Here is a 54,708-nt window from a genome sequence, read left to right as displayed (position 1 = left end):
GACGGTGTGCGGGCCGGTCTGCTCCAGCTCCATGCCGCTGCCCATGACCTGCACCCGGTAGGCCGACCCGTCCAGGTCCCGGGTGATGACCCAGTTCCGCCCGCCGCCGGCAGCCTGCCGCTCCGCCAGCGTGGTGGTGTGGGCGTCGGGGCGGGACCAGTCGGCAGCGTTGTGCCAGGCACCGGAGCCGTACGGGAAGGCCAGTGAGACGGCCAGGCCGTGCTGCAGGGCGGCAGATTCGATCTTGAAGCCGAGTTCGTCCCTGCCGGGGTGGCAGGCGGTGCACACTGTCACCGGATGCCCCTGCAGCCTGAAATTGCTGGTGGCCGTGCCGGTCCAGAGGTCAAGGACCTGGCTGGTGTTGGAGATGTCGTCCGCTGCCAGCTCCGGGTTTCCGCGCGCCGGCAGGACGAAGCCGATCCGCCCCAGGTCCAGCCGGTGCGGGTTGGCCCGCAGCCAGGCCTCGCTGTCCGACGCACCGGTGTCCCGCCCGTCCACGATGCCGCCCACCATGTCCACGTACGGCACCGGGCCCCGGGGCGAATCGTAAAGGACGGTGGATCCGGCCAGCGTGTAGTCCTGCCCGGGCGGAATGGAATGCCAGCCCCACTGCGACTGGGTACCGAGCAGGGTGCCTGGCGGAAGCCCGTCCCGTGCGGCCACCGGGTACCGGGCGGGCAGGGACTGCAGGCCTGTCAGGTCCATGGTGAAGCAGAATTCCCCGTTGCCTACGGAAATGGGGCTGCGGGGATCAATGGTGCGCTGCTCCACGTTGTGGCGGCGCACCAGGGTTTCGCGGTCGATGACTGCCTGTTGGCTGTGCAAGTGCGCACGCTCCTCGGATCAGAAAACGCTTTCCGAGAATCCATCCTTGTGCGCTGCCCCGTGGGTGTCAACCACGTGGGTCCGTCCGGAACTTGATCATTTTGTGGGTGCCGTCGCAGTAAGGCTTGATCGCTGAAGCCCCGCACCGGCACAGGGCCACCGTCTTCCGTTCGCGGGGGACCGGCTCTCCTGAGGGCGTGACGATCTCGAAGTCCCCCCGCACGATGAGTGGCCCGTCCGGGCACACCACGATGGAACTCTCGGGCTGGTCCTGGTCCATGGCGGCTCCTCCGCCTGCAGGGGCGGTCATGCTGCCACGGGCATTGCCGCCCTGAGCGAGGAGCGGCCGTTTTCCCAGGACTCAAGAAGGTGGGCGGAAAGCCTGATGTCAATGGCCATGACCGCCGTTGCCCCGAACAGGACGTCATCCAGCAGTTCCGGCTCGGCTTCCACCAGCCCGCCGGCAAGGTCGCGGCCCGCGATCTGCTCGTGGACCGCATCGGCTTCCACATGTTCGTCGAAGTAGTGGGTGACGCCGGCATCGAAGCCGTGGCGGCGGAAGCCGTTGCCGTAGAACCGGTTGGGCTGCGAAGACGTCATCTCATAAATGGCCAGGTGCCCGATGATGGCGCCGCGGAGGCGCCGGTTCAGCCCGCACAGGGACATCAGGTTGACGGCCGCCAGGGAAACCGCCGGAACGGTATCGACGTACGCGCCGTAGGAGTCATCCATCCCCAGCCCCCGCATGGTCCGGGCGAACAGGGCGCTGTGCATCCGGTCCGGACGTCCGCCGCCGTACTCGTCCGCCTGGATTTCCACCAGCGCCGCCTTGGCCCGGCCGCTGAGGCGGGGGATCGCCCACGTGTGCGGATCCGCCTCCTTCAGCTGGTACACGGACTTATGGATCAGGAACTCCTTGAGCTGGTCAAGGCTGGCCTTCCTGGCCACATAGCGGGAGACGCTGGGGCCGGTGTCCCTGCCGGCAAGGCCGAACAGCACATCTGCCACTGCGTCGCTGGTGAGGTCGGCGGCAGCCGGAAGGTCCAGCTCTCCGGCGGCGTCGCCGGCTGCCGCGCGAAGGGCCGCCTCAAACGGCTTTTCCAGGGCCTGACGGACCTGGATCAGCCCGGCATCCCATTCCCACTCGTCCGTGACGCCGTCGAGGCCGGAGTAGTGCAGTTCGTACAGGCAGAAGAGGGCCAGCTGGGCATCGTCGTCGCCGATGATGTCCGCAGTTTCCGCCAGCCGGTTCAAGGTGAGCTCCCGCAGCCCGGCCAGGGCTTCGGCCGGGCCCGCCGGCGCACCCGCCAGGACGTCGAGCAGCATGCCGCTGATGGGGCCTCGGGGTTCCGGGATTCGCATGGGATGCTCCTTGGTTTCGGGTTGTGGCGGTGCCGTCTGCGCTGGCGGCAGGTGGGTCAGGTCAGGATTTCCGGCTGCCCGCCGGGGTGGTCCGTGGCGAGAGGAGGACGGCAATGACGATCATGGCCAGCCCCAGAATGAGGTGGAGCCAGTTGTCCGCATAGTTTTCGGGGATGAAGTTGGCGGGGGTCTCGTCCCCGATGAGCAGGCCGTACAGCCACAGGACCAGGTAGATGACGCCGCCGTACGTGAGGAAGTTCCGGGCCTGCCGGTGGGTGCGTGCCATGAACAGTCCGGCGGCGCCGAACAGGAGGTGGACAAGGTTGTGGAGGACGGACACCTGGAATATGCCCAGCAGCAGGGCCCCCGAGCCGGGTCCGGCGAAGCCAAGGGAGCCATAGTTGCTGGTAATGCCCGGAACGAACCCAAGGGTGCCGGCGAACAGGAAGACGCCGGCAACGCCCAGCGCGGACCACTGCAGTGCGGTCCGGACGCCGGGTGGACGGGTGCTGACTGCCATGTCCTGGACTCCTCGTACGCGGTGGAAACAACATAGTAAGCATGATTACTAATAAAAGCTAAGCAAGCTTGGTTTCCGCGCCCGGAGCTAAGGCCGGTCAGGATGTTCCCGTCAGGCCGGTCCGGTCCAGGTGTAGGGGTTCGGGTGGTGCCCGCCGCTGCGGGCCTGGTCGTACCCCTGCTGCCATGCCTTGCCGACGGCGGACACCAGCTCGGCCAGCAGGGGATAGTAGGGATGGTCCGGGCCGATAAAGATCATCTCGTCCTCCGCCCTGTCCACCGCCGCCCGGACGGGGTTGTCAGCGGGATTGCCGGTCATGGTGCCCCGTCAGCCCCGGCGGACCGCAACACCTCACGCATGGCCTCCACCACCAGGTCATGGTCCTGCACCTGCGGCAGTCCGGATACGGTGACGGTGGCAACTGCCCCCACCCCCGTTACGTAAACGGGGATAGAGCCGCCGTGGGCCGCATAGCGGCTCTGGTCGAACCAGCCTTCGTCCTCGATCCGGCCTCCGCGCAGGCGCCCGCGAAGCCCTACCAGCAGGGAGGGCACCTCGTACCGCGCAGCGGTCCGTTGCTTCGCCCGGATCCAGTGCTCGTTGTCCGGCGTGGCGCCCGGCAGTGCCACATGGAACAGCACCTGTTCACCCTTGGTGATGTCGATCGCGATGGGCAGGCTGCGCTCCTTGCCCAGCTCCACCAGGAGGAGGCCAAGGTTGAGCGCGTCATCCATCGAGAAGCCCGGGAACTGGAGTTCGTGGATTTCACCCTCGATGCGGCCGATGAGGGCCTGCAGGGATCCCTCCGGCTGGGCGTCCTCGGAGTCCGGGTCGAACTCGGTCACATGCGGCTCATTGGCGGTCATGGCCCACAATCTACCCCTGTCCAGGTGTAAACTGGACCACGCCCAACAGGGCAATCCAACGCATCATCCAAGCAAGCAACACATAACGACAGGGGAGCGCCGCCGTCGGACCTGGCAAGGCCGGGAACCGCAGGTGGGCGCTGAGAGTGCGGACAGCCGCAGACCCTCGAACCTGATCCGGTTAGTACCGGCGCAAGGGAGTCGAGTTCTCGAAGTCCGGCAGCGGCGAAGTGCCGACTGCCGTGCTTTCCCCTCCTGTTTCCCAGGAGGATTCCATGAGCACTGCAGCAATCAAGAAGACCACCAGCAAGTCCTGGCGCGTCGTGGACATCGTGGTGGCGGCCCTGATCGCCATCGCCGGCGGCGTCATCTTCTGGGCCTGGTCCCAGGGCGCGGCCGCGGTGTCCGGCCCCATGAACGCCGTCTACCCGCCCCTGACCGGCCTGATCGCCGGCGGCTGGATGATCCCGGCCGTGCTGGGCATGCTGATCATCCGCAAGCCCGGCGCAGCCCTGTTCTGCGAGACGGTCGCAGCCACCGGTGAGCTCCTTATGGGCTCGCAGTACGGCGCGTCCGTGCTGTTCTCCGGCTTCGTCCAGGGCCTTGGCGCCGAAATCATCTTCGCGATCTTTGTCTACAAGAAGTTCAACCTGCCGGTGGCGCTGCTGGCAGGTGCTGCCGCAGGCCTGTTCTGCGGCCTGAACGACTCCTTCGCCCCGTGGGGATGGAACATCGCGTACGCCGGCGGCGACAAGCTGGCCTACATCATCTTTACCGCCATCTCCGGCGCGATCATCGCCGGTGCCCTGTCCTGGATCGCCACCCGCGGCCTGGCCAGGACCGGCGTCCTGAGCTCCTTCGCTTCCCGCAAGGCGGCAACGGAGCCCGTCTTCTCCTGATGCAGGCACCCAACCACCACGGCGCGGCCGGGGCGGTGCGGCCGGCCGCAGTCACGGCGCGTGGCTGGGGCTGGCGGCACGCCGGGCGCGCCAAGCCCGCCGTCCACGCCCTTGACCTGGACATTCTGCCGGGGGAGCGCGTCCTGCTGCTCGGACCCTCGGGCGCAGGCAAGTCCACGCTCCTGCATGCCCTCGCGGGGGTCCTGGGCGACGTGAACGACGACGGCGAGGCCGGCGATTCCGACGAGTCCGGTTCGCTCCTGGTCGACGGCGGGTCCCCCCGCGGCCAGCGCGGCCGTGCCGGCCTGATGCAGCAGGACCCCGAAACCCAGGTGGTCCTCTCCAGGGTCGGGGACGACGTCGCCTTCGGCGCCGAGAACCTCGCCGTGCCCCGCGACGCCATCTGGACTCGCGTGCACGAGGCGCTTGCCGACGTCGGGCTGTCCCACCTGCCGCTGGACCATCCGACGTCGGCGCTGTCCGGCGGGCAGAAACAGCGGCTTGCGCTGGCAGGCATCCTGGCGATGCGGCCCGGGCTGATCCTGCTGGACGAACCCACGGCCAACCTTGACCCGGCAGGTGTGCTGGAGGTCCGGGACGCCGTGGCACGCTGCCTGGACAAAACCGGGGCCACGCTGGTGGTGGTGGAGCACCGGGTGTCGGTATGGAAGGACCTGGTGGACCGGATCGTAGTCCTGCGGCCGGGCTCTGCCGCCGACCCCGCTGTCCTCCTCGACGGTCCGCCGGACCGGGTCCTGGACGAGGCCCGCACCATGCTGGCGGCCGCCGGCGTATGGGTGCCCGGCTACGTTCCGGCCACCCGTCCCCGCGCGGGCGACGCCCGGCCGGGCGCCGGAGACCTGCTGCTGGCAGCGGAAAAAACGGCTGTGTCCCGGGAACGCCCGCGCCGCAGCGGGTTCCGGAAAATCCCGCCGGTTCCGGTGCAGGAAGACATCACCGCGCAGGTGCGGGCCGGGCAGGCGCTTGCCATCACCGGGCCCAACGGCGCCGGAAAGTCCACCTTTGCCCTGACCCTCGCGGGCCTGCTGGAGCCGGTCACGGGCAAAATCTCCGCAACAACAAACCTCAGCCGGGACGCCGGAATCGACCCCTTCCGCTGGAAGGCCGAGCAGCTGATCGAGCGGATCGGTACGGTGTTCCAGGAACCGGAGCACCAGTTCGTCACCGGCAGGGTGCGCGATGAACTGCTGTTTGGCCCGCGCCACCTGGGACATGGCGAGGACCGCGTTGACGAGCTGCTGGAACGGCTGAGGCTCACGCCGCTGGTGGACGCCAATCCCTACACCCTTTCCGGCGGGGAAAAGCGGCGGCTCTCGGTGGCCACCGTCCTGGCGGCCAGCCCGCAGGTCCTGGTCCTGGACGAGCCCACGTTCGGCCAGGACGCCAACACCTGGGCCGAACTGGCGTCCTTCCTCTCGGAGCTCCTGGACTCCGGAACGGCCGTGGTATCAGTGACCCACGATGCCGAGTTCACCGCCGCCCTGGGCGGAACCGAACTGAAGCTGGCGGCGGCGGAGAAGGTGGCCCTGTGAGAAAAGGTGGCGCTGTGAGAAAGGCTGACCTGTGAGGCAGGAACTGCACCTGCGCGGCAACAACGCCCTGCTGACCCGCGCCAACCCGCTCAGCAAGCTGGCCGCCGTCATCCTGATCACTGTGGTCCTGGCACTCTCCATCGACTGGGTGTCCGCCACGGTGGCGCTGGCCTTCGAAGTCCTGCTGTTCCCGCTTGCAGGGCTCACGCCCACGCTGCTCTGGCAGCGCGGCTGGCCGCTGATCCTTGCCGCCGCCGTGGGCGGCTGGAGCACCTCTATCCTGGCGCCGGACAGCGGACGGACGCTGATCGACGTCGGCATCTGGACCATGAGCGAAGGGTCCCTGGAGACGGGACTCGGGTTCATGCTCCGCGGCCTGGCCATCGCGCTGCCGGCGGTGCTGCTGATGAGCTGCACCGATCCGACGGACCTGGCAGACGCGCTGGCCCAGAAGGCGCGCCTGCCGCACCGGTTCGTGCTCGGCACGCTGGCCGCCATGCGCCTGGTGGGCATGCTGGCTGAGGAGTGGCAGACCATTGGCATGGCGCGGCGCGCACGGGGCGTGGGGTCACGGGGCAGCGTCCTGCAACGGGTGAAAGCCACGCTGGGGCAAAGCTTCGGCCTCCTGGTGCAGGCCATCCGGCGGGCGTCGAGGCTGGCAGTCACCATGGAGGCGCGCGGATTCGGCGGCGGGACCCGCACCTGGGCCCGCGCCTCAACGTACAGCGTGCTGGATGCGTGGGTGCTGGCGGGCGGGCTGCTCATGGCAGGACTCGCCGTGGTGGCCGCCGTGTCTGCCGGCACCTGGAACATGGTGTGGCTGGGAGGCTAGGGTTCCTGGGTGCACGAGTGGTTGTAGTCGAAGCCCCGCGCCACGAACTGGGTGAGGACCACCTTGCCGCCGCCCGTTAGCGGTTCCTTGAGGCATGCCCCGGCGGCCCGGTACGCGTTGCGGGCGCCAGCCAGCCAGCTCGGCAACGGGTACAGGTTACTGGTGCTGCTGACGCTGCCCACGATCCGGCCCCACTGCAGGGACGTGGAGTAGATGCCTACTCCCTTGACATTGATGCTGTGGAAGAAGTCCGTCATGCCCTCCAGGACCGCGCGGTTGGCGTCCTTGTCGCCGGACCAGCTGTTTTCGGTCTCCACATCCAGCCACCACACATAGTCGGCGGGGTTGCTGATGCCGCGGATGTAGGCGTCGTCGTAGGCCTTGGCCCAGCCGTACATGTAGGCGCAGGCCTTGCCGTAGTTGCCCTCCCTGCAGGGGCCGTAGGGGTTGTGGACCTGCCGGCCGATGGGGTATTCGTCGCTGTCCGGCCACCAGGACCCGGAGCTGCCCGGGTTCGCGGTATTGACGTACAGCGACACAGCCGGCTGGCCGGGCAAACCGGGGGAGGAGGCTGCCCACTCAAGCTGTTCCGCCAGGCAGGGGTTGGTGTTGTTCGCGAGGCCGTTGTTGACGCCGACGATGCCGAACGCCTGCCCCTTCGGCAGCTCCCTGTCGCATTGCGGCCAGGACACATCATTGCCGAGCAGCGCCTGGCCGCCCTCGCCCGGCGAGGGCGCCGCAGAAACAGGACCCGCTACAGCCAGCAGCACGGCTGCCGCCAGCAGCCAGGCAAGCCTGAGCGGGAACGGACGGGCATGGGGCCGGAACATTGCGCCTTTCGTTATTGCCAGAGAAGGAATGTTCCCTCCAAGTCTCCCGCCGTGGCGGCGGCGGAACAAGCATCGGATGCTCAAGAATGAAGGCTGATCCATCAAGATCTCTATCGCATATATCGGGTACTAAAGCGCTTGTGAGGGCCGTTACGTGCCTGTAATGAGGGGGAATAACTCATTTATGATATATTTTTGCCATGACGCAGGAAACCGCTGAGCACGTTGCCGCCATGCTGAGGGACGCCCGGAATGAGAAGGGCTGGACCCAGGGCCAGTTGGCCGCCGAACTGGGAACCAGCCAGAGCGCGGTGGCCCGGATGGAGCAGGGAAAGCAAAACCTGAGCCTGAAAATGATCCAGCGCCTGGAAAGCATCTTCGACCGGAGCATCGTCAACGTTGGCAAGCCGCAGATGACGCACCTGCGCGTGGAGGGCGGACGGACCCTGTCCGGCGCCGTCGACGTGAACAGCAGCAAGAACGCCGGCGTCGCCCTGCTCTGTGCCAGCCTGATCAACCGCGGCACTACCGTGCTCCGCCGCCTGGCCAGGATTGAGGAAGTCAACCGGATCGTTGAGGTCCTGACCAGCATTGGCGTGGAGTGCACCTGGCTGAATGACACTGACCTGAGGCTCCGCCGGCCGGCCGTCCTGGACCTTGACGCGATGGATGTGGATGCCGCCCGCCGCACCCGCAGCGTGATCATGCTGCTGGGACCGTTGCTGGACGAGACGGAGGAGTACCGGCTTCCCTATGCCGGAGGGTGCGATCTGGGCACCCGCACTGTTGAGCCGCACATGCAGGCCCTGCGCCAGTTCGGTCTTTCGGTGGAGGCCACGGCGGGCTTCTACACCATCCAGGCACCGCCGGCTGACACGCAGGACCGTTCCTTCGTCCTCACCGAGCGCGGCGATACCGTCACCGAAAATGCCATCATGGCCGCCGCCCACCGTGAGGGCACCACTGTCATCCGCAATGCCAGCCCCAACTACATGGTCCAGGACCTTTGCTTCTACCTGCAGATGCTGGGTGTGGTTATCGACGGCGTGGGTACCACCACCCTCAGCATTACGGGCCGGCCAGTCATCAACGCGGACATTGAGTACTACCCGTCGGAGGACCCGATTGAGGCCATGAGCCTCATCACCGCCGGGATCGTCACAAATTCCGAGGTCACGGTCCGCCGCGTGCCCATCGAGTTCATGGAGATCGAGCTCGCCACCCTTGGCCAGATGGGGCAGCAGCTGGAAATTTCCGGCGAGTACATGGCGCGCAACGGCCGCACCCGCCTGGTGGATGTCACCACCAAGCCGTCGGAGCTGCGTGCACCCGAGGACAAAATCCACCCCATGCCGTTCCCCGGCCTCAACATCGACAACCTGCCGTTCTTCGCCGTCATAGCAGCCAACGCCTCGGGCCAGACCATGATCCACGACTGGGTCTACGAAAACCGTGCCATCTACCTGACCGAACTGAACCGGCTGGGTGCCCAGGTGCAGCTGCTGGATCCGCACCGCATCTACGTCAACGGCCCCACCAAGTGGCGCGCCGCGGAAGTGGGCTGCCCGCCCGCGCTGCGGCCGGCGGCGTGCCTGCTGCTGGCCATGCTGGCGGCCCGCGGGGTGTCCGAACTGCGGAACATCTACGTTATCGAGCGCGGGTACGAGGACCTGGCGGAGAGGCTGAATACCATCGGCGCCAAGGTGGAGTACTTCCAGGACTGAGCATTAACGCTTCGTCATGAACGGCGGGGCCCCTCCAAATACGATCCCATTGCCGCAGAATGTCACTATGCGTACATTCGGCGTGGAGGAAGAGCTCCTGATTGTTGATCCGGAGACCGGGGAGCCGCTGGCGCTGGCTGACGCCCTGCTGTCCGGCCGCCGGGTGGCTGCCGACGATTCCGCCCAGGATCCGCGCCTGCTCGAGACCGAGGACAAGACGGTTTACGACGACGACGAGATGGGCCTGAGTGCCGAGCTGAAGCTTGAGCAGATTGAGACCCAGACCCGGCCCTGCCTGGAGTACGGCAGCCTGCTGGAGCAGATCAGGGCCGGAAGGATGCTCGCGGACGAGGCCGCGAAGAAACACAACGCCCGCGTTGCCGCGCTTGCCACGTCGCCGCTGGGCCTGAACAGCCACACCACTCCTGATCCGCGCTACGCCAGGATGCTGGAACGCTTCGGGCTGACCGCCCAGGAGCAGCTGACCTGCGGCTTCCACGTCCACACCTTCGTGGAGTCACCCGACGAAGGCGTGGCGGTCCTGGACCGCATCCGCGACAAACTCGCCGTGCTCACGGCGCTGAGCGCCAACTCGCCGTTCTGGAACGGGCTGGAGACAGGTTTTGAAAGCTACCGGACCCAGGCCTGGAACCGCTGGCCAACCGCGGGGCCGGCCGGCATCTACGGCACCTACCCCGCCTACCGCCGGCTGGTCACGAGGCTGCTGGACACGGGCGTGATGCTGGACGAAGGGATGATCTATTTTGATGCCCGGCTGTCCCGCAACCATCCCACCGTGGAGGTGCGGGTTGCGGACGTCTGCCTGCGCGCCGACGACGCCGCCCTCCTTGCCGTCCTGGTCCGTGCCCTCGTGGAGACCGCCGGCCGGGAGTGGCGCGAAGGCGTCGACCCTGCACCGGTTCCGACCGCGCTGCTGAGGATGGCGTCCTGGCAGGCGAGCAGTGGAGGGCTCGGCGGGGAACTGCTGGACTTCGGAAGCTTCCGGCCCGCGCCCGCGCCTGACGTGGCGCGCGCCCTGGTGGACTACCTCGCGCCGGTGCTCGAGGAGCAGGGTGAGCTCGACCTGGCGCGGCAGGGCGTAGAGGCGATCATCGCGCGCGGCACAGGGGCAGCGGAACAACGCCGGGTCCATGACCAGGAGCTGGCGGGACCGCCGCCTGAGGACATGGGGTTCGGTGCCGTAGTGAGGCACGCCGTGAACGTCACCATGCGCGGCAACCTTGACCTCTCCGAAGTCGATGCCGTTCCCGACCTGCTGCGGGTGCGGCAGGCCTAGCCGGACGGCAGCCGTGGCGTTAGGGAAGGCCACGTGCCATACTCGGCGCGTGGCGCCGTCGTACTCTTTCCATGCCGAGCTTTGGCTCTATCCCGGCGAAGCGGGATGGCACTTCCTCACGCTGCCGCCGGACGTGGCGGACGACATTGCGGAGCAAAGCGAAGCCGGGAACAAGGCCTTCGGCTCGGTCAAGGTCGCGGTGGAGATCGGCGGCCACCGCTGGGAGACGTCCATCTTCCCGGACAACAAGATGGGCTCATACCTGCTGCCCGTCAAGAAGGCTGTCCGGGACAAAGCGCGGATCAGGGCGGGCGACGCCGTGGACGTCCGGCTGGAGCTCCAGCCGGACGATGTACCGCGGGATAAAAGCTAGATCTGCTTCAGGGCCTGTTCGAGGTCGCGGATCAGGTCGTCGGCATCCTCGAGCCCGACGGACAGGCGCACCACGCCGTCGCTGAGCCCGATGGCAGCCCGCCCCTCCGGCCCCATCGCGCGGTGCGTGGTGGTGGCCGGGTGCGTGATCAGGGACTTCGAGTCGCCCAGGTTGTTGGAGATGTCGATGATCCGCAGCCCGTCCAGCAGCGCGAAGGCGGCTTCCTTGCCCGAGCGGCCGCCGGAGGGGGCAAGTTCCAGGGTGAGCACCGTGCCGCCGGCACGCATCTGCTTCGCTGCGAGGTCGTACTGCGGGTGGGACTTCAGCAGCGGGTACTTCACCCAGCTCACGGCAGGCTGCTGCTCCAGCCATTCAGCGAGCCGGAGGGCGGTGGCGGAAGAGTGGTTGACACGCAGCGCCATGGTCTCCAGGCCCTTGGTCAGCACCCACGCGTTGAACGGCGACAGCGACGGGCCGGTGTGGCGCATCAGCTGCTTGACCGGGCCCTCGATGTACTCCTTGGTGCCCAGGATGGCACCGCCCATCACCCGGCCCTGGCCGTCGATGTGCTTGGTGCCCGAGTAGACAATGACGTCCGCGCCCAGCTGGCCGCAGCGCTGGAGCAGGGGAGTGGCAAAGACGTTGTCGACGACGACGGTGGCCCCGGCGGCGTGCGCGAGTTCGCTGACCGCGGCGATGTCCACGATCTCCTGCATCGGGTTGGACGGGGACTCGAAGAAGACGGCGGTGGTGGGCTGGGACAGGGCGGCGCGCCACTGCTCCAGGTCCGGGCCGTCCACGAACACCGTCTCCACGCCCCACCGCGGCAGGATCTCATTCAGGATGACGAAGCAGGAACCGAAGAGCGAACGGGCGGCCACCACGCGGTCCCCGGCAGCCAGCAGGGCGCCCAGGGCGGTGAAGACGGCGGACATGCCGGACGCAGTGGCGAAGCATGCCTCCGTGCCCTCGAGCAGCCGGAGCCGCTCCTGGAAGGTTGCCACGGAGGGGTTGCCGTACCGGGAGTAGACGAAGCGCTCGTCCTCGCCGGTGAAGGCGCGTTCCGCAGCGGCGGCGGATTCGTACACGAAGCCCGAGTTCAGGAAGACCGCTTCGGAGGTTTCCTGGAAGTTGGTGCGATCCAGCCCGCCGCGGACGGCCTGGGTGTCGGGGTTCCAGCCGGCGGCGTCGTTATTGAAGGTCACTTAGTTCTTTCCGAGGTTGGTCGGCAGGCCGCGGTTCTTCCAGCCATTGACGGTCCGTTCGCCGTAGCGGTCCGGATCGCCTTCGAAGCCCTCCAGGACGTTGTAGGAGGTGAAACCGGCCTGCGTCGCGGCGATGGCGGCGGAGATGGAACGCTGGCCGGAGCGGCAGATGAACACCAATTCGGTACTGGAGTCTTCCGGCGCCTGCTGGCTCAGGTCCTTGAGGAAATCCGGGTTGGGAATGCCGCCGGGGAAGGTCCACTGGATGAACAGCGGATCGTTGTCCGTGGCCTTGGTGTCCGGGATGCCGATGTGGGCCCATTCGCCTTCGGTGCGCACGTCCACCAGGATGGCACCCTGCTCAAGCTTGGCCCAGGCTTCCTCCGGCGTCAGGTCTCCTGCGTAGCTCATGCGTGGCCCTCGCCGTCGAACTCGAGGTCCTCGTTGGCTGCTTCCAGGTCGTCAACAGCGGTGGCGACGGCGGCGTCCGCCGAGGCGATGGCGGCGGGCAGGACGACGGCCTGGGCCACGATGACGCTGGTGCCGTTGAAGGCTGCCGCCGGGCTTCCGTGCAGGACGTAGCCTTCGGCGAGCGCGGTGGAGATCCGCTCACAGAATTCACGGTTGTCCGGGCCGCTGATGAGGCGGTAGGACAGCTTTTCTTCGGGGGCGTCGGACACGACGGATCTCCTTCTCTCACGCTTGCAGCTCGAATCGGTCGATATGCCGAGTATTCACCTGAGGCACCCCGCCGCGGAAGGAGGGTTGCCGACCGGCCAGTCAGGGCTTGGCGCCGGTACTCATTACTCCCCAAAAACGTAACATCTGGCACCGGCGGCCGCATCGCCGTTGTCGTCATGTTGCGTAACTGAAGCGGAAACGCTGCCGGGGATGCGGTCGCGGTGCCCTTCCCGGGGGACGGCCGACGGCGGCATTACAGCAGGTGGGAGGGCTTTTTCTATCCCATCGCGGGAGGGGCGGCCCGATACAGTTCTTAGGGGGCAGCGCCCCGCCGTCGAAGATCAGCACTGGGGGTCCCTTTGAACATGCGAACAGCCGCGCCCTGCCGCCTCCGCCTGGCCTGGGCGTTCCTTGCCGCACTTGTTGTTGCATGTGTGGCAGCGGTCCTGTCGGCGGGGCCGGCCCGGGCGGCCGAACCCGCCCCGGATGCAGGGGAGCCGATGCTCGGCGTCGTCCTGGAATGGGGCGAGGACACTGCCGCGGGGTTTGCCGAGCGGCTGGGAGCGTCGCCGGCTGTCTTTGGACACGACATCGCCTTTCCGTACCGGTCCTCCGAGCAGAACGACATCAAGGGCTTCCTTGAACAGTCATCGCTTCAGGGGTCCCACGCCATGCTCACGGTCAAGCCCACCGTGCCGCTGGACCAGATCGACGCCGCGGCTGCCGGATCATTCGCTCGGGAAATCCGCCGGTTGACCGCACAGTTCCAGGGCCAGGTGCTGGTGCGGTTTGCCCCGGACATGAACGCCGGCTGGGTGGAGTGGGGCCAGCAGCCGGCCGCGTACCGGGAGGCGTTCCGGACAGTGTCCGCGGCGTTCAAGGATTCCGGCGACGGCCGGACAGTCATGGTCTGGGAGCCGTTCCTGGGCAAGGATTACCCCTTTGACCGGAACCGGAACGCCCCGGCTCCCGGCAGCGACGGGTTCGAACTGCTGGATACAAACGGCGACGGCGCCTGGGACGGGTCCGACAGCGCCTACGAACCGTACTATCCCGGTGATGACGCCGTGGACTGGGTTGGCCTGACGGCCTTCCACGACGACACTGCCGGCGGCGCGGCCGTCAATACCCTTCCGCGCGCCGGCGAGCTGGCGGAGATGCTGACGGCTTCAGGAGGCGAGAACTTCTACGCCACCTATGCCCAAGGGCGGAACAAACCGTTCCTGCTGCAGACCGCCGCTTTCTACAGCCCGGCCTCCGGCGGCGCATCCGAAGCTGAGATCAAGACCGGCTGGTGGGACCAGGTGGTAGGCACAGCCACCTCGGCGGAGTTTGGCAGGACGGCCGCGGTGGTCTGGGACGAGCGCACCAGCACCAGGGACACCGGCGTGGCCAGCATCGACTGGCTGCTGACCGGCAGCCCGGAGGTTGCCCGGGCGGCGCTGGAACGGCTGGAGGCCTCGCCCCTGGTGACCGGTCCCGTCACGGAAGTGTCCGCCGGCGGCAGCGGTTATGTCCGGGCCAACACGCTGGCCGGGCCTGCAGCCTGGACCGTGGGGGCCGCGCTCGTCATCCTCCTTGTGGCTCTGTGGCAGATTCCGCGCCGCGTCAACGCCGCAACGGCCTGGAGCTATACGGACCCGTCCGGCAGGGATTCCCGCGTGGACCTGCTGCGCGGACTGGCCATTGTGTTCGTGGTGGTCAACCATCTGGGCATGACGTCCCTGTTCCAGCTGCTCACCCAGGAGGCGGTGGGCTTCGTTTCGGGTGCCGAGCTGTTTGTCCTCTTCTCCGGCCTGGTGGTGGGCATGGTGTACGGGCCACGGGTGAAGGACGATTTTGGAACGGTCGTGGACCTGACGTCACGGCGCGCCGGCAAGCTCTACCTGACGGCGCTGATCGTCCTGGTGGGTGTCTTCCTGGCTTCCCTGCTGCCGGTGTTCCGTACCGACGCGCTCACCACCTTCGTGGACCAAGGGACCGGCGGGGCAGGGCACGACGGCGCCGGACGCACCTACGACCTCTATGCAGGAATGGAGTCGCTCTTCCAGTTCCCGGTGCCGCCCCAGGTGCTTCCCGCCATCCTGCTGCTGCAGTTCGGCCCGTGGCAGTTCAATGTGATGGGGTTGTACGTGGTGCTGCTGCTGGCCAGCCCCTTCATTCTTGCTGCCCTCAACCGGGGCAAGGCCGTGTGGGTGCTGGCCGGCACCCTGGCGGTCTACGCCGTCGGCGCCACTACGCGCTTCCGGCTCCTGCCGTCGCAGTTCGAGGACTCGTTCCCGCTGCTCGTGTGGCAGGTATTGTTCGTGCTCGGCCTGGTTGCCGGATTCCACCGGCGCAGCATCGTCGCCTGGCTCTCGGCGCGGACCTGGGTGGTGGCCGCCTGCACGGCGCTCGCTTTCCTGTTGGCCTTCCTGTCCTGGGGAAATCCCTACCTGGCCAACGGCTTCGACGTCCGGCTGGCGCTCGTCGCGGACACCGTGTACCGGACGGTCTACGACGCGCTCTTTGCGAGGACGTACCTGGCGCCCGGCCGGCTGCTCAACGTCCTGGTCCTGGTGGTCGCGGCCTATGCCTTCCTCACCGCGTACTGGAAGCCCGTGCAGCGGGCCCTGGGCTGGTTCCTGATTCCGCTGGGCCGCGCCACGCTCTACGTGTTCATCATGCACGTGGTGCTGATTGCCGTGGTGGCGAACATCCCGGCCCTGCAGCAGGAGAACGTCCTGCTGAACACGGCAGCCTATGCGGCGGTGCTGGGGCTGCTGTGGGTCATGGTCCGGACGAAGTTCCTCTTCCGGATCATTCCCACCTAGGAGACGGGCCCGGCGTCGAAGGCTTTTCGAGGCATGGAAAAGCGGCGTGAACCGGGGCCGCAGCCCTTGGTTCACGCCGCCCTTGATGTCCCTGGGGCTGGTCCTGCTCAGACCAGCCCGGGGTAGCTGGCCATGATGTAGTCGGTGGCTGCGGGGCCCTTCATGTGAAGGCCGCTGCGATCCGGACTGATCCTGTCGCGCATGGCGGCCCAGAAGCTGTCCTCCGGACTGAGCGGCTGCTGGTTGATGAAGCACCAGCTGGTGTAGAGCCCGTACAGGCGGTCGCGATCGAGGACGTGTTCGGAGGTTTGGTCCAGGTAGGTGGCTTCTTGGAGAAAAATATCGAACTGCGAATGTGCCATGACGGCTTCCCTTCGCTAAGTGCGGTGGCGCCGCCGTTCGGCTACAGCAGCAGACCTCACATGCCGTGCACGCGGCAATGGAGTGTAACGAGGATCCTTCAAGAAAGGAGGACCCCAAGCGGGATTGACGCCTATCTACAGTGTAGACTGTACGCGTAGACTACACATCCGGCAAGCGTCTTGATTAACTCGCCGGAACACCGCTTTCAATGCCCAGGATGGAAAAGATGGCCCCCGCGAGAACGCCCGGCAGTACGGCCGCGCGCAAGGGCAGGCTCAGCAGGGAACTGGTCCTGGCCAAAGCCCTGGAACTGGTGGACGCCGAGGGGCTGGACGCCCTGACCATGCGCCGCCTGGGCCAGGAACTCGGCCGGGACCCCATGAGCCTCTACCGCTACGCGGAAAACCGCGCGGCCCTCCTGGACGGAGTAACCGAGCTTGTGCTCAACCAGCTCTCCATCCAGCCCAAGGATCCTGACTGGAAGGCCCAGCTCCGGCACATCGCCCACAGCCTTCGGAGCCTGGCGCTCCAGCACCCCAATGTGGTGCCGCTGCTGGTGACCAGGCCGCTGTCCACCCCCTTGGGCATGCGGCCACTGGGGACGCTCCGCCCGCTGGAACAGATCCTCTCATTGCTGATCGAGGCAGGATTCGCGCCGCCGGACGCGCTGCATGTGTACCGCGCCTACTACGGCTTCCTCTACGGCCACATCCTCAACGAGCTTCAGGAATTCGTGGTGGACCCGGAAGAGAACGAGGCCCTTCTGCGGCTGGGGCTGCACCGCCTGCCGCCGAGGGAATTTCCCCGCCTTCGGTCCCTCGGACCGGACCTGGCGACCTATGACGGGTCTGCGGAACTTGACCAGGGACTGAGCATCCTGCTGTCGGGGCTCGAATCCCAGCTGTCGGTGCATGCAGGCTAGGGTCCCCAAGCCTGGGGGCTAGCGAAACAGGCTACTCGAACGAGGCCCGCCGCCGGTCCTGCAGACGGGTGTTCCAGATATCCGGACGGGCCACCCTGAAGCGGCGGCCGGTCAGGGCGCGCGGGGAAATTCGGATGTAGTGGCTCTTCTCTCCGGGCTGCCAGGGCTCCAGCCCCAGCGCGTCCACGGCGTCCTTTTCGTCCTGGTCCTCCATGATCTCGGTGTCCCCGCGCAGCACCACGCTCCAGGCCTCCTCCGTGCGCGGGTCGTAGCCGTCGATTTCCAGGGCGGCCGGGCGCTCCTGGGCGGCGCCCCACAGCTTGGTCACCCCGGACGTGCGGAAGGCAATGCTGCGGCGGTACACCACGTAATTGATGGGGAAGATCTCCGGATGCCCGTCCACCACCAGGGCCAGGCGGCCCAGAGTGTCGTCGGCCAGGAGCTCCCAGCACTCGTCGAAGGTCAGGTTGTCAGCTGGCTGCGGCGCGCGTGAATCCATGAACCACACCCTACGGGCCAGCCGGCCGGGGGAACAGGACTTTACTGAATGCCGGCGAAAAGTTCATTCAGCTCCGCGGTCAGCTCCTTCTGCAGCGACGGCGTCCCGATCTCCTGCCCGTCAATCCGGTTGACGGGGGCGAGCAGGCGCACGCTCGAGATCAGCCAGACGGCGTCGGCGTCCAGCAGGTCCTGCGGCACCAGCGGCCCGTACCCCAGTTCCCAGCCTGCCTCCTTGGCGGCCTTGAAGAGCGCTCCCTGGGAAGTGCCGGCCAGGATTCCGCTGTCCAGCTGCGGTGTGATGAGGCGCTTGACCGGCGTGCCGTCGTCGGACTTGTCCACGTGGGCCAAAAGCACCGTGGACGTGGGGCCCTCGAGGACCCGGCCGTCGGAGGAGAAGAAAATGACGTCATCCGCGCCCTGCTTATGGGCGTGCCGGAGCGCGGCCATATTGACGGCGTAGGAGAGGGTCTTGGCGCCGAGCAGCAGCCACGGGGCCCGCTCTGCCGCATCACTGTCATAGCCGCGGTCGAGGAGGATGACGTCGATGCCGGTCTCACGCTGGCGGCGGGCGCCCGCTCCCACCGGGGATACCTGGACCCATGCGGTGGGGGCGGCGGCGCCCTCAGCCCCGCGGGTCACCACCAGCTTGACCACCAGTTCATCGTCGGCATCCGAAACAGGAGGGTGCTGGGACCGGTGTTCTGCAATGGCGGCGGCAATGGCCCGGCGCCACTGGTCCTGGCCGGGGATGGCGAGGTCCAGCGCTTTCCCGGAACCGTCCAGGCGGTCCAGGTGCGCCTGGATCTTCCGGACGTTGCCCCCGACGGCGAGCATGGTTTCGAACGCCCCGTCACCGCGGGTGGCTCCCTGGTCCGTGACCAGCAGTTGCGGCTGGGACGCATCGGCCAGACGGCCGTCCGGGAAGGCAGAGTCAAGGAAAACAAGAACCACGGAAGCAGGTGACGTCATGGCTCCAGCTTAGTGCGGCGCCGCGCCGATAAGCTGGGCTGAGTGCCCCGGCAGGAAACCGTCCGCCGGGAGCCGATGAGCCGGGGGTTTGTCAGTTGTTGTGGCCATTTTCGCTTGCCGGCACCGCACCGATGTGGGTGGTGGTGCTGCTCGGCGTCGCCGACCTGGTGATCAGGGTGCTCGCCGTGGGCATCATTCCCGGAAACCGCCGCCCCACCACGGCGATGGCGTGGCTTCTGGGTATCTTCTTTGTGCCTTTCGTGGGAATTGTCCTGTTCCTGCTGTTCGGAAACTTCAGGCTTTCCAGCCGGCGCCGCGAGCAGCAGCAGCAGGTCAACGAGAGGGTCCGGGCCGGCATCTCCTCGCTCGCCGACGTCGAAAGCCACTATCCGGGGCCCGAATGGGTGACCTCCGCAGCGGAGCTGAACCGCCGGCTGGGATCCCTGCCCATGGTGGACGGCAACTCGGTTGACCTCATCCCCGGGTACCCGGACTCCATCCTCGCCATGACCGAAGCCGTGCGGAAGGCGAAGAAGTTCGTCAACGCGGAGTTCTACATCATGAGCACCGACCACATCACGGACGACCTGCTCACCGCGCTGGAGGAGGCGGCCGAACGCGGCGTGGAAGTGCGCGTGCTGTTCGACCACATCGGCACCCTCCGGGTCCAGGGCTACAGGAAGCTCCTCAAGCGCCTCAGGGCGGGCAAGATCCAGTGGAAGCGGATGCTGCCGCTCATGCCCATCCATGGCCAGTGGCGCCGGCCGGACCTCCGGAACCACCGCAAGATCATGGTGGTCGACGGCGAAATCGCCTTCACCGGTTCCCAGAACCTGATCGAGCCCTCCTACAACAACCCCCGCCACCGCAAGGCCGGACGGGAGTGGGTGGAGTTGATGGCGTGCCTGCGTGGACCGATCGTCACCACCCTGAATGTCGTTTTCGCCACCGACTGGCTGAGCGAAACCGACGAGTCGCTGGAGCACCAGCTGCAGCTGCCGGCGAACCCGCACCCGGGCAACGTCACCGCGCAGGTGGTGCCCAGCGGCCCGGGCTTCATCACCGAGAACAACCTGCGCCTCTTCAACACGCTCATCTATTCCGCGCAGCACCGCATCTCCATCTGCAGCCCGTACTTCGTGCCGGACGATTCGCTGCTGTACGCCATCACCACTGCCGCCCAGCGCGGCGTGGACGTGGAACTCTTCGTCTCCGAGAAGGGCGACCAGTTCCTGGTCCACCACGCCCAGCAGTCCTACTACGAGGCACTGCTGGAGGCGGGCGTCCGGATCTACCTCTACAAGGCCCCGTTCGTCCTCCATGCCAAGCACTTCACCATCGACGACGAGGTGGCCGTTCTGGGTTCCAGCAACATGGACATGCGCTCCTTCTCGCTGAACCTCGAGGTGTCCGTGATGCTGCTGGGCGAGGACATCGTCACCAAGATGCGCGCGGTGGAGGACACCTACCGGGACATCTCGCACGAGCTTAAGCTTCCCGTCTGGCGCAACCGTCCGTTCGCGGCCCGTTACGTGGATAACGTGGCCCGGCTGACCGCGACGGTTCAGTAGCACTCAATCCCCGGGGAACTCCGCGCCCAGCGTGGACAGGACCCCGTAGGCCTTGGTCCGGATCTCCTCGTACTCCTCGTCCGGCACGGAATCCGCGGTGATGGCACCGCCGACGCCGAGCGTGAGTTCCGCCGTTCCGTCACCCGGGGCATTGACCACCAGGGTGCGGATGGCGACGGCGAGATCGGTGGCGCCGTTCAGCGAGAAGTAGCCAATGGCGCCGGAATACAGCCCCCGCGGGCCTTCCTCCAGCCGGTCGAGGATGGCCATGGTGCTGATCTTGGGCGCCCCGGTCATGGAGCCGGCGGGGAAGCAGGCGGCCACTGCCTCCGCCCGCGAGGAGCCGGGCAGCAGGCGGGCGTCTATGGTGCTGACCATCTGGTGCACGGTGGCATAGCTTTCGATAGCGCACAGCCTGCTGACCGTGACCGAGCCGGGGACCGCGAAGTGGCTGAGGTCGTTCCGCAGCAGGTCCACGATCATGATGTTCTCGGCACGGTCCTTCAGTGAGGTGGCGAGGTCCGTCCGCAGCCGCGCGTCCTCCTGCGCATCGGCAGCCCGGCGGCGGGTCCCCTTGATGGGTTCGGCGCGCATGCTGCCGTCGGACGCGATCTTCAGGAACCGCTCCGGCGAGGTGCTTGCCACCGTCACCCCGTCCAGCCGGAGGAAACTTGCGAAGGGTGCAGGGTTCCGGCCGCGGAGGGCAAGGTAAATGCGCCACGGGTCCACGGCAGCGGCGGGAACGCGGGCCTCAAGCGTGGTGGTCAGGCACACCTCGTAGGTGTTGCCCTCGGCGATCTCGTGCTGCGCGGCGGCGATCTTCTTCCGGTAGGCCTCGCCGGTGTCACGGCTGCGGAAGGCGGGGGCCTGGGGAAGTACGACGGCGGTGCTGCCGCCGTGGTCCGGCGCGGCAGCCTGGTGAACCGCGGCGGCCGCAGTCCCCAGCCAGTCCTCCGCGTCAGGTGCGTCAAGGGCCAGGAGCCAGGCGGTGCCTTCGGCGTGGTCCAGGACCACGGCACGGCCGGCAAAGATCAGGGCGGCGTCCGGTGTAGCGGCGGGCAGGTCGGTGCCGCCCGTTTCACGCTTGAGTTCGTAGCCCAGGCAGCCCAGCCAGCCCAGGGTGAACTGTCCCGGGTAGCCTTCCGGCGCGCGGACCGCGCGGCGGCCCCACACCGTGTCCAGCCAGCGGAAGAACTGCCCGGTGACCCTGACGGTTGCGGAACCGGCGCTGATCAGGCTTTCGCCGGACCGGTGGGTTACCGATTGCCCGAACGTGCCGCCGTCGTCCGCCATGATGCTGAACCGGCTGCGCTCCGCTGCGGTTCGTGCGGAAGCATCGTCCGTGTGTGCCACACCCGCTGCTGCCGTTCCGGCGTTGGAGGAGTCCAGCCAGACCGCATTGGCTGAGCCGCCGTAGAGGGAATGGAAGAGCGCCGCGGAATCAGGGCGCTCGTCCAGCCGCTCGGCGCGAAGGCGGAGCCCGCGGCGGGCGGAGAGCTCCGGGGCCAGGACCGGGGCCAGCGCCGGAAGGTAGGGGAGGAGCCGCAGGAGGTCGACGACGGCGGAGCCGTCGGCCAGGTTCTGCACGCGGACGTCGGCAAGCGCCGGCACGTCATCCCGGGCCAGCCATGCGTCTTCCTGCGCGGCCCACTGGTCCCAGTAGGGTTCGTAGGTTGCGCCGTCGCGGTCCAGGGCCCTGGTCCGGCGGACGTCGTCAGGGGATTCGGCCCAGATCACGGCGTCCAGGAGCGGCCGGGCTTCTGCCGCGGCGGCACCCACGCCTTCGACGATGACGATCTCGGCGGGAAGCGTGACCCGGGGGCCGCCGTCGTCATGGTTTTCCCAGTCCCAGCCCACCCACGTCGCCGCTTCGCCCCTGTGCAGCGGGGTGAGGACGGTGGCGACGTAGCGTTCCACGCCGGCGGCCAGGCCGTTCCAGCCGGGGTAGATGTCCTCAAGATGGAACAGCGAGACCTTGTGGTGGGCGCGCAGCCGGGCAGCCAGTTCGACGGCGAGGGTGGTCTTCCCAGCGCCCGAGCGCCCGTCGATGGCGATGATGACGGGGGCTGGGCTCATGGAGTAGAGCGTACCTTTATCCCTGCCGGGCTTTCATCCGCGGGTCCTTCTTGTTAATCACGAACGTCCTGCCGCGGCGCCTGACGATTTGTGCGCCGGGGATCTTCTTCAGTGCCCGCAGTGAATTCCGTACTTTCATGGTGTCCTCCTTGGTTGGTGGGGTTGGGTGGTGGTCGGCAGGTCAGCTCGCGGGCCGCAGGGCGAAGGGGTCGGACAGGACCGCGCCGGCCGCCAGTTCGTCGTCGGTGAGCTCGCAGTCCCGCAGCAGCCGCTCGAACTCCGCCGGGTCCAGGCCCTCCCCGGTCGCTGCCAGGACCGTGGCGGCGGGACCCGGCGCACGTCCCGCCTGCTCCGTCGCGGCAGGTTCTTCCGGCCACTTCCCGGTGTTTTCGAGCCAGACGCGGGGGCCGATGCCCTGGATGGCGATGCGGCACTCGGGCGCGGACGCAACCCACAAGTGGCCTTGCAGGACGCAGCAGCCCTCGGCGAGCGTGCCCAGGACCTGGCGGAACCGTCCCGGATGCAGGGGCCGGTCCATGCGCTGGACCACAGTGACAAAGGGTGAGGCCGCGGCATTTGCTGCCGAGCGGCGGACCTGGATCGTTCCTGCTGCACGGTGGGCATGCGGTGCGAGTTCCCGCAGCAGGTGCAGGCCGCGCTCGCGGCCTGCGGGATCGGCCGGAACGATGTCGGGCTCCGCCACGAGGACGGTATCCGCGAAGGCCAGTTCGCCCAGCAGGAACTCGCCCGGTGTCCTCTCGTCGTCTGCCACGGGGGTGAAGCCGGACTCGAACAGGGTGTGCGGGTCCCAGATGTGGTCCTCCAGGGCGTCCGGCGCGAGGGCAATGATGGCCGAGGAAACCGTTGCCGGCCGGCTGAGCCCGCGGTTGAGTGCCGTGACTGCCACTGATGCTGGAACCGCAGGCGGAAGGCCGATGATGATCGGGCCTTGTGCTGATGCAGCCAGGCGGTCGATCGCCGGCACCAGGTCCAGGCGTACCGCGCAGCTGAGGCCGCCGTGTTCGAGGATGGTTTCCTCGTATTCGACGGGACCTGCGGCGTCAAAGACCCGCCGGATGACCAGCCCGTTCTCCAGCAGGTCATGGAAGACCACGAGGCTCCCGGGATGTTCAGCTGCCAGGTCCCCGCAGGCTTCGCGGCGGCAGAGGGCATCAAGGGAACTCACAACGATGAGGTGCATGGCGAAGAGCCTAATTGAGAACCGTTCTCAATTGCAAGATAAAGCCGGGTGGGTCCTCAACTGCCCTGCCGCTGCAGCTCCGCGTCCGAGGAAACGGCCGCCTTGACGTGCTCCACGATCCCCGGGAGCGCCGCGTGGATCTGGTGCCAGACGGCGTCGAAGTCAGCATGCCCCCCGTACCACGGGTCCTCGATGCCCTGGTCCAGCAGGTCCTTGCCGGCCATTGCTGGATCGAAGCTTCGGAGCATGCGGATCTTGCCCAGCGACTCCTGGTCCGGCGCCGCCTCGCTCAGCCAGGCGTAGTGGTCGATATCGAGCGCCAGGATGAGATCCCGCTCGCGGAACCATTCCGGGAGCCATTCCCGTGCGATGTGAAGCTCGGACGCGAGTTGCGTGGCCGCGAGCCGGCGGGCGGCACGGGGGTCGATGGGGCGCCCTGCCTCGTAGCCCGTGGTGCCGGCCGAGTCCACCGCCACCAGTCCGTCCAGCCCTTCGCGTTCCAGCGCGGCCTTCAGCATAAGTTCCGCCATGGGGGAGCGGCAGATGTTGCCGGTGCAGACGGCGATGACGCGGTATGGGCTCGACGCTGAGTTCATGATGCTAAGCATGCGCGCTTTCCGGCCCTATGGCTAGCGGGTGGTTCATAAAAATTGACCGGTTTGTAAAGATGCATGACGAACCCGCCGAAGGGGTATGTAGTGAGGTTGGGTGCTGCGATGCCGGGGATTGGTGGGCCCGGGATCAGTGAATCAGGGCGAGGAGGATCCCGACGGCGACAAACAGCACGCCGAACACCTTGCTCAGGACCAGCTGTCCCCGTGGCGTCTGGGTGAAGCGCTGGAAAGACCTGGCCGCTGCGGCGAAGAAGAACCACATCACCAGGATGTCGATCGCCACGATGGTTGCGGTCAGCACAGCGTACTGCGTCAGCAGTGGCTGTTCAGGCCGGATGAACTGGGGAGTGAAGGCGAGGAAGAAGACGATGGCCTTCGGATTCAGCAGGTTGACCCAGAACCCGCGCCGGAAGATCGACCAGGCGGACTCGTTCCGCAGTGCCGCTGCCTGCTCCTCTTCAAGGCTCGGCTTGCTAAGGAACTGCCGGACGCCCAGATAGATGAGGTAGGCGGCGCCCGCGTAGCGGATTACGTTGAAGGCCACCGGCGAGCTGGCAACCAGCACGCCGACGCCGAGTGCCACGATCACCACGTGCACCACCAGTGCGGCCTGCTGCCCGAGGATTCCCCAGATGGACCGCCGGAAGCCGGCATTCAACGAGTTGCTCATGGTGTTGATGGCTCCGGCGCCCGGGGTGAAGCTGATCAGGGCACCGGCGCCGGCCAGGGCCAGCCAAAGGGAAAATTGCACCTGTCAATCCTACGCGGCAGGGGGCCGGTGGCGGGGGTCACCACAGGGTGGCTACGGGGCCGTACGCCTGGATGTTTTCGTCTGCTGTGACGAGGGTGAAGCCTTCCACCATGGCTTGTGCAGCCAGCATCCGGTCAAAGGGGTCTTTGTGGTCCCAGTCGAGCTGGCCGGCGGCAAGGGCATGGTCGGCGCTGATGCCGATTTCAGCGGCGTAGAGGTGTGAAAGCTGCCGGCCAAAACTGGAGACGATCGCCGCTCCGGCCGGCAGTCTTCCCTGCCGGTGCTTGTAGGAGAGCTCATAGGCGGTGACCGGCGAAACGAAGACCTGGTTTTCAAGTTTGGTGATCGCATTTTTGGCTTTGATTGAGAGCCTCTTGGGCTCGGCGAGTGCCCAGAGGAACACATGGGTGTCCAGCAGCAGCTGCAGCACCCGTCAATTCCCATCTCGTCATCCGTCCACGGCTCATAGAAGTCATCGGGGATGTGGAGGGGGCCGAGGAAGCCCAGTTCGCGCTTGTGGGGCCGTTCGATCTTGACCAGCCGTGCAACCGGCCTTCCGGCCTTGGCAATGACAACGTCCTCGCCGCGCACGGCATAAGCTTCGGCCCAGAATTCGTTGTCCCCGCAGGCCTAAGCCCGGGCGATGACCTCCCCATTGGGGATGAGGAACCAGCCGTCGTCGGTTGAACCCCATCGGTGCCATCCGGCGGAGATCCGTGCCAGGTCCGCGGGGTTGGCGAAGCCGTACTCCAGCGCCTGCTCCGCGAATGCTGAGTGCAGCACCCGCTCGCCCCAGACGCGGGCCTGCCACCGGCGCTGCTGTCCTGTGGCGTACAGCCAGTTGCTGCTGGAGGGGGCAACGTCCGTGAACCCCGCCGACTGCGCCCAGCTGACCAGCCGCCGTCCGGCGTCGGGCTCTGCCCCGTTGCGGCGCGCAATGCGCTGGTACAGGTCCATCCATTCGTCGAGTTCCGGGATGGCCGGGTACCAGCTCATGCCGTGGAAATCGGCGTCGCGCACGGCAACGATGCCGCCCGGCTTGGCCACGCGGCGCATTTCGCGGAGGGCCTCCACCGGGTCGGTGAGGTGCTGCAGCACCTGGTGGGCGTGGACGACGTCGAACGTCTCGTCCTCGAACTCGAGGTCGTAGATGTTGCCGGCCACGAATTCCACGTTCGGCACCTGGCGTTCGACGGCGAGCGCCTGGGCCTGGACGATGATGTCCGGTGAGCGGTCCAGGCCGGTGACCTTGCCGGGCGAGACGAGGGCGGCGAAGTCGCAGGTGATGGTGCCCGGTCCGCAGCCGACGTCGAGCAGGTCCGAGCCGGGGGTCAGGTGGGGCAGGACAAAGGCGGCGGAATTCTCGGCGGTCCTGGCGGCATGGGCGCGGACCACTGACTCGTGGTGGCCGTGCGTGTAGACGTCTTCTTCGGGCTGCTGGGCACTCATAACCAAACGCTACCCCTCACGCCGCGGCGCGGAAGGATTTCGCCAGCCTAATCCGCCGCGGATTCTTCGCGCGCCGCCACCGTGGCTTCCACCATCGCGGTCATGAACCGCGAGACGGTTTCCAGCTCCTCCTCGGAGAAGTCCGCCATGGCAGTACCCATGCGGCGCGAGAGGGGCTCGAAAATGGCCCCTCCCTCCTGGAAGGCCTTGGGCGTCATCTTCAGCTGCACCTGCCGCCGGTCGGAACTGCCGCGCTCACGGACCACGTGGCCGGAGCTGTCCAGCCGGTCAATCAGCGCCGTGGTAGCGGGGGAGCTAAGGTGCAACTCCTTGCGGAGGAGTCCCGGCGTGACCGGATTTCCCTTGGCCGTGTGCCGCATGATCACGGCCAGAGCATTCAGGTCCGTGCGGTGCATGTCCTTCCTGCCGCCGGCCGTGTCCACGTACCGGTTGGCCTCCAGCGTGAATTCCTGCAGGAGCCGGACGAGGGGATGGGGGCCGCCATTCTGCCCAGGGACTGCCGGAGGGCGCGGCGTGTCCGCGGGGCCGCTTGCTGCCATGGCCGCCTCCTCTTTCCTTCTGGTGGGCATCACCGCCGGGTTTGCCCAGCCGTACTGACGGATACTACTTCAGCCCCGCCGTGCGTGCCTTGATGGCGAGCTCTAAGAAAAACCTTGATGGACACTTATCTCTACTATGGAGATAGTCTACTCTGGAACTAATGTTCGTGTGAGGTACGTCCGGAAGGCATCATGAAACACAAAACCGTAAGCAGAGAGCGCGTTCCGTTCTGGCTGCGCTGGCTGGTCCCCGTCATCCTGGTGCTCACGTGGCTGGCGCTCGCCGGCGTGGGCGGCCCCACCTTCGGGCGCCTGGAGGAGGTTTCCTCCAACGACCAGGCCTCCTTCCTTCCGGCAAGTGCCGAGGCCACTGCCGCGCAGGACTGGCAGGCCAAGTTCCGGGACTCCGACGAGGTGCCGGGCGTCATCGTCATCGAAAGCGATGAGCCGTTCACTCCCGCCCAGCTGGGTGAAGTGGCTGCCCTTCGGACTGACCTGGAAGAGCTGAAGCTGGGCAGCGCGGTGATTGGGCCCATTCCGTCGGAGGACGGCAAGGCGGTCCAGTTCATCGCACCCATCAGCGAGTCCGAGGTGGAAGTGCAGGAGGCGGTGAAGGAACTCCGCGACCTCGTAGCTGAAGCTGCCCCTGAGGGGATGCGGACATTCGTGACCGGGCCCGCCGGCCTCGCGGCCGACCTGGTGGCCGCTTTCGCCGGGATTGACGGCATCCTCCTGCTCGTGGCGCTCGCCGCTGTGTTCGTCATCCTGCTGGTGGTGTACCGCTCGCTGCTCCTGCCTTTCATGGTGCTCCTGACCTCGGTGTTCGCCCTGTGTGCCGCCATCCTGCTGGTCTTCGGCATGGCGCAGGCGGGCTGGATCCAGTTGAATGGCCAGAGCCAGGGGATCCTCTCCATTCTGGTGATCGGCGCGGCCACCGACTACGCACTGCTCTACGTGGCGCGCTTCCGTGAGGCGCTGACCCACACCACCAACCGGACGGCCGCGGCGCTGACGGCCTGGCGGACCTCTTTCGAACCCATCCTGGCGTCCGGTGCCACGGTCATCATCGCCCTGCTCTGCCTGCTCTTCTCGGACCTCAACTCCAACAAGGCACTGGGGCCGGTGGCAGCGGCAGGCATCATCTGCTCGCTGTTCGCCGCACTCACGCTGCTGCCCGCCCTGATGGCGCTCCTGGGCCGTGCCGCTTTCTGGCCGTTCCGTCCCAAGCTGGCCTCGGCTGACGAGCGCGAGCCCGAGCTGGTTACGGGGCTGGAGGGTCAAAAAGGGCTGTGGCGGGCAACCGGTGCATTGGTGCAGCGGCGTCCGCGGACCATCTGGATCGCGTCGGTCCTGCTGCTGGCCGCGGCCTCCGCCGGCGTCCTCCAGCTCAAGGCCAATGGTGTTCCGCAGACCGACGTCATCCTCACCGCGTCCAATGCGGTGGACGGCCAGGACGCGCTGGCCCGCCACTTCGACGCCGGCAGCGGCAGCCCCGCCGTCGTGGTTGCGGACGAAGGCAAGGCACAGGAAGTGCTGGATGCGGTGAAAGCGGCCGACGGCGTGGGCGAGGCCTACCTGCTGGCTGAAGGCAGCGTGCCCATCACCGGCGCCCCCGGAACCCCCAGCGAGCCCGACGTCCGCGAGGGCAAGGTCCTGATCAATGCCACGCTGAACTCCGCGGCGGACTCCCTCGAGGCCGAAGAAGCTGTCAAGGCCCTGCGCGTGGACGTCAAGGCCGTGGACCCGGGTGCCCTGGTGGGCGGCGTCACCGCCACCGCGCTGGACACCAACACCACGGCCCAGCGTGACCTGGTGATCATCATCCCGGTGGTCCTGGTGGTGATCCTCTTTATCCTGATGCTGCTGCTGAGGTCCGTGTTGGCACCGGTCCTGCTGGTGCTCTCCGTGGTGCTCTCCTACGCTGCAGCCATGGGTGTGTCCGCGCTGGTGTTCAACAACATCCTTGGCTTCCCGGGTGCCGACGCCACCGTGCCGCTGTTCGGCTTCGTGTTCCTGGTGGCCCTGGGCGTGGACTACAACATCTTCCTGATGAGCCGGGTCCGGGAGGAGTCCCTGAAGCACGGCACCCGCCCGGGCATCCTCCGCGGCCTGGGCGTGACCGGCGGGGTGATCACGTCCGCGGGCGTGGTGCTCGCGGCCACGTTCGCGGCGCTGGGCGTCATTCCCATCATGTTCCTGGTGCAGCTGGCCTTCATTGTTGCGTTCGGCGTCCTGCTGGACACGGTGCTGGTGCGCTCGCTGCTGGTGCCTGCGCTGGCTTACGACATCGGCCCGAAAATCTGGTGGCCCGGCAAGCTCTCCCGGCCGGAGACTGAAGAACGGCCGGACCGGGACGAAGCCCTGTTGGCTAAAACTCCTGCTGGGTAGACTGCCAATGCGCCCGCACGGACGCGGACTCGAAGGAGAGACGTCGCCATGACTGAAAGCCACGAAGCAGCCTTTGATGAGCACCCCCGCCGCGGCAGCACGGAGCCGGGGCTGGAAGGCGAAGGCGGCCAGTACGGGGAGGGCGACCTCGAGAACCCCGCCGAGGACTTCCGGAACGAGGATGCCGTCCGTGAAGGCCTGACTGACGGGCAGGTCATGTCCACCTCAGAGGAGCGCGGTCCGCTGCACGGCGATCCGGACGCCGAGCGGTAGGCGCCACGGCGGAATTAGCCCGGCGGCAGGTTCACCCCTAGCGAAAGGGTGAGCCGCCGTCGGGCTTTACCGTGTCCCGGAATCCGCGCCAACACGGGGAGGGCAGCCTCAGGCCGGAGAGATGCCTAGCAAAGAGTTGAGCGTGGTCGACTCAACTTTGCTTGACATCGTCGAGGCCCTGAGTAAAGTTGAGTGCAGAACGCTCAATTAGCGGGCGCCAGCAAGTTTCCAAGGAAAGAAGGAAGCAACACAATGTCACGTGCAGTAGGTATCGACCTCGGAACCACCAACTCCGTCGTCTCCGTTCTCGAAGGTGGCGAGCCCACCGTTATTGCCAACGCCGAGGGTGGCCGCACCACGCCGTCCGTGGTTGCATTCTCCAAGTCCGGCGAAGTCCTGGTTGGCGAAATCGCAAAGCGCCAGGCAGTCAACAACATCGAACGCACCATCTCGTCCGTCAAGCGCCACATGGGCACTGACTGGACCAAGGCGATCGACGAAAAGAAGTACACCCCGCAGGAAATCTCCGCGCGTATCCTCATGAAGCTGAAGAACGACGCCGAGTCCTACCTGGGCGAGAAGGTCACCGACGCTGTGATCACCGTTCCCGCCTACTTCAACGACGCCGAGCGCCAGGCAACCAAGGAAGCCGGCGAGATCGCGGGCCTCAATGTCCTGCGTATCGTCAACGAGCCCACCGCCGCAGCCCTCGCCTACGGCCTGGACAAGGGCAAGGAAGACGAACTCATCCTGGTCTTCGACCTCGGTGGCGGTACGTTCGACGTCTCCCTGCTGGAAGTCGGCAAGGACGAAGACAACTTCTCCACCATCCAGGTGCGCGCCACCGCCGGTGACAACCGCCTCGGCGGCGACGACTGGGACCAGCGCGTGGTTGACTACCTGCTGAACCAGCTCAAGGTCAAGGGCATCGACCTCTCCAAGGACAAGATCGCCCTGCAGCGCCTCCGCGAAGCTGCCGAGCAGGCCAAGAAGGAACTGTCCTCCTCCACCAGCACCAACGTCTCGCTCCAGTACCTGTCCGTCACCCCCGACGGCCCGGTCCACCTGGACGAGCAGCTGACCCGCGCCAAGTTCCAGGACCTCACCAAGGACCTGCTGGAGCGCACCAAGAAGCCGTTCCACGACGTCATCAAGGAAGCCGGCATCAAGCTGACGGACATCAACCACATCGTGCTGGTCGGTGGCTCCACCCGTATGCCTGCCGTCTACGACCTGGTCAAGGAACTGGCCGGCGGCAAGGAACCGAACAAGGGCGTCAACCCGGACGAGGTCGTTGCCGTTGGTGCCGCCCTGCAGGCCGGTGTGCTGAAGGGTGAGCGCAAGGACGTCCTCCTGATCGACGTCACCCCGCTGTCCCTCGGCATCGAGACCAAGGGTGGCGTGATGACGCACCTGATCGAGCGCAACACCGCCATCCCCACCAAGCGGTCCGAGACCTTCACCACGGCAGATGACAACCAGCCGTCCGTGGCCATCCAGGTCTTCCAGGGCGAGCGTGAGTTCACCCGCGACAACAAGCCGCTGGGCACCTTCGAGCTCACCGGCATCGCCCCGGCACCCCGCGGCATCCCGCAGATTGAGGTCACCTTCGACATCGACGCGAACGGCATCGTCCACGTCTCCGCGAAGGACAAGGGCACCGGCAAGGAACAGTCCATGACCATCACCGGCGGCACCGCGCTCTCCAAGGAAGACATCGACCGCATGGTCCGTGACGCCGAGGAGCACGCAGCCGAGGACAAGGCCCGCCGCGAGGCCACCGACACCCGCAACACGGCCGAGCAGCTCGCCTACTCCGTGGACAAGCTCATCGCCGACAACGCGGACAAGCTGCCGGAAGAGGTCAAGACCGAGGTCCAGGCCGACGTCGACAGCCTCAAGAAGGCCCTCGAAGGCACCGACGATGCCGCTGTGAAGGCTGCGTTCGAGAAGCTGCAGGCTTCCCAGACGAAGCTCGGCGAGGCCATCTACTCCCAGGCCGGTTCGCCCGACGGCGCCACCGGTGCCGCAGGTGCCGAAGGCGCAGCAGGGCCGGAGGGGTCCAAGGCCGACGAGGACATCGTCGACGCCGAGATCATCGACGAAGACGAAGCGAAGAAGTAAACCATGCCGCACCACGGTAACGAGGAAGAGCACAACTCATCCGCGGGCCAGCAGGGCGGCGCCTCCGAACCGGTCATCCGGGACAACCGCAAGGTTGACCCGGTGACCGGCCAGGCACGGCACCCCGAGGGCAGCCAGTCCGCCCCCGAATCCGGAGCCGACGCCCAGGATTCGGACGGCGACGCACTGGCCCAGGCCGAGGAGATCCTCAACGGCATCGAGGTGCCCGCCGAGGAGTCCGTGGCCCAGGGGGTTCCGGCTGGCTCCGGCAATGCAGAGGCGGTCGAACTGAAGAACGATCTCCTCCGCCTGCAGGCCGAGTACGTCAACTACCGCAAGCGCGTCGAACGCGACCGCGCCGTGGCAGGGGAGATGGCCGTCATCGGCGTCCTTAACTCCCTGCTTCCGGTCCTGGACGACGTCGACGCCGCGCGGCAGCACGGCGACCTGACCGACGGTCCCTTCGCCGCGATCGCCACCAAGCTGGAGAACGCGCTGAAGACCTACGGCCTGGTCCGCATCGACGAAACCGGCGTGGAGTTTGACCCCACGATTCACGAGGCCCTGATCCAGCAGCCCGGTGAGGACATCGAGGTTGACACCGTCAGCCAGGTGCTCCGCTCCGGCTACAAGTCAGGAGAACGCGTCCTCCGCGCAGCCCAGGTGATTGTGGCGGTCCCTGCGTAGCATTACCTTCGGTGGTTGAGTCTCGGTGGTTGAGCCTGTCGAAACCCTGAGGCTCAACCACCGACCCATAACTTTTGAAAGGAAACGCCATTGGCTAGCCAGGATTGGGTGGACAAGGACTTTTATAAGATCCTTGGTGTTGCCAAGGACGCTTCCGACGCCGATATCAAGAAGGCTTACCGGAAGCTGGCCCGCGAGCACCACCCTGATACCAACGCGGGAAACACTGCCTCCGAGAAGAAGTTCAAGGACATCTCCGAGGCCTACTCGGTGCTGTCCGATCCCGAGGAACGCCAGCAGTACGACGCCATCCGTGCCATGGGTGGCGGTGCCCGGTTCGCCCCCGGCAGCGCCGGCGCCGGCAACGGCGGGTTCGAGGACCTGTTCGGCGGCCTCTTCACCGGCAATACGGGCCGGCATGCGGGCGGGTTCAACCCTGCCGCGGGCGGGATCCCGCCCGAGTTCGCCGACCTGTTCGGCGGCGGCTTCGGCCAGACCGGCTTCCAGCGGGCCCCGCAGAAGGGGGCGGACCGTACCGCCTCCACCAGCATTTCCTTTGCCGGTTCCATCCGCGGCACCACCATCGGCCTGCGGGAACCCAGCGGTGAAGTGATCGACGTCCGGGTTCCGGCCGGCATCAAGGACGGCCAGAAGGTGCGTGTCCGCGGCAAGGGCCAGCCGAGCCCCGCCGGAAACGGCGACCTGGTGGTGTCCGTCTCGGTCCAGCCCCATCCGTTTTACACGCGCGACGGCGACAACCTGCGGATCCACGTCCCCGTCACCTTCCCGGAGGCTGCGCTGGGTGCCGACATCGAGGTGCCCACCATCGACGGCGATAAGGTGCGGGTCCGCGTTCCGGCGGGGACGCCGTCGGGCCGTACCCTGCGGGTGAAGGGCAAGGGCGTGAAGACCTCGAAGGCGACCGGCGACCTGCTGGTGACCATCGACGTCGCGGTCCCGAAGAACCTGAACAAGGAAGCCGAAGCGGCGGTCAAGGCGTTTGCCGAGGCCACAGCCGGTTCGGACGTCCGAGAGGGCCTGGCCGCCAAGGCCCGGCTCTAGCAGCGGAGGTGTTCGGTGGACATCAACGTTGACCAGCCCATCTTCGTGATTTCGGTGGCGGCCGAGCTGGCGGACATGCACCCGCAGACCCTGCGGCAGTACGACCGGCTGGGCATCGTCAAGCCCAGCCGCGCGCCGGGGAAGTCCCGCCGGTACTCGCAGCGGGACGTCAACATGCTGCGCGAGGTGCAGCGGCTGTCCCAGGAGGGCGTTTCGCTGGAGGGGATCAAGCGCATCCTGGAGCTCGAAAACCAGGTGGCCGCCCTGCAGCGGCGGGTCGCTGAACTCACGGAGGAACTTGGCCGCAGGCCACAGCCGTTCGATTCCCGCATTTTCGCCGCCGGCGCGGCGGGCGACGTGGTGAGCCTGGCCCGCGGCCAGCGCCCCCGGCCCCGGTCGCAGGCCGTGGTGCTGTGGCGGCCCAGGGCCATCGGCCAGTAAGTACCTGGCTTCAGGCGCCCCGGGAAATTCGAGTACACACTACTCGTGCCCCGTCCGCCCCCGGAAACTTGAATGGAACCACCGCTGGATCAGCGGTGGTTCCATCAGTTTCTGGGGGTTTTTGATGTGTGGTTCTCAGCATAAGGCCCGGCCATGAGCCCGGGGATGGAGTCCGTGGCCGCGTTCAGCGGCTCGGTTCCCGGCCAGATCCTGCTGGCCATCGGGCAGACCATCGTGGTGGTCTGCGTGTGTTTCGACATGGTGCGTGCCCTGTCCGTTCCGCGGTCGCACCGGCGGTACGTGGCCAGCACCGTGTTCCGGACCCTGGCCGTCCCGTCCATCATCGCCAACGGACTCACCGTGCTGATCGCCCTGGTGGTGGCGTCCTGGGTTGACGTGGTCATGGGCATGTTCGTCCTGGTGGCCATCATTTTCCGCCTGCACCATGACAAGGACGAGGACAACTGGTGGAAGGGCAAGGGCAAGAAGCTGGCCCGCTGGGCCCGCCGGCAGTTGGCCGGCCGCACTTCCGCCGCGCCGGCCATGGGGTAGCGGCAGCACCTTAAAAGCCCGGGAGCCCCGCACACCGGCCGGCATGCGGGGCTCCCGTCTCCAACGCTTTCCTAGCCGTTGATCACCTGGGGGACGCCGAGGTGCTTGAGGCCTTCGACGCCGAATTCGAGGCCGTAGCCGGATTGTTTGGCGCCGCCGAAGGGGATGCGGGGGTCCACGGCGCCGTGGCGGTTGATCCAGACGGTGCCGGCCTGGATGCGGGTGGCGACGTCGCGGGCGGCGGCGGGGTTGGAGGACCAGACGGAGGCGCCGAGGCCGACGTCGAGGGCGTTGGCTTTTTCCACTGCTTCGTCGATGGTGCTGTAGCGGATGATCGGCAGGGCCGGCCCGAACTGTTCTTCGGCGACGAGCGGGTTGTTGTTGTCGATGTCGGCGACCAGGGTGGTGGGGTAGAAGTAGCCGGGCTGGTCGGGGTCCGGGTTGCCGCCGAGGAGGATGCGGGCGCCGGAGTCTTTGGCTGCCTGGACGAGGTTGGCGACGACGTCGTATTGGGCTTTGTTCTGCAGTGGGCCCAGGACGTTGGTTTCGTCCAGGCCGTTGCCCATGGGCATGGCTTTGGCGAAGGTGGTGAGTTCCTCGCAGACGGCGTCGTAGATGTCGTCGTGGACGTAGAGGCGTTTGAGGGCGGCGCAGGTTTGGCCGGTGTTGAGGAAGGCGCCCCAGAAGATGTCTTCGGCGATGGCCTTGGGGTCGGCGTCGGGCAGGACGATGCCGGCGTCGTTGCCGCCGAGTTCGAGGGTGAGGCGTTTGACGGTGTCTGCGGAGGATTTGATGATGGCGCGGCCGGCGGCGGTGGAGCCGGTGAACATGATTTTGCCGATCGCGGGGTGGTTGGTGAGGCGGGCGCCGACTTCGCGGCCGCAGGAGACTGTGGTGAGGATGCCTTCGGGGAGTTCTTCGTTGAGGACTTTGACCAGGGCCAGGACGGAGAGCGGGGTGTTGCCGGAGGGTTTGACGACGACGGTGTTGCCCATGCGCAGGGCGGGGGCGATCTGCCAGATGGCGATCATCATGGGCCAGTTCCAGGGGCCGATGGCGGCGACGACGCCGATGGGCTTGTAGTGCAGTTCGGCGCGGGTCTCGCCGTCGTCCACGATCGTTTCCGGTTCCAGCGGCAGGCCGGCGGTGGCGCGGAGCCAGGCCACGCAGGCGCCCACTTCGAAGCGGGCGTTGGGGCCGTTGAGGGGTTTTCCCTGTTCGCGGGAGAGCAGCTGGGCGAGTTCCTCGGCGGAGCGTTCGACGGCGTCGGCTGCTTTCAGGAGCGCGGCGGACCTTGCCTCGCGGCCCAGCGCCGCCCACGCGGGCTGGGTTTCGACGGCGGTGGCGACGGCGTCCTCCAGGAACTCAAGGTCATGGATGGGGGCCTCGCCCACGGCTTCGCCCGTGGCAGGGTTCAGGATGGTCCGGCTGGGACCGGACGTGGGCGTGATGGACGCGAGGAGCGCATCATAGGTTTCCAAGGGATACTCCACTTCGAGTAGGCAAGGACGCCAGCCGGGCGGCGTAGCGGGTTACCCCCCAGTGTGGTTTACCGCCCCGGCTCCGCTCTTGTCTTTTGGCGCAAGGCCCTTGGCGTGGAAGGAACGGTCTTATGTTCCGTTCTGATTGATACCGGCCTTTACTGCGAGATGTCCTCGGCGGAGATTTGCGAGAATCTGATCGGTGACCGCTTCAATGCCGCCTTCGGATATCAAGGTCATTCCGGCTTCGGCCGTTTCCAGGGCCTCAAGTGTCTCCAGCTGTGAGGTGAGAAGGGATGCAGGCATGAAGTGTCCTGGACGCTGGACCAACCGCTGCTGCAATACCGAAGGCTCGACCTTTAACAGGATGAACCTGGTGGAAGGGGCGGCTGCGCGGATAGCGTCACGGTAGGCGCGTTTGAGGGCCGAACAGGCAACCACGATCCCGTTAGCGTGTTCGCCCGCGAGTTCTGCGCCGACCAGGCGAAGCCACGGCCATCTGTCTTCATCGGTGAGCGGTACGCCGGCTGCCATCTTTTGAACGTTCGGCAAGGGGTGCAGGTCGTCAGCGTCCTTGAAGGTTGCCCCGAGCCGGGCTGCCAGGGCAGTGCCTACCTCAGTCTTGCCCGCGCCCGACACGCCCATGACAACAATAGGGCTATTCACTACAGCGCTCCCTGTTGTGCTGTTCCTGCGGGGATTGGCACGAGCCTGGTCACGACGACGGGTTTTTCCAGCAGGCCTTCGAGGGAGGCGTTCAGGCGTTTGACCGGTTCACCTTGGCCGTGGGCGTCGAGCAGCTCAGCTGATTCCCATTTTTCGATCATGAATATCTGGTTGTTTGGGGCTTCGTGTATCGCATAGAGCAGGCAGCCGGGTTCCTGGTGCACTTCACTGATTGCTGGAGAGAGGGCGGCGACGACCTGGTCGAAGGCGCCTTCCTTCGGGCTGAAAGCAGCGGTGACGACGATGGTCATATGAGGTGTCTCCTAGTAGGAGGGTGTGGGCGCGGGAGGGTGCTTGCGGACGCGGCGCGGACCGGCGGCTGAAGTCCGTGGGTCCGCGCCGAACGTCTGCAGAGTGTTTCGGACTTAGCTGCGGGCGAGGTTTTCCTCGAGGGCAAGGGCCTCGGTTTCGCGACGCAGTTCGAGGGCCTGGGCGAGCGAGTCGTCCATGATGACGTCTTCCCAGCGGACGATGCCGCCCTTGGGTACGTCATTGCGAAGTTCCACGTGGTGGGCCAGCGCAACCGGCAGGGCGCCGGTGGTGACGGAGTGCTTCGCGGAAACGAGTTGGCCCCAGACGGTGTATCCGCCTTCGCCGTCAAGGAATTCACCGGCTTTGAGGTCTTTCTTGGCGGTGGCGACAACGTCGCCGAAGAAGCCGGTGGGCGAACCCGTGGGGATCCCGCGGAGGACGGCGTTGGCTATTGATACGTTCAGTTCCAGGCCGACATAGTGGTAGGGGCGGTACAGGGCGGCGTACTGGCCGGTGGGGTCCGGGTGCCAGGGGTATTCGTTGAAGCAGCCGGAGACGTAGGCGTTCGTTGCCTTCACGACGACGAAGACGCCTTCCTGGGTGTTGTGGGGGATCCAGGTGCCGTCGCGGTTGACGCTGGACATGACGTCGACGGTCCCTTCGTGCGCGAGGGCTCCTCCGACGTCGGCGGGGCGGCAGATTGTGGCAATTTCCTCAACGTCTCCTGGTGTGAACGTCAGGCCGGTGTCAGAGGGCACCAGTCCTGCCGCGTTGGCGACGGCGGCCATTTCGATGGCGGCCTTGGTGCCGTCGCGGAAGGAGGTGTGCATGTTGGGGTTCAGCTGCCCGGAGTCGGTGAGTTCCTTGGAGAATTCCCAGTTTTCCCAGACGTTGTCGGGGTTCATCTCGTGGTAGTGCTCGAGGAATTTGGCGCCCTTGCCGGCGCAGACGACGTCGAATCCGCTGGTGCGGGCCCAGTCGACGAGTTCCATGATGAGCGCCGGCTGGTCGCCGTATGCCATTGAGTAGACAACGCCGGCTGCTTCTGCCCGCTTGGCAAGTGCGGGCCCTGCCAGGGCGTCGGCTTCGACGGTGACCATGATGATGTGCTTTTTCGTGTCGATGGCGCGCAGCGCGTGCTTGACGCCAACGATGGGGTTACCGGTGGCTTCGACGATGATGTCGATGTCGACGTCGAAAAGCTCGTCGGCGTTGGCCACAATCGCGGTTGAGCGGTCCCTGAGGGCGGTTGCGATGTCCGGGGCGATCTGGTCTTTGGGCCATCCAACGAGTTCGAAAGCACCTTCGGCGCGCTTGACGTTGATGTCGGCGATGGCGACGACGTGGATACCCGGAATGTTGTTTGCCTGGGCCAGGTACATCGTCCCGTAGCGTCCGGCGCCGATCAGGCCGACCCGGATGGGCTCTCCGTCGGCTTCGCGCTGGGTCAGGAGGTGGTGCAGGTTCATGGGTTGCCTTTCAAGGGATACGGCGCTGTTCCGGAAGGGATGCGGGCTGGTCTGTGATCAACCGCAGCTGTGGGGGCTCTGCTTTTCACCTTGCGCCTCGCCGCCATTGGGTAATGGGCTGCAGAACTAAGCGGGACCGAACTAAGGTAAAATAAGTGGAACCGGTACACTTTTATGTCACAGGCGCGGGCTCACCGTCAAGCCCTAGGCTGAAAAGGTTCCAGGTGTCCAGGAAGTGCCAGGCAAGGAGTAGGCGTGCAGAAACAACCGACCATCCGCGATGTTGCCCAGGCGGCCGGGGTGTCCGTTGCGGTCGTCTCCCGGGTGCTGAATCCGGGTTCGGGCCCGGTCGCCGCGGCCACGCGCGGGAGAGTAAACGAGGTGATGAAGAACCTTGGTTATCACCCCCGCACGGCAGCCAGGGAGCTCAAGTACGGCCCGCCCACAACGCTGGGGCTGCTGCTCGCCGATGTCTCCAACCCCTTTTTTGCCCGGCTCGCCGACCGGGTGGTGCAGGAGGCGCACTCCCGCGGAATCCAGGTGCTGCTGATGACCACGCAGGAGGATGACCAGCTGGAGTCAGAACGTCTGGCGACATTAATCGAACGCAGGGTCAGTGGGATTATTGCGACCCCGACCGGCAACAACCTTGCCACCTGGAAGCAGCTCCAGGATCTGGGAACTGAGGTGGTCTTTGTCGACCGGTCAATTCCGTCGCTTCCCGAGGTTGACGTTGTCAGCATCGATAACTTCGAATCCGCCCGGGCTGCAACGGCCCTTCTTGCAGCCCACGGCCACCGGCGCATCGGAATCATCTCCGGGCCGGCTTCCTCCACTACCGGAAGGGACCGGATTGCCGGCTATCGGCAAGCCCTGGAGACGGCCGGCTTGGAGCCGGATGAGCTCCTGATACGGCATGCCGCGTTCCGCGGCCCTGCCGGGGGAGACGCCGCGTCGGCGCTGCTCAATATCGAAGAGCCGCCCACCGCTTTGGTGGTGGCAAACACTGCCCAGGTAACCGAAGTTCTGCGGCGCCTTTCCCATGCCGGGATCGACATTCCCGGGAGGCTGTCCGTCATCGTCTTCGAAGATTCACCCTGGACCGAACTCATGACCCCGGCCCTGACGATCGTCAAACAGCCCATAGATCTGCTCGCCCGTCATTCCGTGCAGCTCGCGTTGTCCAACACGCAGGGCAAGACGTCGGAAAAACGCAACGTCATCCGCGTAGCCGCCGAACTGGTTGAGCGGTCCAGCGTTGCCCGGCTGCAGTTATCGAAGTAACCAAACGGGCATCCGCTCCTGAATGGTTTACAGCAGCGCCGGGCCTATGGTAAAAAAGTGTACCGGTTCCACTGGTACCACGATCTTCCATCCTGGTCTGCAAGCGTGCACCTGCACGCCTGACTTCTATCTGGAAGGCGCTGGGCACGCGGGACGAGAGAGCAGCAAGAGCAGTTCTCGGCCATATCTGCACAGCCCAGTACGCCGCAATTACCGCCGTCAAAGCATCAGTACCCTGTCCCCATAGGTCAGGAACCAGCAAGTATTCAAAGGAGAATCAGATGCCAAAGCGCATCCTGGCCGCCGCAGCTGCGGCCGTTGCACTCACCGTTACTACTGCCCTCACCGGTTGCGGCGGGGCCCCGGGTGCCGGCGCGGCCAGCACCACGATCCGCCTCGGCATCGGCGACCCAGCAACCTCTTCCATGGGCGTGAGCGCAAAGCACTTCGCCGACAAGGTTGCCGAGCTGAGCGACGGCAAGGTCAAGGTCGAGACGTTCCCCGACGGCACCCTCTTCGGCGGAGACCAGAACGCCGCCGTCAACCTGCTTGGAAACGGCACGCTGGACTCCACCATCATGTCGACCTCGGTGTACGCGTCCTTCGAGCCGAAGATGAACGCCGTCAGCCTTCCCTATCTCTTCAAGGACTCGGAGGAGGTCACCAAGTACTTTGAAGGCGAGCCGGGCAAGGAACTGCTGGGCTCACTGGACAAGCTGGGCATCAAGGGCGTGTCCATGCTGACCCGTACCCCCCGGCACACCACCAACTCGATGCGCCCCATCACCCAGCCCGAGGACTTCAAGGACCTGAAGCTCCGCGTACCGCAGAATGACCTCTGGGTTAAGTTCTTTGGCTCACTGGGCGCCAACCCGACGCCGATGGACTTCAAAGAGGTTTACACCGCCCTGCAGCTCGGCACTATCGACGGCCAGGAAAACCCTCTGGAAGTACCAGTCAACAACAAGTTCTTCGAAGTCCAGGACTACCTCTCCTTGACGGGCCACATCTCCGACGGGCTCGTCCTCGGGTTCAGCAAGAAAAAGTGGGACTCCTTCGATGAGGACACCCGGAAGGTCCTGCAGGAAGCTGCAGACGAGACCGCTGATTTCAAGACAAAGTACGACAACGACGAAGCCACCAAGACCCTCGACAAGCTGAAGGGCGAAGGCGTGAAGATCAACGAGCTGACGCCCGAAGCACGGGAAGAGTTCCAGGCGGCGGCACAGAAGGTTTACCCCGAGCTTGAGGGCAAGGTTGGCAAGGAATTCGTCCAGTCAAGCCTCGAATTCCTCGGACGTTAAGATGACGGGTCCAGTGCAGGAGACAAGTTCAGTGCATGATGATGGGACCACCCCAGTCCGGGGGGCCGAACACCAGGCGGCCGAAGATAGCATCCAGGTGGTTCCGGTCAGCGACGTCTCGGAACCTCATGGTCTGATCTGGAAGGCCGTGGATGCTCTCCTCTTCGTCGGCATCTGCGCGATGCTGCTCAGCCTTGCTGCCCAAATGGTCAGCCGGCAGATGGGAGCCTCGCTGTCGTGGACCGAGGAACTGACCCGTTTCCTGTTCATGGACACCACCTTCCTGGGGATGGCAGCAGGCTTCCGGGCTGCCGTGCACCCGCGGGTGAACTTCGTTGTGGCGTGGGGACCAGCCTGGCTTAAAAAGGTCAGCATGCATCTCTACGCCGTCTGCGGGACCGTCTTCTTCAGTGTCCTGATCTACAAGACGTGGGAACTGATGCTGCAGCAATACTCCGCTGGAGAGTCCAGTCCTGCCCTGGGACTCAAGATGTTCCTGGTAACCCTGCCCCTTGTGATCAGCGCGGCACTCGCCATCGTCGCCCACATCACGACCGTCTACTTCTCCCCGTATATGCGTAAGAGGATCCTCAAAGGAGAGATGATCGCATCATGAGCCTGACCCTGCTGGGGATTTTCCTCCTCCTGCTGCTGCTGGGCGTTGCGCTCTCAGTCTCACTCGGCATCGGCGTCATCGCCACGCTGCTGATCTTCGATATTCCCCTCGAACTGTTGCCGCAGTCCATGATGAGCTCCATGAACAGCTTCCTGCTGGTTGCTGTCCCCTTGTTCGTCCTGGCCGGCAACCTCATGTCCGGAGGGGGTATTTCGGATCGCATCTTCCGTGGCGCCGAAGTCATCTTCGGCCGCTTCCGTGGCGGCCTTGGCCAGGTGAACATCGCATCGAGCGCGGTCTTCGGCGGCATCTCCGGTTCCTCAGTCGCCGACATCGTCAGCCTTGGCAAGATCGAGATCAAAGCCATGACTGACCATAAATACCCGAGGCCTTACGCGGCAGCGATGACCATGGTCACGGCCACCCTGTCCTCACTGATACCGCCGAGCATCCTTATGATCATCGCCGCTTCCACAGCGAACGTCTCGGTAGGCGCCGCCCTGGCAGGAGGATTTGGCCCGTCCGTTGTCCTGATCATCGTCCTGATGCTTGTGAACTTCTTCCTGTCAGCACGTCACGGTTACGGCGAGGTCTCAAGGACGCCTTTCAAGAAGGGCCTTAGGATCGTCCTCGAGGGAATCCCTGCCATGGGCGGCCCAGTGATCATCCTGGTAGGCATGTTCAGCGGGCTCGTCACCCCCACGGAGGCGGCCGCCGTCGCCGTCTTCTACAGCCTGTTGGTCGGCATCTACGTCTACCGGGACATGAAGTGGCGCCAGATGCCCAAGATGATCGTGGACGCCGGCCTCACCACCGGCACTATCCTGCTCATCGCCATGATCGCCGGCGTCGCCTCTTACATCTTCACCATTGACGGGCTGCCGGCGAAGGTCAGCAGCTGGCTGTTGAGCGTCAGTACTGACCCCACCATCGTCATGCTGCTGATCGGCATGATCCTGATCATCATCGGAACTGTGATGGACAAAGTCGCAGCCATCCTGCTGTGCACACCGGTGCTCATGCCCGCGGCTGTGTCTTCCGGTGTGGATCCCATCCACTTCGTCGTCTTCCTCGTTGCCGCCCTTGCCGTCGGACTGGTCGTGCCGCCTGTCGGCGTCTGCCTGTTCGCGGCGTCCTATGTCAGCGGGCTGCCGATGGAAAAGATTGTGAAGGCCGCGGTGCCGCTCTACGTGGTCATGGTGGTTGCCGTCGTCATGCTGGCCATCTTCCCGCAACTTATCCTGTGGCCATCCAATCTCCTGGCCAACCAGTAACGCCTTCCCTCAGTTCGCTAACCCCATTCACTAAAGGATCCCAATGCCTGAACCTGACCGCCCAGCACTTGCCCTGATGGGACTAGGGCCGATGGGCGAACCCATGGCGCGGCGGCTGCTGAAGGGCTACGGCGAGTTGACAGTCTGGAACCGGACAGCTTCAAAGGCGGAGGCCTTGGTTGGCCTGGGCGTCCGCGTTGCGGCCTCACCTCGTGAGGCGGCTGCCGACATAGTTCTCACCGTGCTGCCGGACCTAAACCACGTCGAATCGCTGCTTCCGGGAGAAGAGGGCCTGATAGCCGGATGGACAGCAAGGGGCATTTCCCGGCCCATACTCGTCGTGCACGGGACAGTCTCGCCGGGGGCAGTGGCGGCATTTGGCGAACGGATGCTTCGCGAACATGGGGTCCGAGTCCTTGACGCCCCCGTCAGTGGCGGCACCGTGGGCGCCGAAAACGGCACCCTGAGCATCATGGTGGGCGGGGACGCGGACACGTTCAGCTCGGTCGTCCCGGTGTTCGAGTTGGTGGGCAGCACCATCCGGCACATGGGTTCCGGGGGTTCGGGCGCACTGGCCAAGGCCTGCAACCAGGTCGTGGTCGCCGGCACGGTCACGGCAGTTTCCGAAGCTATGCTTCTCGCGCGCGGCGGGGGACTGGATCCATCGGTGATGCTTGAACTGCTTCGGGGTGGGCTGGCCGACTCCGAAGTACTGCGCCAAAAAGGGCACAGATGGATTGACGGCGACTTCACAGGTGGCGGCAGCGCCCGAAACCAGCTGAAGGACCTCAACTTCGTGCTCGGAGCGGCCAGAACAGCACACCTGGAGCTACCGCTGAGCTCGGTAATCCAGGATCTTTTCGAGGATATGGTCGAGCGGGGCGACGGCGCCCTTGACCACACAGGAATCTTCCGGACCCTTGCTCAGCGCAACGGCGCTTTCACTGAGACCTGAGAACCTCCACGCAAGCGAGGGGATACCCCTACGCGCCGGCAAAGTCGAGCAGGACCTTCCCGGACTCGGCCGAGTTCCTGGCCGTTTCGAAAGCTTCGAGGCCGCGTTCCAGCGGGAAGACGTGGGTGACCACCGGATCCACGAACAGGGACCCGTCGGCCAGCGCAGTGATGACCTGGTCGATCTCGTCATTGAACCTGAACGAGCCCAGCAGTTCCAGTTCCCGCGTGATGGCCAGTGAAATCAGGACAGGCTGCGGTCCGGACGGCAGCAGGCCGACCATCACCACCTTTCCGCCGCGGACCGCTGCCTTGATGGCCGTCGCCAGTCCGTGGTGGGAGCCGGAGGACTCGATGACGACGTCGGCCTCAACCGCAGCCAGCGCTTCAGCGTCGCTTGCTTCCAGCACCTCGTCCGCACCCACTGCCCGGGCGATTTCGAGGGGTTTCCGGTGCAGGTCCGTCGCCACGATCCGGGCCGCGCCCGCGCGCTTGAGGACGGCGACGGTCAGTGTACCGATCGGGCCGCAGCCAACCACCAGAGCAGTCTTGCCCCTGACGTCACCGGCGCGCGCCACGGCATGCCAGGCCACGCTGGCCGGCTCGACCAGCGCCGCCGTCTTCAGGTCCAGTCCCGCCGGCAGGACCCGCAGCATCCGCGACGGCAGGTTGACGTACCTGCTGAAGGCCCCGTCCGTATGCGGGAACCGCGCGGCACTCCCAAGATAGGTGCAGCCGGGGGACAAGTTGGGCCGGTCTTCCGGATACCTGGCGAAGTCCGGCCCCTCTCCCGGCCCGGGCGTGGCCGGATGCACGGCGACCGGTGCGCCCTCCGCCGGTCCGGATCCGTCCGCTGCCGCACGGATGACCGTCCCCACGATCTCGTGCCCCAGCACCATCGGGGCCTTCAGGACCGATTCCCCGGCCGCGCCGTGCAGCCAGTAGTGCAGATCGGAGCCGCAGATGCCGCCGTAGGCGATCTCCACCACTGCCTGGTCGGGACGGGCCGCCGGCAGCGGGATGCTTTCAATGCGCAGGTCGCCTGCAGCATGGGCGACGACGGCGGGACCCGCCGCCGGAAGTTCGGCCACGGTACGCATCAGACCACCACCGTCATTCCGCCGTCGATGAAGATGGTTTGGCCGTTCACGAAGTCCGAACCGCTGGAAGCCAGCCAGACTGCCGGGCCGGCCAGGTCCTCCGGCGTGCCCCAGCGGTGCGCAGGGGTCCGCCCGAGGATCCAGGAGTTGAACTGCTCGTCATCCACCAGGTTCTGGGTCATCTCGGTGTGGATGTAGCCGGGTGCCAGCGCGTTGATCTGCAAACCGGCGGCCGCCCATTCCGCCGTCATGGCGCGGGTGAGGTTCCGCAACCCGCCCTTGGCGGCGATGTACGGTGCGATGGTGGGCCGGGCCAGGTCCGTCTGGACCGAACAGATGTTGATGATCTTGCCGCGGCCCCGGGGGATCATGAAACGGGCCGCCGCCCTGCCCACCAGGAACGCGCTGGTGAGGTCGGTGCTGATGACCCGCTCCCAGTCCTTGACGTCCAGGTCAAGCATGGCCACACGGTGCTGGATGCCGGCGTTGTTGACCAGGATCTCCAGCGGACCCACATTTTCTTCCACCCACGCCATAGCGTCAGCAACTTCAGTGTCATTGGTGACGTCGAAGGCGCAGCTGTGGATCCGGCCCGGCGCGAAATCGGCGGCCATTGCGGCTTCGGCGGCCTTGAGCCGTTCCGGGTTGACGCCGTTCAGCACCACCGTGGCGCCGGCGTCCGCCAGGGCCCGGGCAAGGGCATTGCCGATTCCACGGCTTGATCCCGTGACCAGGGCTGTACGTCCGGTCAGGTCGAAAAGGGCGGTCATGACAAAGTCTCCTTGATAGTCGCCGGAGCGTTCCCCGGGGAAGCGGTGCCGAGGTTGGCAATGGCCTGCCGCACTACGGCCAGGTCGAAGTCTCCCAGGCCCTGCCTGATGAGGTGGGCATAGAGTTCGACGCCGGCAGATGCCATCGGTACCGCGGCACCAACGCTGCGGGCACTTTCCAGCACGAAGGACAGGTCCTTGTGCATGAACTTGGCCGGTCCGGTTGGCGTGTAATCCTCCGCTGCCAGCCGCGGGCCCACCACCTCCAGCACCCGGCTGGCTGCGAGCCCGCCGGACAAGACGTCGAAGAGTGCTTCGACGTCGAGCCCGGAGCGTTCCGCAAGCCCGGCAGCTTCGGCGAGGGCCGCCGTCGTGGTGCCCACGATCAGCTGGTTGCATGCCTTCGCCAGGGACCCGGCGCCCAGCCCGCCGAGCCGGCGCACTGTTGTGCCCATGGCCTGCAGCGCGGGCAGTGCCCGCGCAAAGTCCTCCTCGGAGCCGCCGGCCATGATCGCCAGCGTCCCCTGCTGCGCGCCCTGCGTGCCGCCGCTGACGGGGGCATCAAGCACTGCGGCGTTGCCGGCGCTTGCTTCGCTCACGGCGCGGCCGAAGGCCTGGACGCCCACCGGCGAAACGCTGCTCATCACCACCACCAGGGTTCCCGGCGCGGGCGGCGAAGCCCGCCACGCGTCGAGGAGCCCGCCCGCAGCCTCTTCGATATAGGGAAGATCCGGGAGCATGAAGATGATCACCGGGTCGTTTCGAAGGTCTTCCACTGTTGCGGCGGCGGACCCGCCCAGGCGGACGAGGTCCTCAACTGCCGACGGCGAGCGGTTCCATCCGGTGACGGCCCATCCCGCTGTGAGCAGGTTCGCAGCCATCGGGGCGCCCATCAGCCCCAGCCCGACGAAGCCTGCGCGCCGGTGCAGTGGATCGGCTGGGGCAGGGGGAGCGGGGGAGGTGCTGGCGTTGTTCATCTACCTGGCGTCCTCCACGACCACCAGGTCGCGCCCGTTCGTTTCGGGTGTGAAGAACGTGGTGATGAAGGAGATTGTTGCCAGAACCAGCGAGTACAGCGCGGGAACCAGCCAGGAGTGGTTGGTGGCGGCGAGCAGCGCAACGCCGATCATCGGGGCGAAGCCGCCGGCCAGGACCGCCGAAAGTTCACGGCTCAGGGCCACGCCGGTGAACCGGTGCTGGGAACCGAAAAGCTCAGGCAGCATGGCGCACTGCGGGCCGAGCATGGACTGCACGCCCAGGGCGATGCCCACCACCATGACTGCCCATACCAGGGCGGGGTTGCCCAGCGTGACCAGGTAGAAGGCCGGCAGTGCAATGAGGGCCTGGAAGAGGGCGCCGTAGCGGTAGACGGGCACCCGGCCGAACCGGTCGGACAGGGCACCGAAAGCGACCACCATGACGGCCGCGCAGCCGGCGGCGATCAGCAGGCCGGTGGGACCAATGAACTTGTCTCCCGGGAAGACACCTGCCGGAAGGCTGATGAACGAGACCAGCAGCGCCGAGTAGACCGATGAGTTGCCGTTCTCGCCCATCCGCAGGCCGATGCCGACAAGCACGTTCTTCTTGGAGTGCTTCCAGATCTGGCCCACGGGGTTCTTGACCACGGCCTTGTGCTTTTCAAGCTCCTGGAACACCGGGGTTTCCTTGAGCCGGAGCCGGATGAAGACGGCGATGACGATCAGGATAACGCTGGCCAGGAACGGCACCCGCCAGAGCCAGCCCTGCAGGACCTCCTTGTCCGCGAGGGCCATCAGGGCGAACGTGCCGGCACCGAGCAGGGTGCCGAGCTGGATGCCCACGAAAGGCAGCGAAGCGAAGAAACCACGACGGCGGGGCGGGGCCACCTCGGAGATCAGCGTGGTGGCGCCCGCCTGCTCGGCGCCGGCTCCCAGGCCCTGGAGGATGCGCAGGGCCACCAGCAGGACGGCACCGAGCATTCCCGCCTGTTCAAACGTGGGCAGGAGGCCAATGGCGAAGCTCGCCATGCCCATCAGGCCGATGGTGAGGATCAGCACCATCTTGCGGCCGAAACGGTCCCCGATGTAGCCAAAAACCACGCCGCCGAACGGCCTTGCGGCAAAGCCGACGCCGTAGGTGGCGAAGGAGGCGATGACGGCGCCGCTCTCACCCAGGGGGGAGAAGAACAGGGGGCCGAAGATCAGCGCTGACGCCAGGCCGTAGATGTAGAAATCGTAGTATTCGAGGGCTGACCCCACGGAGCTGGCAAGAGTTGCCCTTCGCAGCTGTTCCGGTTCGACGACGGCGCCGCCCGCCTCAATCTGCGGTGATTTAGTACGAGTTGTCACAGTAACTCCCTTAAACGCACTCCAGGCCCACGTTGGCCTGGTGGTGGGATAGCAACGACACCCTGTTGCGTCGATCACTATGCTGAACACAATACAGCAAGTTGAACGAACGGCAAGGGTGTGGACTTTGTGACGGGAAAATCCCCGTGGCGGGCGGGGTCAGCCCATGGGATTGCCCAGCGAGTGGGCCAGTTCCTGGAGTTCCTTGACCATCTGGGCGCCCTGCTCCGGGGTGTAGGTGGCCTTGAGGGCCGTCACGGACAGGCCAAGGCTGGGGCCGTGGGCTCCCCGGGTGGGGACGGCAACGGCAAGGCAGACCACGCCCGTGGTGGACTCCTCGTCCTCGAAGGCGTAGCCCTGTTCGCGGATGGTCCTCAGCTGTGCCTTGAATTCGGCTCCCGTGCGCAGCGACTTTGGCGTCAGCACGGGCAGTTCGGCGTCGTCGGGGAAGAGCTCCTCGATGTCATGGTCGTGCAGCCGTGCGATCAGCGCCTTGCCCACCGCGCAGAGCGAGACGGGCATTTTGTCGCCGATATTCGACGTCAGGCGCACCGCGGGGTGCCCCTCGTAGCGGGCGAGGTAGATGACGTTCAAGCCATCGAGCATGGCGATGCGAACGGTTTCGCCGGAGAGGACCGGGGCCTGCTCGCAGTAGCGGTAGAACTCCTGCACCTCATCCAGGCGGCCAAGGTAGGCCGCGCCAAGCTCAACCAGCTTGCGGCCCAGGGTGAACTCGCTGCCCTGGCGGCTGATGAGCCTGGCTTCCTCCAGCGCCAGCAGCAGGTTGGAGGTCGACGACTTGGGAATGCCTACTTCACGCGAAAGGTCGCTGAGCGTGAGGCGCCCGGTGGCGGAGGAGGCCAGCGCATCCAGCACGGCAGCCGCCCGTGTCACGGCGGGGGCGGGGGAAGCGGTGCCCTGGTTGTCTGATGGACCGGAGTTGCGGGAATCGGCCATGATTCTCCTTAGGGTTGCCGCGGCAGGACGAGCGGTGTTCATGTGACTGAACACCATCCATCATAGAGGGCGCTTCTCGTCGCGCCGAAGCCCGGCATTAACCCCGAAGGACAGGCGGGGTCAGGAGATCCTGTTGGACAGGATCCCGATCCGCTCCACCATAATCTCCACGTGGTCGCCCGGTTGAACGGCCACTGCCGTCCCGGGAGCACCTGTCATGAGCACGTCGCCGGGTTCCAGGGTCAGCCAGGACGTGACGTACACAAGGCACTCCACCACTGAGGAGGGCAGGTTGTGCGTCCCGGAGTTGGCCCGTGCCGTCCCGTTGACAATCACATTGATGCCCACGCTGTCCGGATCCGGGATGTCTGTTTCTATCCACGGGCCAAGGGGCGTGTAGTTCACGCCGGCCTTGCCCTGGAAATTCCGTTCATCCACCAGGCCCTGGTCCACGTTGGTCACGTCATTGACGCAGGTATAGCCGAGGACGTGCTCCAGCGCGTTGCCGGGCGTCAGGTCCTTCGCCTGTTTCCCGATGACCATCGCGAGTTCGCCTTCCACATTGACCGTGCCGCGGTCCCGGGCCGCGACGACCGGATCGTTGGGATCCGCGAGGGTGTGCACGGACTTATGCCAGGCCTGGATGGGCAGCGGATGGTCGTTCAGTGTCCGGTTGTGCCCGATTCCAAGCACCACCGCGGGCCGGACCGGGGCGAGGAATACGGCGTCGGCGTGCGGGGTGGTGCGCCCCGTGTAGCTGAGGGGCTCCGCGAACGGGTCAACAATGTGGTGCCATGTCCCGTCCCGCTCCACTGCATGCCGGGCGCCTTCTGCTGTCTTGATGCGTGCGATGCGCATGGATCTCCTGATCGTGCTTCGGCCGGCGGGTTTAGTAGAAGTGGACCGTGTCCACGAGGTGGGGGAGGTCGCCGCCGTCGAGGAAGGTCCGCAGGTTGCTGCAGAAGCGTTCGGTAATGAGGCGGTTCTCCGCGGCGCTGAGGGCGGAGGTATGCGGGGAAACCATCACCCTGGGGTGCTCCCACAGGGGGCTGTCCTGGGGGAGGGGTTCGACGGCGAAAACGTCCAGGCAGGCGTAACTGACCTGGCCGTTGTCCAGGGCTTCCAGCAGTGCCTCCTCGTCAACGACGGTGCCGCGGCCCACGTTGACGAAGACCGTCCCGGGCTTCATGGCGGCGAAGACTTCCCGGTTGAAGAGCTTCTCGGTGAATGCCGTGCCGGGCAGCGTATTGACCACCGCATCGGCCGTGGCCAGGAGGCCCGGCAGGCCGGCGTTGTCCACCACGTGGTCGATTCCGTCGATGGGTTCCACTGAGCGTTTAGTCCCGCTGACCTTCATTCCCAGCGCCCTGGCAATCCGTGCCGTCTCCAGTCCGATCTCGCCCAGTCCCGTGACCACCAGGGTGGAGCCGTTGACGAGGCGGGTGGGAATCCGGAGTTCCGGCCAAGTCTTGGCGGCCTGGTCCTGGGCCAGTTCCGCGCTCCGCTTGAAGCCATTGAGGATCCCCAGTGCTGCGAATTCGGCGAGCGGCAGGGCATGGACGCCTGCCGATGTGGTGATCCTGAACTTCTGCAGGGTCTCCTGGTCCAGGCCTGATGCCTTGACGGCCCCGCCCGCCCCTGCTGCCATCGCGTGGATCCACTGCAGGTGGGGATTTTCGCGGGCGATGCGGGCAAGGCCGGCAGGGCTTTCGTTGGGGAAGCCGTAGAGCACCTGCGCGCTGTTGAGCATGGCCCAGTAGCTTTCTTCCTGGCCGGGGGTTCGCTTGAACGCGGGGTCGCCGGAGTGGTCGGCGGGGAACCGCTCCGGGGGCAGGAGGTCCGGCTCGTACCGGACAGTAACGGAAGGGTCGACGGCGCGGATCTGCTCCACCAGCTCGGCTTCGAGGGGTACAGCGATCGCGACTGTAAGAGAGGAAGTCATTCGTTCACTATACTGGCTGATGGCTAATATGCTGAACGGATTTCTAATACCGTATGTCAGCCTGGAGCCCGTAGTGGTCCGACGGATAGCTGCCGGCCACCGGGGTGGTGCCGAGCAGGGCTGCTGCCCGCGGATGTCCGGCTCCGCCTCGCCGTGGGGCGGCGGTGAAGATGTGGCGATCCGCCGGTCCGGCCACAAGAGCTGGGCTGCCCAGGGATTGGCATTGGACCACGTGCTGCCGGTCATGCCCGGTGCCGCCACGTCCCATGCGTCGTAGAAGGACAATCCGGGAACCGGTGCTGCCGCACGGCCCGTCATGAGGCGCATTTCATCGCTGTCGGGATCGGCGTTAAAGTCTCCGCAGACGACCAGGGGAGTCCGCTCATCCTGTGCCGCGTGCAGGTGGGCGATCAGTCCGCGGACCGCATCCTGCCGTGCCTGGCTTTCGTCCAGCCACCAGGCATCCATCACCACTCCGTACACCTGGAGGGGTCCACGCGGGCCGTCCACACGGACGTACTGCACCCGCAACGCGCCAAAGCTTAAGCTCGCAGCATCGGCAACCGGCCACCGGGACAGGACCGCAACCCCTGAGAGTGCTGACTCGTCCTCCTGCGCCGGAACCCCGCTGAAGGCGTGGTACGGCAGCCCCAGGGGGCCGGCCAGCCTCGCGGACTGGCTGTCGTCACCCTTTGACCAGGACTCCGCCAGCACAAGAAGATCAGGCCTTGCCTCCAGCAGCGTGGAAGTTATCGCCGCTTCCCGTTCCTGCCAGGGGCCGTACAGCCCCCACACGTTCCAGGTGACCACACGGGCCGTGGTCCTGATCAGCTCGCCGTAAAAGTACGGCGGAATGTCCAGGTGCTGCGCCATCCGTCCATCCTGCCCGCACACCCCGGGGATCGCCAGAGCCCCGGGCGCGCGCCACGGGGACTCAGCCGGCGTAGGGGTCGTTGATGCCGATGTATTGGGTGGTGGTGTATTCGGTGATGCCTTCGGTGCCGCCTTCGCGGCCGAGGCCGGATTGTTTGACGCCGCCGAAGGGTGCGGCGGCGTTGGAGATGACGCCGGCGTTGAAGCCGACCATTCCGAATTCGATCTGCTCCGCGACCCGCAACAGCCGGTTGAAGTCCTTGCTGTAAAGGTAGGACGCGAGCCCGTACTCACTGGCGTTGGCCAGGCGAATGGCTTCCTGTTCCGTGGTGAAGGTGGTGACGGGGGCGACGGGCCCGAAGATTTCCTGGCCGAGGATGGCGGCGTTGTTGGGGACGTTGGCGAGGACGGTGGGCTGGTAGAAGTAGCCGGGCCCGTCCACGGGGGCCCCGCCGGTCACGGCAACAGCTCCGGCGTCGACGGCGGCACTCACCAGGGCGTGGACGTCGTCGCGGGCGCCGGCGTCGATGAGCGGGCCGACCTGGGTGGCGGGGTCGGTGCCGCGGCCGGTTGCCAGGGCGGCCATCGCCGCGGCGAACTTCCGGGTGAATTCCTGGGCCACGGTTTCGTGGACGAGGAAGCGGTTGGCGGCGGTACAGGCTTCGCCCATGTTCCGCATCTTGGCCGCCATGGCCCCTTCGACGGCTTTGTCGAGGTCGGCGTCCTCGAAGACGATGAACGGTGCGTTGCCGCCGAGCTCCATCGAGGTGCGCAGGACGTTCTGGGCGGCGTCTGCCATCAGGCGTTTGCCGACCGGGGTGGACCCGGTGAAGGAGACCTTCCGCAGCCGCGAGTCTTTGAGCAGCGGCCCGGAAATCCCCGACGCAGAAGACGACGCAACGACGTTGAGGACTCCGGGCGGGAGGCCGGCGTCGAGCATGGTCTGCGCGAAGTACTGGGCGGTGAGGGGTGTGAGTTTGGCGGGCTTGAGGACCATGGTGCATCCGGCGGCGACGGCGGGGGCGACTTTGCGGGTGGCCATCGCGAGTGGGAAGTTCCAAGGGGTGATGAGCAGGCACGGGCCGACGGGTTTGTGCTGGACCAGGATCTTATTCTTGCCCTCGGGGGAAGTGAGGTAGCGGCCGTAGTCGCGGACGGTCTCTTCGGAGAACCAGCGCAGGAACTCCGCCCCGTAGGTGACTTCGCCGCGGGCCTCGGCCAGGGGTTTGCCCATTTCCAGGGTCATGAGCAGGGCAAAGTCTTCGGCGCGTTCGGTCACCAGGTCGAAGGCGCGGCGCAGGATCTCCGCCCGCACCCGGGGTGCGGTGCGCGCCCAGGACGCCTGGACGGCGTCGGCAGCGTCGAGCGCGGCGATGGCGTCGTCGCTGGTGGCGGAGGCGAGGGAGGCAATCACTTCCCCGGTGGCGGGGTCGTGCACGTCGAACGTGCCGCCGTCGGACGCGTCCACCCACTCCCCATTGATCAGCAGACCGGTCGGGACCGACGCGAGCAGCGCGGCCTCGCGCTCCGGCGAGACGGCAGGGGTGTGTGCAGGGGCAATAGTCATGGTGCTCCTAAAAGGAAGAGGAAAAGAGCGGTGGTTGAGCTTGTCGAAACCCGGTTTCGACAAGCGGGGGTTTCGACAGGCTCAACCACCGGAGTGAGTAGACAGGCTCAACCACCGGGCTAGTAGCTGGCGCGGGGCTTGGTTTCGACGGGCTCAACCACCGGCTGCGGGATGTACTGCGCGGCGAGGGCCTCGGAGCCGCGCGCGAGGAGGGCGACGTCGGCGCCCACCAGGATGAAATCCGCGCCGTGGTCCAGGTAATGCCGGGCGGTGTCCGGGTTGAAGGCGTTCACGCCGGCGGGCTTCCCGGCCGTCTTCGCGGCTGCGAGGCAGTGTTCGACGGCGGCGCGCACCTCGGGGTGTTCCTGCTGTCCCAGCAGGCCCATGGAGGCGGCGAGGTCGGACGGGCCGATGAAGACGGCGTCCACGCCGTCCACTTTCAGGATGTCCCCGACCGCGTCCACGGCGGCGGTGGATTCGATCTGGACCGTGACGCTGATGGTCTCGCTGGCCCGGGCCAGGTAGTCCGGCACCCGGTTCCAGCGGGCGGCCCGGGCCAGGGCCGAGCCCACGCCGCGGACGCCGTGGGGCGGGTAGCGGGTGGCTGCCACGGCGGCCTCGGCTTCAGCCACGGAGTTGACCATGGGGATGAGCAGGTTCTGCACGCCCAGGTCCAGGTACTGCTTGATCACCACGGTGTCGTTCACCGGCGGCCGGACCATGGTGTGGACCGGGTGGCCGTGGATCGCCTGGAGCTGGGCGAGGATGGACTCCAGCCCGTTGGGGCTGTGTTCGGCGTCCACCAGCAGCCAGTCCAGGCCCGACCCGGCGCAGAGTTCCGCGATGAGCGGGCTGCCGGAACACACCCACATCCCGGCCAGCGGCCGGCCTGCTTTAACTTTTTGTGCGGCTAAAGCGGACCGGAACGTGTCCTCTATTCGAAGCGGCATGTGACACTCCCCAGGGGTCCGTAGTCGGCGTGCACGGTGTCGCCCTTGTAAACCCACATGGGGCGGGTGAACGACCCGGCCAGGATGATGTCCCCGGCCTTCAAGGAGTCGCCGTGCGCTGCGATCTTGTTGGCCAGCCAGTGGACGCCGTTGGCCGGGTGGTCCAGGACGCCCGCGGCCACGCCGGTTTCCTCCACGGTCTGGTTTTTGTAGAGGATCGCGGAGACCCAGCGCAGGTCCACCGCGTCCGGTTTCACGGGGTTCCCGCCGATCACCATGGCGCCCATCGCGGCGTTGTCCGAAATGGTGTCCACGATGGTCCGGCCCTCCATCTCGATCCTGGAGTCCAGGATCTCGAGGGCCGGGACCACGTAGTCGGTGGCTTTCAGGACATCGAAGATGGTGACGCCGGGGCCCTTGAGCCCGTCCTTGAGGACGAACGCCAGCTCCACCTCCACCCGCGGGTGCGTGTAGCGGTCCCATTCCACCGAGCAGCCGGTGTCCAGGACCATGTCATCGAAGATGGCGCCGTAGTCCGGTTCGGTGATGCCCGTGGCGGCCTGCATGGCCTTGGACGT

55 protein-coding genes, 2 pseudogenes and 2 riboswitches (2 of these 59 running past the window's edge) are annotated in these 54,708 nt (G+C 66.3%); of the genes and pseudogenes, 21 read left to right on the top strand and 36 right to left on the bottom strand.

What is annotated here, in order from left to right; genetic code table 11:
- The 6 genes and pseudogenes from ACJJV6_RS06660 to ACJJV6_RS06635 all read right to left on the bottom strand — a co-directional run.
- A pseudogene (locus tag ACJJV6_RS06660) lies at positions 1 to 825 on the bottom strand (hypothetical protein) (it extends 1,362 nt beyond the left edge of the window).
- A 67-nt stretch (positions 826 to 892) separates the two neighbouring features.
- On the bottom strand, positions 893 to 1,105 hold the full coding sequence (locus ACJJV6_RS06655; protein ID WP_407710220.1) for a CDGSH iron-sulfur domain-containing protein: 213 nt from the start codon (positions 1,103 to 1,105) through the stop codon (positions 893 to 895).
- A 26-nt stretch (positions 1,106 to 1,131) separates the two neighbouring features.
- The gene (locus tag ACJJV6_RS06650; RefSeq protein WP_407710219.1) at positions 1,132 to 2,187 is read right to left on the bottom strand and encodes an iron-containing redox enzyme family protein; all 1,056 of its coding nucleotides are present in this window, start codon (positions 2,185 to 2,187) and stop codon (positions 1,132 to 1,134) included.
- Positions 2,188 to 2,248: 61 nt separating this feature from the next.
- Positions 2,249 to 2,707: a DUF4383 domain-containing protein gene (locus ACJJV6_RS06645; RefSeq protein ID WP_407710218.1), complete on the bottom strand. Its 459-nt coding sequence runs from the start codon at positions 2,705 to 2,707 to the stop codon at positions 2,249 to 2,251.
- 111 nt (positions 2,708 to 2,818) lie between these two features.
- Complete coding sequence (locus ACJJV6_RS06640) at positions 2,819 to 3,025, bottom strand: hypothetical protein (RefSeq protein WP_407710217.1); 207 nt, start codon at positions 3,023 to 3,025, stop codon at positions 2,819 to 2,821.
- Entirely contained in the window at positions 3,022 to 3,573 is a 552-nt protein-coding gene (locus ACJJV6_RS06635) for a heme-degrading domain-containing protein (protein ID WP_407710216.1), read from the bottom strand. The genes ACJJV6_RS06640 and ACJJV6_RS06635 overlap by 4 nt, the downstream gene beginning before the upstream one ends.
- 80 nt (positions 3,574 to 3,653) lie before the next feature.
- Positions 3,654 to 3,790, top strand: a riboswitch (TPP riboswitch).
- 58 nt (positions 3,791 to 3,848) lie between these two features.
- Here ACJJV6_RS06635 and ACJJV6_RS06630 point away from each other — a divergent pair.
- Genes ACJJV6_RS06630 through ACJJV6_RS06620 form a run of 3 tightly spaced genes read left to right on the top strand, consistent with a single transcriptional unit; the run spans position 3,849 to position 6,857 of the window.
- Entirely contained in the window at positions 3,849 to 4,472 is a 624-nt protein-coding gene (locus ACJJV6_RS06630) for an ECF transporter S component (protein WP_009358208.1), read from the top strand.
- Positions 4,472 to 6,025, top strand: a complete 1,554-nt coding sequence (locus ACJJV6_RS06625; protein WP_407710215.1) for an ABC transporter ATP-binding protein — start codon at positions 4,472 to 4,474, stop codon at positions 6,023 to 6,025. The genes ACJJV6_RS06630 and ACJJV6_RS06625 overlap by 1 nt, the downstream gene beginning before the upstream one ends.
- Positions 6,026 to 6,056: 31 nt before the next feature.
- Positions 6,057 to 6,857: an energy-coupling factor transporter transmembrane component T family protein gene (locus ACJJV6_RS06620; protein WP_407710214.1), complete on the top strand. Its 801-nt coding sequence runs from the start codon at positions 6,057 to 6,059 to the stop codon at positions 6,855 to 6,857.
- Here the strand turns inward: ACJJV6_RS06620 and ACJJV6_RS06615 are convergent.
- On the bottom strand, positions 6,854 to 7,687 hold the full coding sequence (locus ACJJV6_RS06615; RefSeq protein ID WP_009357407.1) for a hypothetical protein: 834 nt from the start codon (positions 7,685 to 7,687) through the stop codon (positions 6,854 to 6,856). The genes ACJJV6_RS06620 and ACJJV6_RS06615 overlap by 4 nt on opposite strands.
- A 200-nt stretch (positions 7,688 to 7,887) precedes the next feature.
- On the opposite strand from ACJJV6_RS06615, the gene ACJJV6_RS06610 reads away from it, so the two are divergent.
- The 3 genes from ACJJV6_RS06610 (at position 7,888) to ACJJV6_RS06600 (ending at position 11,081) form a co-directional block, all read left to right on the top strand.
- Positions 7,888 to 9,411, top strand: coding sequence for a UDP-N-acetylglucosamine 1-carboxyvinyltransferase (locus ACJJV6_RS06610; protein ID WP_009357406.1), 1,524 nt, complete (start codon positions 7,888 to 7,890; stop codon positions 9,409 to 9,411).
- A gap of 67 nt (positions 9,412 to 9,478) precedes the next feature.
- A complete protein-coding gene (locus ACJJV6_RS06605) occupies positions 9,479 to 10,708 on the top strand; it encodes a glutamate--cysteine ligase (RefSeq protein ID WP_009357405.1) in 1,230 nt (409 codons plus the stop codon).
- A 49-nt stretch (positions 10,709 to 10,757) separates the two neighbouring features.
- The gene (locus ACJJV6_RS06600; protein ID WP_354175756.1) at positions 10,758 to 11,081 is read left to right on the top strand and encodes a DUF1905 domain-containing protein; all 324 of its coding nucleotides are present in this window, start codon (positions 10,758 to 10,760) and stop codon (positions 11,079 to 11,081) included.
- Here the strand turns inward: ACJJV6_RS06600 and ACJJV6_RS06595 are convergent.
- From ACJJV6_RS06595 to ACJJV6_RS06585, 3 genes are read right to left on the bottom strand one after another with little or no spacing between them, the layout of a single operon-like run.
- On the bottom strand, positions 11,078 to 12,286 hold the full coding sequence (locus ACJJV6_RS06595) for an O-succinylhomoserine sulfhydrylase (protein ID WP_354175754.1): 1,209 nt from the start codon (positions 12,284 to 12,286) through the stop codon (positions 11,078 to 11,080). The genes ACJJV6_RS06600 and ACJJV6_RS06595 overlap by 4 nt on opposite strands.
- Complete coding sequence (locus ACJJV6_RS06590) at positions 12,287 to 12,697, bottom strand: rhodanese-like domain-containing protein (RefSeq protein WP_009357404.1); 411 nt, start codon at positions 12,695 to 12,697, stop codon at positions 12,287 to 12,289.
- On the bottom strand, positions 12,694 to 12,966 hold the full coding sequence (locus ACJJV6_RS06585; protein ID WP_009357403.1) for a DUF1737 domain-containing protein: 273 nt from the start codon (positions 12,964 to 12,966) through the stop codon (positions 12,694 to 12,696). Before ACJJV6_RS06585 ends, ACJJV6_RS06590 begins: the two co-directional genes overlap by 4 nt.
- A gap of 13 nt (positions 12,967 to 12,979) precedes the next feature.
- Positions 12,980 to 13,094, bottom strand: a riboswitch (SAM riboswitch).
- A 238-nt stretch (positions 13,095 to 13,332) separates the two neighbouring features.
- On the opposite strand from ACJJV6_RS06585, the gene opgC reads away from it, so the two are divergent.
- Positions 13,333 to 15,780 (top strand): OpgC domain-containing protein, encoded by a 2,448-nt coding sequence (gene opgC, locus ACJJV6_RS06580; protein ID WP_009357402.1) that lies wholly within the window; start codon positions 13,333 to 13,335, stop codon positions 15,778 to 15,780.
- 107 nt (positions 15,781 to 15,887) lie between these two features.
- Here opgC and ACJJV6_RS06575 read toward each other — a convergent pair whose 3' ends face one another.
- Positions 15,888 to 16,142 (bottom strand): hypothetical protein, encoded by a 255-nt coding sequence (locus ACJJV6_RS06575; protein ID WP_133347579.1) that lies wholly within the window; start codon positions 16,140 to 16,142, stop codon positions 15,888 to 15,890.
- Between the two features lie 227 nt (positions 16,143 to 16,369).
- Here ACJJV6_RS06575 and ACJJV6_RS06570 point away from each other — a divergent pair, with 227 nt between their 5' ends.
- Positions 16,370 to 17,065 carry a TetR/AcrR family transcriptional regulator C-terminal domain-containing protein gene (locus tag ACJJV6_RS06570; protein WP_009357400.1) on the top strand — a complete coding sequence of 232 codons (696 nt, stop codon included), beginning with the start codon at positions 16,370 to 16,372 and terminating at the stop codon, positions 17,063 to 17,065.
- Between the two features lie 31 nt (positions 17,066 to 17,096).
- On the opposite strand, the gene ACJJV6_RS06565 is transcribed toward ACJJV6_RS06570, so the two are convergent.
- Positions 17,097 to 17,564, bottom strand: a complete 468-nt coding sequence (locus tag ACJJV6_RS06565; protein WP_009357399.1) for a pyridoxamine 5'-phosphate oxidase family protein — start codon at positions 17,562 to 17,564, stop codon at positions 17,097 to 17,099.
- Positions 17,565 to 17,605: 41 nt separating this feature from the next.
- On the bottom strand, positions 17,606 to 18,535 hold the full coding sequence (locus ACJJV6_RS06560; RefSeq protein WP_009357398.1) for an aminodeoxychorismate lyase: 930 nt from the start codon (positions 18,533 to 18,535) through the stop codon (positions 17,606 to 17,608).
- Positions 18,536 to 18,666: 131 nt separating this feature from the next.
- Between ACJJV6_RS06560 and cls the strand changes: the two genes are divergently transcribed.
- The gene (gene cls, locus ACJJV6_RS06555) at positions 18,667 to 20,106 is read left to right on the top strand and encodes a cardiolipin synthase (RefSeq protein WP_133348201.1); all 1,440 of its coding nucleotides are present in this window, start codon (positions 18,667 to 18,669) and stop codon (positions 20,104 to 20,106) included.
- Between the two features lie 3 nt (positions 20,107 to 20,109).
- Here the strand turns inward: cls and pabB are convergent, their stop codons facing one another.
- The 8 genes from pabB to ACJJV6_RS06515 all read right to left on the bottom strand — a co-directional run bounded on the left by pabB (position 20,110) and on the right by ACJJV6_RS06515 (position 26,757).
- The gene (gene pabB / locus ACJJV6_RS06550; RefSeq protein WP_009357397.1) at positions 20,110 to 22,182 is read right to left on the bottom strand and encodes an aminodeoxychorismate synthase component I; all 2,073 of its coding nucleotides are present in this window, start codon (positions 22,180 to 22,182) and stop codon (positions 20,110 to 20,112) included.
- A 16-nt stretch (positions 22,183 to 22,198) separates the two neighbouring features.
- Complete coding sequence (gene ykgO / locus ACJJV6_RS06545; protein WP_009357396.1) at positions 22,199 to 22,321, bottom strand: type B 50S ribosomal protein L36; 123 nt, start codon at positions 22,319 to 22,321, stop codon at positions 22,199 to 22,201.
- Between the two features lie 42 nt (positions 22,322 to 22,363).
- Positions 22,364 to 23,383 (bottom strand): GTP-binding protein, encoded by a 1,020-nt coding sequence (locus ACJJV6_RS06540; protein WP_009357395.1) that lies wholly within the window; start codon positions 23,381 to 23,383, stop codon positions 22,364 to 22,366.
- A 56-nt stretch (positions 23,384 to 23,439) separates the two neighbouring features.
- Positions 23,440 to 23,979 (bottom strand): low molecular weight protein-tyrosine-phosphatase, encoded by a 540-nt coding sequence (locus ACJJV6_RS06535; RefSeq protein ID WP_035752316.1) that lies wholly within the window; start codon positions 23,977 to 23,979, stop codon positions 23,440 to 23,442.
- 145 nt (positions 23,980 to 24,124) lie between these two features.
- On the bottom strand, positions 24,125 to 24,748 hold the full coding sequence (locus ACJJV6_RS06530) for a LysE family transporter (protein WP_009357393.1): 624 nt from the start codon (positions 24,746 to 24,748) through the stop codon (positions 24,125 to 24,127).
- A gap of 37 nt (positions 24,749 to 24,785) precedes the next feature.
- Entirely contained in the window at positions 24,786 to 25,178 is a 393-nt protein-coding gene (locus ACJJV6_RS06525) for a type II toxin-antitoxin system VapC family toxin (protein WP_354175750.1), read from the bottom strand.
- Between the two features lie 200 nt (positions 25,179 to 25,378).
- Positions 25,379 to 26,197, bottom strand: coding sequence for a methyltransferase domain-containing protein (locus tag ACJJV6_RS06520; protein ID WP_009357391.1), 819 nt, complete (start codon positions 26,195 to 26,197; stop codon positions 25,379 to 25,381).
- 47 nt (positions 26,198 to 26,244) lie between these two features.
- Positions 26,245 to 26,757: a MarR family winged helix-turn-helix transcriptional regulator gene (locus ACJJV6_RS06515; protein ID WP_009357390.1), complete on the bottom strand. Its 513-nt coding sequence runs from the start codon at positions 26,755 to 26,757 to the stop codon at positions 26,245 to 26,247.
- A 192-nt stretch (positions 26,758 to 26,949) separates the two neighbouring features.
- Between ACJJV6_RS06515 and ACJJV6_RS06510 the strand changes: the two genes are divergently transcribed.
- The 7 genes from ACJJV6_RS06510 to ACJJV6_RS06480 all read left to right on the top strand — a co-directional run bounded on the left by ACJJV6_RS06510 (position 26,950) and on the right by ACJJV6_RS06480 (position 34,284).
- A complete protein-coding gene (locus ACJJV6_RS06510) occupies positions 26,950 to 29,145 on the top strand; it encodes an MMPL family transporter (RefSeq protein ID WP_407710213.1) in 2,196 nt (731 codons plus the stop codon).
- Between the two features lie 48 nt (positions 29,146 to 29,193).
- The gene (locus ACJJV6_RS06505) at positions 29,194 to 29,418 is read left to right on the top strand and encodes a hypothetical protein (RefSeq protein WP_407710212.1); all 225 of its coding nucleotides are present in this window, start codon (positions 29,194 to 29,196) and stop codon (positions 29,416 to 29,418) included.
- A gap of 252 nt (positions 29,419 to 29,670) precedes the next feature.
- Complete coding sequence (dnaK, locus tag ACJJV6_RS06500; protein ID WP_354175746.1) at positions 29,671 to 31,542, top strand: molecular chaperone DnaK; 1,872 nt, start codon at positions 29,671 to 29,673, stop codon at positions 31,540 to 31,542.
- A 3-nt stretch (positions 31,543 to 31,545) separates the two neighbouring features.
- The gene (locus ACJJV6_RS06495) at positions 31,546 to 32,229 is read left to right on the top strand and encodes a nucleotide exchange factor GrpE (RefSeq protein WP_407710211.1); all 684 of its coding nucleotides are present in this window, start codon (positions 31,546 to 31,548) and stop codon (positions 32,227 to 32,229) included.
- Between the two features lie 90 nt (positions 32,230 to 32,319).
- A complete protein-coding gene (locus ACJJV6_RS06490) occupies positions 32,320 to 33,291 on the top strand; it encodes a DnaJ C-terminal domain-containing protein (protein WP_205753931.1) in 972 nt (323 codons plus the stop codon).
- A gap of 15 nt (positions 33,292 to 33,306) precedes the next feature.
- Complete coding sequence (locus ACJJV6_RS06485) at positions 33,307 to 33,732, top strand: heat shock protein transcriptional repressor HspR (protein ID WP_407710210.1); 426 nt, start codon at positions 33,307 to 33,309, stop codon at positions 33,730 to 33,732.
- 165 nt (positions 33,733 to 33,897) lie between these two features.
- Positions 33,898 to 34,284 carry a hypothetical protein gene (locus tag ACJJV6_RS06480; RefSeq protein WP_407710475.1) on the top strand — a complete coding sequence of 129 codons (387 nt, stop codon included), beginning with the start codon at positions 33,898 to 33,900 and terminating at the stop codon, positions 34,282 to 34,284.
- A gap of 71 nt (positions 34,285 to 34,355) precedes the next feature.
- Here ACJJV6_RS06480 and ACJJV6_RS06475 read toward each other — a convergent pair whose 3' ends face one another.
- The 4 genes from ACJJV6_RS06475 to ACJJV6_RS06460 form a co-directional block, all read right to left on the bottom strand.
- Positions 34,356 to 35,765, bottom strand: coding sequence for an aldehyde dehydrogenase family protein (locus tag ACJJV6_RS06475; protein WP_407710209.1), 1,410 nt, complete (start codon positions 35,763 to 35,765; stop codon positions 34,356 to 34,358).
- Between the two features lie 129 nt (positions 35,766 to 35,894).
- Positions 35,895 to 36,431, bottom strand: a complete 537-nt coding sequence (locus tag ACJJV6_RS06470; RefSeq protein ID WP_009357383.1) for a gluconokinase — start codon at positions 36,429 to 36,431, stop codon at positions 35,895 to 35,897.
- Positions 36,431 to 36,742 carry a putative quinol monooxygenase gene (locus tag ACJJV6_RS06465; protein WP_009357382.1) on the bottom strand — a complete coding sequence of 104 codons (312 nt, stop codon included), beginning with the start codon at positions 36,740 to 36,742 and terminating at the stop codon, positions 36,431 to 36,433. Before ACJJV6_RS06465 ends, ACJJV6_RS06470 begins: the two co-directional genes overlap by 1 nt.
- 114 nt (positions 36,743 to 36,856) lie before the next feature.
- The gene (locus ACJJV6_RS06460; RefSeq protein ID WP_009357381.1) at positions 36,857 to 38,212 is read right to left on the bottom strand and encodes an NAD(P)H-dependent oxidoreductase; all 1,356 of its coding nucleotides are present in this window, start codon (positions 38,210 to 38,212) and stop codon (positions 36,857 to 36,859) included.
- A gap of 255 nt (positions 38,213 to 38,467) precedes the next feature.
- Here ACJJV6_RS06460 and ACJJV6_RS06455 point away from each other — a divergent pair, with 255 nt between their 5' ends.
- The 5 genes from ACJJV6_RS06455 to ACJJV6_RS06435 all read left to right on the top strand — a co-directional run bounded on the left by ACJJV6_RS06455 (position 38,468) and on the right by ACJJV6_RS06435 (position 43,645).
- Positions 38,468 to 39,496, top strand: coding sequence for a LacI family DNA-binding transcriptional regulator (locus ACJJV6_RS06455; RefSeq protein ID WP_009357380.1), 1,029 nt, complete (start codon positions 38,468 to 38,470; stop codon positions 39,494 to 39,496).
- Positions 39,497 to 39,777: 281 nt separating this feature from the next.
- Complete coding sequence (locus ACJJV6_RS06450) at positions 39,778 to 40,800, top strand: DctP family TRAP transporter solute-binding subunit (protein ID WP_009357379.1); 1,023 nt, start codon at positions 39,778 to 39,780, stop codon at positions 40,798 to 40,800.
- A gap of 31 nt (positions 40,801 to 40,831) precedes the next feature.
- Positions 40,832 to 41,416, top strand: coding sequence for a TRAP transporter small permease (locus tag ACJJV6_RS06445; RefSeq protein WP_009357378.1), 585 nt, complete (start codon positions 40,832 to 40,834; stop codon positions 41,414 to 41,416).
- Entirely contained in the window at positions 41,413 to 42,690 is a 1,278-nt protein-coding gene (locus tag ACJJV6_RS06440) for a TRAP transporter large permease (RefSeq protein ID WP_407710208.1), read from the top strand. The genes ACJJV6_RS06445 and ACJJV6_RS06440 overlap by 4 nt, the downstream gene beginning before the upstream one ends.
- A gap of 43 nt (positions 42,691 to 42,733) precedes the next feature.
- Positions 42,734 to 43,645 (top strand): NAD(P)-dependent oxidoreductase, encoded by a 912-nt coding sequence (locus ACJJV6_RS06435; protein WP_009357376.1) that lies wholly within the window; start codon positions 42,734 to 42,736, stop codon positions 43,643 to 43,645.
- A 28-nt stretch (positions 43,646 to 43,673) separates the two neighbouring features.
- Here the strand turns inward: ACJJV6_RS06435 and ACJJV6_RS06430 are convergent, their stop codons facing one another.
- The 11 genes and pseudogenes from ACJJV6_RS06430 to hpaH all read right to left on the bottom strand — a co-directional run.
- Positions 43,674 to 44,744 (bottom strand): L-idonate 5-dehydrogenase, encoded by a 1,071-nt coding sequence (locus ACJJV6_RS06430; protein WP_407710207.1) that lies wholly within the window; start codon positions 44,742 to 44,744, stop codon positions 43,674 to 43,676.
- The gene (locus ACJJV6_RS06425; RefSeq protein ID WP_009357374.1) at positions 44,744 to 45,514 is read right to left on the bottom strand and encodes an SDR family oxidoreductase; all 771 of its coding nucleotides are present in this window, start codon (positions 45,512 to 45,514) and stop codon (positions 44,744 to 44,746) included. Before ACJJV6_RS06425 ends, ACJJV6_RS06430 begins: the two co-directional genes overlap by 1 nt.
- A complete protein-coding gene (locus ACJJV6_RS06420; protein WP_407710206.1) occupies positions 45,511 to 46,491 on the bottom strand; it encodes an NAD(P)-dependent oxidoreductase in 981 nt (326 codons plus the stop codon). The genes ACJJV6_RS06425 and ACJJV6_RS06420 overlap by 4 nt, the downstream gene beginning before the upstream one ends.
- A complete protein-coding gene (locus ACJJV6_RS06415) occupies positions 46,492 to 47,841 on the bottom strand; it encodes an MFS transporter (protein ID WP_035752299.1) in 1,350 nt (449 codons plus the stop codon).
- Positions 47,842 to 48,000: 159 nt separating this feature from the next.
- Positions 48,001 to 48,798 carry an IclR family transcriptional regulator gene (locus ACJJV6_RS06410; protein WP_407710205.1) on the bottom strand — a complete coding sequence of 266 codons (798 nt, stop codon included), beginning with the start codon at positions 48,796 to 48,798 and terminating at the stop codon, positions 48,001 to 48,003.
- 120 nt (positions 48,799 to 48,918) lie between these two features.
- Positions 48,919 to 49,656 carry a fumarylacetoacetate hydrolase family protein gene (locus ACJJV6_RS06405; protein ID WP_407710204.1) on the bottom strand — a complete coding sequence of 246 codons (738 nt, stop codon included), beginning with the start codon at positions 49,654 to 49,656 and terminating at the stop codon, positions 48,919 to 48,921.
- A gap of 31 nt (positions 49,657 to 49,687) precedes the next feature.
- Positions 49,688 to 50,740, bottom strand: a complete 1,053-nt coding sequence (locus tag ACJJV6_RS06400) for a D-2-hydroxyacid dehydrogenase (protein WP_407710474.1) — start codon at positions 50,738 to 50,740, stop codon at positions 49,688 to 49,690.
- A 270-nt stretch (positions 50,741 to 51,010) separates the two neighbouring features.
- A pseudogene (locus ACJJV6_RS06395) lies at positions 51,011 to 51,613 on the bottom strand (endonuclease/exonuclease/phosphatase family protein); the annotation flags it as partial.
- 61 nt (positions 51,614 to 51,674) lie between these two features.
- Entirely contained in the window at positions 51,675 to 53,180 is a 1,506-nt protein-coding gene (locus ACJJV6_RS06390) for an NAD-dependent succinate-semialdehyde dehydrogenase (RefSeq protein WP_407710203.1), read from the bottom strand.
- 119 nt (positions 53,181 to 53,299) lie between these two features.
- Positions 53,300 to 54,130 (bottom strand): HpcH/HpaI aldolase family protein, encoded by an 831-nt coding sequence (locus ACJJV6_RS06385; RefSeq protein ID WP_407710202.1) that lies wholly within the window; start codon positions 54,128 to 54,130, stop codon positions 53,300 to 53,302.
- Positions 54,115 to 54,708: the 3' portion of a 2-oxo-hept-4-ene-1,7-dioate hydratase gene (gene hpaH / locus ACJJV6_RS06380; RefSeq protein WP_407710201.1), read on the bottom strand. 192 nt of this gene lie beyond the right edge of the window; only the last 594 of its 786 coding nucleotides appear in the window; its start codon lies off the right edge, out of view; the stop codon is at positions 54,115 to 54,117. The genes ACJJV6_RS06385 and hpaH overlap by 16 nt, the downstream gene beginning before the upstream one ends.

Source organism: Arthrobacter nitrophenolicus (genome assembly GCF_045833485.1).
Taxonomy (GTDB): Bacteria; Actinomycetota; Actinomycetes; order Actinomycetales; family Micrococcaceae; genus Arthrobacter; species Arthrobacter nitrophenolicus.
The sequence above is the reverse complement of the archived record's forward strand: the minus strand, read 5'-3'. Positions and strand labels throughout refer to the sequence as shown.

What these genes read in the sequence shown, in the direction of transcription:
- ACJJV6_RS06655 (WP_407710220.1), bottom strand. Translation starts at nt 1,105, where the DNA reads ATGGACCAGGACCAGCCCGAGAGTTCCATCGTGGTGTGCCCGGACGGG.
- ACJJV6_RS06650 (WP_407710219.1), bottom strand. Translation starts at nt 2,187, where the DNA reads ATGCGAATCCCGGAACCCCGAGGCCCCATCAGCGGCATGCTGCTCGAC.
- ACJJV6_RS06645 (WP_407710218.1), bottom strand. Translation starts at nt 2,707, where the DNA reads ATGGCAGTCAGCACCCGTCCACCCGGCGTCCGGACCGCACTGCAGTGG.
- ACJJV6_RS06640 (WP_407710217.1), bottom strand. Translation starts at nt 3,025, where the DNA reads ATGACCGGCAATCCCGCTGACAACCCCGTCCGGGCGGCGGTGGACAGG.
- ACJJV6_RS06635 (WP_407710216.1), bottom strand. Translation starts at nt 3,573, where the DNA reads ATGACCGCCAATGAGCCGCATGTGACCGAGTTCGACCCGGACTCCGAG.
- ACJJV6_RS06630 (WP_009358208.1), top strand. Translation starts at nt 3,849, where the DNA reads ATGAGCACTGCAGCAATCAAGAAGACCACCAGCAAGTCCTGGCGCGTC.
- ACJJV6_RS06625 (WP_407710215.1), top strand. Translation starts at nt 4,472, where the DNA reads ATGCAGGCACCCAACCACCACGGCGCGGCCGGGGCGGTGCGGCCGGCC.
- ACJJV6_RS06615 (WP_009357407.1), bottom strand. Translation starts at nt 7,687, where the DNA reads ATGTTCCGGCCCCATGCCCGTCCGTTCCCGCTCAGGCTTGCCTGGCTG.
- ACJJV6_RS06610 (WP_009357406.1), top strand. Translation starts at nt 7,888, where the DNA reads ATGACGCAGGAAACCGCTGAGCACGTTGCCGCCATGCTGAGGGACGCC.
- ACJJV6_RS06605 (WP_009357405.1), top strand. Translation starts at nt 9,479, where the DNA reads ATGCGTACATTCGGCGTGGAGGAAGAGCTCCTGATTGTTGATCCGGAG.
- ACJJV6_RS06590 (WP_009357404.1), bottom strand. Translation starts at nt 12,697, where the DNA reads ATGAGCTACGCAGGAGACCTGACGCCGGAGGAAGCCTGGGCCAAGCTT.
- opgC (WP_009357402.1), top strand. Translation starts at nt 13,333, where the DNA reads ATGCGAACAGCCGCGCCCTGCCGCCTCCGCCTGGCCTGGGCGTTCCTT.
- ACJJV6_RS06575 (WP_133347579.1), bottom strand. Translation starts at nt 16,142, where the DNA reads ATGGCACATTCGCAGTTCGATATTTTTCTCCAAGAAGCCACCTACCTG.
- ACJJV6_RS06570 (WP_009357400.1), top strand. Translation starts at nt 16,370, where the DNA reads ATGGCCCCCGCGAGAACGCCCGGCAGTACGGCCGCGCGCAAGGGCAGG.
- ACJJV6_RS06565 (WP_009357399.1), bottom strand. Translation starts at nt 17,564, where the DNA reads ATGGATTCACGCGCGCCGCAGCCAGCTGACAACCTGACCTTCGACGAG.
- ACJJV6_RS06560 (WP_009357398.1), bottom strand. Translation starts at nt 18,535, where the DNA reads ATGACGTCACCTGCTTCCGTGGTTCTTGTTTTCCTTGACTCTGCCTTC.
- cls (WP_133348201.1), top strand. Translation starts at nt 18,667, where the DNA reads ATGTGGGTGGTGGTGCTGCTCGGCGTCGCCGACCTGGTGATCAGGGTG.
- pabB (WP_009357397.1), bottom strand. Translation starts at nt 22,182, where the DNA reads ATGAGCCCAGCCCCCGTCATCATCGCCATCGACGGGCGCTCGGGCGCT.
- ykgO (WP_009357396.1), bottom strand. Translation starts at nt 22,321, where the DNA reads ATGAAAGTACGGAATTCACTGCGGGCACTGAAGAAGATCCCCGGCGCA.
- ACJJV6_RS06540 (WP_009357395.1), bottom strand. Translation starts at nt 23,383, where the DNA reads ATGCACCTCATCGTTGTGAGTTCCCTTGATGCCCTCTGCCGCCGCGAA.
- ACJJV6_RS06535 (WP_035752316.1), bottom strand. Translation starts at nt 23,979, where the DNA reads ATGAACTCAGCGTCGAGCCCATACCGCGTCATCGCCGTCTGCACCGGC.
- ACJJV6_RS06520 (WP_009357391.1), bottom strand. Translation starts at nt 26,197, where the DNA reads ATGAGTGCCCAGCAGCCCGAAGAAGACGTCTACACGCACGGCCACCAC.
- ACJJV6_RS06515 (WP_009357390.1), bottom strand. Translation starts at nt 26,757, where the DNA reads ATGGCAGCAAGCGGCCCCGCGGACACGCCGCGCCCTCCGGCAGTCCCT.
- ACJJV6_RS06510 (WP_407710213.1), top strand. Translation starts at nt 26,950, where the DNA reads ATGAAACACAAAACCGTAAGCAGAGAGCGCGTTCCGTTCTGGCTGCGC.
- ACJJV6_RS06505 (WP_407710212.1), top strand. Translation starts at nt 29,194, where the DNA reads ATGACTGAAAGCCACGAAGCAGCCTTTGATGAGCACCCCCGCCGCGGC.
- dnaK (WP_354175746.1), top strand. Translation starts at nt 29,671, where the DNA reads ATGTCACGTGCAGTAGGTATCGACCTCGGAACCACCAACTCCGTCGTC.
- ACJJV6_RS06495 (WP_407710211.1), top strand. Translation starts at nt 31,546, where the DNA reads ATGCCGCACCACGGTAACGAGGAAGAGCACAACTCATCCGCGGGCCAG.
- ACJJV6_RS06480 (WP_407710475.1), top strand. Translation starts at nt 33,898, where the DNA reads ATGGAGTCCGTGGCCGCGTTCAGCGGCTCGGTTCCCGGCCAGATCCTG.
- ACJJV6_RS06465 (WP_009357382.1), bottom strand. Translation starts at nt 36,742, where the DNA reads ATGACCATCGTCGTCACCGCTGCTTTCAGCCCGAAGGAAGGCGCCTTC.
- ACJJV6_RS06460 (WP_009357381.1), bottom strand. Translation starts at nt 38,212, where the DNA reads ATGAACCTGCACCACCTCCTGACCCAGCGCGAAGCCGACGGAGAGCCC.
- ACJJV6_RS06450 (WP_009357379.1), top strand. Translation starts at nt 39,778, where the DNA reads ATGCCAAAGCGCATCCTGGCCGCCGCAGCTGCGGCCGTTGCACTCACC.
- ACJJV6_RS06440 (WP_407710208.1), top strand. Translation starts at nt 41,413, where the DNA reads ATGAGCCTGACCCTGCTGGGGATTTTCCTCCTCCTGCTGCTGCTGGGC.
- ACJJV6_RS06435 (WP_009357376.1), top strand. Translation starts at nt 42,734, where the DNA reads ATGCCTGAACCTGACCGCCCAGCACTTGCCCTGATGGGACTAGGGCCG.
- ACJJV6_RS06430 (WP_407710207.1), bottom strand. Translation starts at nt 44,744, where the DNA reads ATGCGTACCGTGGCCGAACTTCCGGCGGCGGGTCCCGCCGTCGTCGCC.
- ACJJV6_RS06425 (WP_009357374.1), bottom strand. Translation starts at nt 45,514, where the DNA reads ATGACCGCCCTTTTCGACCTGACCGGACGTACAGCCCTGGTCACGGGA.
- ACJJV6_RS06420 (WP_407710206.1), bottom strand. Translation starts at nt 46,491, where the DNA reads ATGAACAACGCCAGCACCTCCCCCGCTCCCCCTGCCCCAGCCGATCCA.
- ACJJV6_RS06410 (WP_407710205.1), bottom strand. Translation starts at nt 48,798, where the DNA reads ATGGCCGATTCCCGCAACTCCGGTCCATCAGACAACCAGGGCACCGCT.
- ACJJV6_RS06405 (WP_407710204.1), bottom strand. Translation starts at nt 49,656, where the DNA reads ATGCGCATCGCACGCATCAAGACAGCAGAAGGCGCCCGGCATGCAGTG.
- ACJJV6_RS06400 (WP_407710474.1), bottom strand. Translation starts at nt 50,740, where the DNA reads ATGACTTCCTCTCTTACAGTCGCGATCGCTGTACCCCTCGAAGCCGAG.
- ACJJV6_RS06390 (WP_407710203.1), bottom strand. Translation starts at nt 53,180, where the DNA reads ATGACTATTGCCCCTGCACACACCCCTGCCGTCTCGCCGGAGCGCGAG.
- ACJJV6_RS06385 (WP_407710202.1), bottom strand. Translation starts at nt 54,130, where the DNA reads ATGCCGCTTCGAATAGAGGACACGTTCCGGTCCGCTTTAGCCGCACAA.